The following is a 55,863-nucleotide window of genomic DNA, read 5'->3' on the forward strand; positions in this document are numbered from 1 at the left end:
CGGCCGGGCCGCTGGCGCGGCGGGCGCGCTTGGCCGCCTCCTGCTGGGCGATCAGGGTCTGCAGCTCGGCGGCCAGGCTGGTCGACTTGCCGGTGCGGGCCCAATCCGCGGCATTCTGGTCCTTGGTATCGCGGGTGGTGACGTCGGCGCCCGCCTTCAGCAGCAGCTCGACCATCGCCTTGTTGCCCGACAGCGCCGCCATCATCAGCGGCGTTTCGCCGTTGGGCGCCGGCGCGTTCACCATCGCCTTGCGTTCCAGCAGCAGGCTGGCCATGGCCAGCTGGCCCTTGGAGGCCGCATAGTGCAGCGGCGTCCAGCCCAGGCGGTTGACCTGGGCGCCGCGCGCCATCAGCGCCCGCGCCCGGTCGGTCTGGCCAGCGATGGCCAGGTACATCAGCGGCGTCTCGCCGGCCGGGTTCTCGGCATTGACGTCCGTGCGCGGGTTGGCCGCCAGCACGTCGAACACCTTCCAGGCGCCGTCGACCACCGCCCGCATCAGGGCCGGCTGGCCATTGCGGTAGCGCACGTTGGGGTCGGCGCCCTGCGCCAGCAGGTCCTTGATTTCGTCGGGGTAGTCGTTGGCGACATAGACCCACCAATCCGACGGATTGGCGGCCTGGGCCAGCGCCGGCGTCGAAACGGCGACGCACAACGCCAGCAGTGCGCTGCGGCAGTGCGAGACGAGGCGGTGACGGGAGAACGCAGCGCTGGCAGCCATGGTCAATCCTGATAAATTACTTTAAATAATTGACGTTAGATTATTTCTTTATCTTATTGAAAAGATTAAAGAAATTTTCCGTTGAAGCACGCGCCACCTCGGCCACGCTAATGCCCTTCAGATCCGCGATCTTCTCGGCCACGTGGATCACCTTGGACGGGTCGTTGAGCTTGCCCCGGTACGGCACCGGCGCCAGGTACGGCGAGTCGGTTTCGATCAGCAGGCGGTCCAGCGGCACCTTGGCGGCCACCTCGTGCACCACATGCGCGTTCTTGAACGTCACGATGCCGGACAGCGAGATGTGGAAATTCTGGTCAAGCGCGGCCTGGGCCACTTCCCAGGTCTCGGTGAAACAGTGCATCACCCCGCCGACCTCGGCGGCGCGCTCCTCGCGCAGCATCCGCACCGTGTCCTCGGCCGACGAGCGCGTGTGCACGATCAGCGGCAGGCCGGTGTCGCGGGCGGCGCGGATATGGCGGCGGAAACGCTCGCGCTGCCAGTCCAGCGGCTCGGACAGGCGGTAGTAGTCCAGCCCGGTCTCGCCGATGGCCACCACCTTCGGGTGGGCCGCCAGGCGCGCCAGCTCCTCGGGCTCGGGGTCCGGCGTGTCCTCGTAGTCGGGGTGCACGCCGACCGAGGCCCACAGGTTCGGCTGCGGCTCGACCAGCGACATCAGGCCCGGCCATTCGGGCATGTTGACGCTGACCACCAGCGCGTGGGTCACCTGGTTGGCGGCCATCCGTTCGAGGATGGCGGGCAGGTCGGCCGCCAGCTCGGGGAAATTCAAATGGCAGTGGGAATCGACGTACATGAGACTTGGATGAGGAAAGGCGCGGCGTCTGGACGGCGGCCCGGACAGGCCGGATCCGTCGCCGCGCCGCGGCAGGTTACGCCTGGCAGGATAGCACCACGCGCTGCAGCGTCGCGTGGGCGAAAAGCTTGGCATTCAAGGGATGCGTGGCCAGCGCCCGCTGGCGCGTCAGCCAGCGCGCGGCCTCGGCCGCGCGCGCCGTGTTCATGCGCGCGGCGACCTCGGCCACGACGGCGGCCAGCGCCGGGAAATAACGCACCGGCGCGCCGGCGGCGGCCAGCATCAGATCGGTATAGAGGCGTTGCAGCGCGTCGACCCACTCGGCCGGCGGGGCCTTTTCCAGGGCCTCGGCCAGGGTGCCGACGTCGGGCGTCTGGCCCTTGGCCAGCGGGCCGACCAACTGGGTCAGCCACGGCGGGCAGGCGGTTTCGGCGTTCTGCGCCAGGCGCAACGCGGCCAGCGGCGCGCCGCCGGCGGCGGCCAGCCATTCGCGCGCCGGCTCCACGTTCTGGTCGCGCAGCCATTGCAGCGCGGTGTCGGGATCGGGCCCCGGCAGCGGCAGGCGGCGGCAGCGCGACACCAGCGTCGGCAACAGCCGGTCGGGCGCGTCGGCCACCAAGAGGAACACGGTATGCGGCGGCGGCTCTTCCAGCACCTTGAGCAAGGCGTTGGACGACACCACGTTCAGCGCGTGCGCGGGGTACAGCAGCGCCACGCGCCAGCCGCCCCGGTGGGTGGCGGTGTTGAACCAGGATTCCAGCGAGCGGATCTGGTCGATGCGGATTTCCTTGGACGGCGCCTTCTTGGCCGCGCCCGTGGCCGGCTCGGCCTCTTCCGCGCCCTCGGCGGCGTCGGCGCCCTCCTCGACCGCCACGGCCTCGGGCCAGATGCGGCGCAGGTCGGGGTGGTTGCCGCTGGCGAACCAGGCACAGGCGGCGCAATGGCCGCAGGCCAGGCCGTCCTGCGGCGTCTCGCACAGCAGGCTGGCGGCGGCGGCATTGGCGAAGTCGAGCTTGCCGATGCCGGCCAGGCCGTGCACCAGCCAGGCGTGGGCGAAGCGCTCGCGGTTGCCCAGCCAGGCCCGCGCCGTCTCCATCTGCCAGGGCAGGAACTGGGGCGCGCTCATGGCCGGGCCGCCACCAGTTGGCGCAAGCCGGCTTCCAGCTCGGCGCGGATCTCGGGAATGGCGCGGGTCGAATCGATCACCTGGATGCGGTCGGGCTCGGCCGCGGCGCGCGCCTGGTAGGCGGCGCGCGTGCGTTCAAAGAAGGCGGCGCCTTCGCGCTCGAAGCGGTCGGGCTCGCGGGCGTCGGCCAGGCGCGCCCGCGCCACCGCCAGCGGCACGTCGAACAGCCAGGTGCGGTCGGGACGGCCGGCCTGCATCCAGGTTTCCAGCGCGGCCACGCGCGCGGCGCCCAGGCCGCGGCCGCCGCCCTGGTAGGCGTAGGTGGCGTCGGTGTAGCGGTCGCAGACCACCCAGGCGCCACGCGCCAGCGCCGGCTCGATCACCTGGTGCAGGTGCTCGCAGCGGGCGGCGAACATCAGCAGGGTCTCGGTATCCAGGCCCATCGGGTCGGTCAGCACCAGGGCGCGCAGCTTTTCGCCCAGCGGCGTGCCGCCGGGCTCGCGGGTGGAGACCACCTCCAGGCCCTGGCCGCGCAGGAACTCGGCGATCCACTCGGTGTGCGTGCTCTTGCCGGCCCCGTCGACCCCCTCCAGCGTGATGAAGCGTCCGCGTGAGGTCATTGTTCTTGTCCTTGTGCTGGCGCCGGATCGTCGTCCGGCGTGGAAGTGGGTGCCGTCTCGGGCGTCGGCGCGGCGGCGGGCGCGGACGCGGCGGGCCTGGCCGCCGGCGCCGGGCGGGCCGCCGGCGTCTGGCCCAGGATGTAGCGGGAGACGTTGCGGTTGTGCTCGGACAGGTTCACCGAGAACTCGCTGGTGCCGTTGCCGCGCGAGACGAAAAACAGGAATTTGTGCTGCTCGGGCTGCACCGCGGCCAGCAGCGCCGCGCGGCCGGCGGCGGCGATCGGCGTGGGCGGCAGGCCCGGGCGCGTATAGGTGTTCCAGGGCGTGTCGGTCTGCAGGTCGCGCTTGCGGATGCGGCCCTGGTAGGCGTCGCCCATGCCGTAGATGACGGTGGGGTCGGTCTGCAGCAGCATGCCGATCTTCAGGCGGTTGGTGAACACGCCCGAGACGCGGCGGCGCTCCGGGCCATGGCCGGTTTCTTTCTCGATGATGGACGCCAGCACCAGCGCCTCATACGGCGTGGACAGCGGCAGATCGGCCTGGCGCTTGGCCCAGGTGTCGTCCAGGATGCGCTGGCCTTCCTGGTAGGCGCGGCGCAGCAGGTCGTAGTCGGAGCTGCCCGGCGTGAAGATGTAGGTGTCGGGGAAGAACAGGCCTTCCGGATGCTTGATGTCCGAGCCCAGGCGCTCCATCAGGGCTTCGTCGCTGATGTCGCCCAGGGTCTGCTTGACGTCGGGATTCTCGCGCAGCGCCTGGCGGATCTGGCGGAAGGTCCAGCCTTCCAGGAAGGTGATCTGGCGCTGGGTCATGTCGCCGCGCGCCATGCGTTCCAGCAGCAGCCAGGGCGTGTCGCCGTTGATGGCCTGGTAGCCGCCGGCCTTGATCAGCTTGTCCTGCTCGGTCAGGCGCGCCATCCAGACGAAACCCGGCTCCCAGACCGGCACGCCGGCCGCGTTGAGCGCGCGCGCGACGGTGCGCGGGCTGCTGCCCGGGTCCACCACGAAATCGATCCTGTCGGCCGACAGAGGAATGGGTCGATGCATCCAGTGCCAGGCGGCGCCGACGGTCGCGGCGACGGCCAGCACGATGAGCAGGAATGACCACAGGACGTAAAAACGGAGTCGCTTCTTCATAAGTCTGGGAAGTTTAATGGATCGCGCGGACCTGTCGGCGCAAAACGAGGGCCGTAGCGCGTCGCGCGCCCCTTTGCCCTGCGCGGGCATCGGCCTGCCAGGATGAGAACACAGCTATCATCAACCCTTTGATGACGAGTCACGGGCCCACGCAGCCATGCATGCTTTCCATTCTTCGATCCCGGCGCGCGCCGAAGGTTGCGCGCAATTGGCGCCGTTGGACGATTTCGCCGTTTTCAGCGCCAGCGGCGCCGACGCGCTGACCTTTCTGCACGGCCAGCTGACCCAGGACGTCACCGGCCTGCCCGCCGATGCCGCCCGCCTGGCCGGCTACTGCACCGCCAAGGGCCGCCTGCTGGCGACCCTGGTGATGTGGCGCGGCGCCGCCCCGGCCGAGGACGCCCCGCAGTTGTACGCCCTGGTGCGCCAGGACCTGGCCGCGGCGCTGATCAAGCGCCTGTCCATGTTCGTGCTGCGCGCCAAGGTCAAGCTGGCCCCCGCCGCGCTGCACGTGGCCGGCGTGCAGGCCGACCCGGCGCAGCTGGCCGCCCTGGAAGCGGCCGCCGGCGCCCTGCCGCGCACGCCCTGGCAACGCGCCGAGCTGCCCTCCGGCACCTGGATCGCCGCGCCCGCGGCCGGCGCCGTGGCGCGCTGGTGGTGGATCGCGTCCGACGAGCAACTGGCCGTGGCCGCGCCGCTGGCCGCCGTGCTCGGGCAGATCCCGGCCGCGCAATGGCACGCGGCCGACCTGGCCGCCGGCATCCCCTGGATCACCACGGCGACCCAGGACGTCTTCATTCCGCAGACCGTCAACCTGGACCTGATCCAGGGCGTCAGCTTTACCAAGGGCTGTTATCCCGGCCAGGAAGTGGTGGCGCGCAGCCACTACCGCGGCACCGTCAAGCGCCGCATGGCGTTCGGCACCATCGCCGATGCCGGCGTGGCCGATGCCGCACTGGCCGGCCAGGACGTGTTCGACGCCACCCAGCCGGGCGAGCCGACCGGCCGCATCGTCGACGCGGCCCGCGGCGACGACGGCGTGTCGGTGCTGTTCGAGACCACGCTGGCCGCGCTGCCCGAGGGCGACCTGCGGCTGGGCGCGGCCGACGGCCCGCGCATCGCCGCCGCGCCGCTGCCCTATTCCATCACGCCGTAACCTCGCCGCCGGCGGACGCGGCCCCGGCCGCGTCCAGCCAGCGCCGCAGCGCCGGATCGCGCACTTCCAGCACCTCGAACAGCCCCAGCGCGCGCAGCGCCGGCAAGGCCTCCCGCATGTCGCGGGCGGCGACCTCGCGCGCGGCCGGCGCCGCGTCGGCGTCGCACCACACCCGCGCGTTCAGCAGAAAGGCGCCGACCGTGCCCTTGCGCACGGTCACGCCCTCGAATTGGGCGGCATTGCGGTCGTCCGGCAATAAGTCCTGTGCTTGCATGATGTTCTCCTGTCGATGGGCACAGGCTCACGATAGTCGCCCCCGCTCGGCAAATCTGCGGTAATTTCGACAATCAATACCGTGTTTGTGCCAACCTGGATCCGCCATGTCCATGCGCCGCCCCTGCCCGCCCCCGACGCCCGCCGAGGCCGCCTCGCCCCTGATCGCCCCCGACCTGGCCGCCGCGCCCGACGGGCCGCCCCTGCTGGCCGTGCGGCGCCAGGACGCGGCGCTGCGCCACACCGCCACGCACCGGCACGCGCGCGGCCAGCTGTTCGGCGCGTATCGCGGGCTGCTGACGGTGGTGGCCGGCGACCGCCAATGGGTCGCGCCGCCCGCGCACGCGATCTGGATTCCGCCCGACTGCCCGCACGGGCTGCGTTCGCATGGCCCGTACGCGGGCTACAGCGTCTACCTCAGCCCCGCGGCCTGCGCCGACCTGCCGGCGGCGCCCTGCGCCCTGCGGGCGTCGGCGCTGCTGCTGGCGGCGGTCGAGCGCGCCGCCGGTTGGTCGGATACGGTCTGGGACGCCGCCCAGCGCCGCATCGCCGAAGTGGTGCGCGACGAGATCCGCACCCTGCCGCGCGCCGGCGACGGCCTGACGCTGCCGCGCGACCCGCGGCTACAGCGCCTGGCGCTGGCGTTGTCCGACGCGCCGGCCGATACCCGGCCGCTGGCCGCCTGGGCCGACACGATCGGCATGGCGCCGCGCACGCTGGCGCGCCGCTTCCTGGCCGAGACCGGCCTGTCGCTGGGGGCGTGGCGTCAGCGCGCGCGGTTGATGCGGGCGCAGGAAATACTGGCGGCCGGCCAAGGCGTGACGGCCGCCGCGCTGGAATCGGGCTATGACAACGTCAGCGCCTTCATCGCGATGTTCAAGCGGGAATACGGCGTCACGCCCGGCCGCTACGACGGCCGGGGTCCGGTGGGGGATTGAACGACCGGCGGCGTGGCGCCGGCCCGTGCCAACGCGCCGGTTTACTCGGCGTCGGCGGCCTTGCGGGGACGGCGTGCGCGCGGGGCGGTCTTGCGCGCCGGCTTGGCCGGCGCGGCATCGGCCGCGGCGCCATCGGCGGCCGCATGGCCCGGGGTTCCAGCGTCGGGGGCCGGCGTGTCCCGCGGCGCGGCCTTGGCGCGGGCGGGCGCCTCGACGGCGCCGTCCGCGTGACTGGCTTGCGGCGCGGGCGCCTTGGCCGCCCGCGCGGTCTTGGCCGCGCCACGGCCGCTGCGCGCGCCGCGCCGGCTCTTCGGTTCGGCCGGCGCCTCGGTGGAGGACGGATGGTCGTCCGTGACGGGCGGCGCGGCCGGCTCCGGGGCCGGCGCGGGCGCCGGAGCCAGGACGGGCGCCGCTTGCGGCGCCACCGATGCGGTCTCGACCGCGGCCGGCTGGCCGGGTCGCGGCCAGGCCTCGCGATCCTCTCGCTCCGTCGGTTCGCCCCCGTCGCGGTCCACGGGCGCGGCCTGGCGGCCCGACGCCGGGCCCGCGCCCTGGCGGCCGCCGCGACCGCCCGACGCACTCTTGCGGCCGCCGCGCGCGCCGCGGGCGGGCTTGGCATCGGCCTCGTCGGCCTGGGAACCCGAGGCCGCATCGGCAGCGCTCTCGGACGCCTCGACCGCCGCCGCCATGGCGCGCAGCGCAGGCTTGCCGCCAACCCTGGCCGGCGTGCCGCCCGCGCTGTCGCGGTAGACATAGGTGCCCGACTTCTCCTCGCGCCCGACGTCCAGGAAGCCGCGCGACTGCGCTTCGTCCAGCAGGTTGCCGAAGGCGCGGAAGCCGTAGTACGACTCGTTGAAATCGGGCCGGCGGCGCTTGAGCGCGTCCTTCAGGGCCGAGGCCCAGACCTTGCCGCTGTCGCCGCGTTCGGCCATCAGCGCCTCGAAGGTCTCGACCACCATGTCCACCGCCTGGGTCTTGCGCGCCTCCAGCTCTTCCTTGCGGCGGCGCTCTTCATCGGGCGAGCGGCGCTGGCCGGCATTGCCGCCGCCGCGGTTGTCGCGGCGGGCGTCGGCGGCGCGCTGGCCTTCGCGGGCCAGGTCGTCATAGAAGATGAATTCGTCGCAGTTGGCGATCAGCAGGTCCGAGGTGGATTGCTTGACCCCCACCCCGATCACCTTCTTGTTGTTCTCGCGCAGCTTGGACACCAGCGGCGAGAAATCGGAATCGCCGCTGATGATGACGAAGGTGTTGACGTGCGACTTGGTGTAGCAGAAGTCCAGCGCGTCCACCACCAGCCGGATGTCGGCCGAGTTCTTGCCCGACTGGCGCACGTGCGGGATTTCGATCAGCTCGAAATTGGCCTCGTGCATCGGCGCCTTGAATTCCTTGTAGCGCTCCCAGTCGCAATAGGCCTTCTTGACCACGATGCTGCCCTTGAGCAGCAGGCGCTCCAGCACCGGCCGGATGTCGAACTTCTGGTACTTGGTGTCGCGCACGCCAAGCGCCACGTTCTCGAAGTCGCAAAAAAGCGCCATGCTGACGTTTTCGTTGGCTGCATTCATAAGTGTTTCTCCGTTGCGGCGGCCATCCCGGCCGCCTGGCCGGGGCGATTGGCCGCGTTTTGCCGCCCATGATATACATTTCCGTCCACTCACCTTCCCCGACCGCGATGCGTGACGATATCCCCCATCCCCCATTGAGCACCGAACGCCTGCTGCTGCAACCGCTGTGCCTGGACGACGCGCCCGCCATCCAGCGCATCTTTCCGCAGTGGGAAGTGGTGCGCTACCTGGCCGAACAGGTGCCCTGGCCCTACCCCGAGGACGGCGCGCGCACCTATGTGGAACAGGTGGCGCTGCCGGCCATGCGGCGCGGCGTGCAGTGGCATTGGTCCTTGCGTCCGCGCGCCGAACCGGACCGCCTGATCGGCCTCATCAGCCTGATGCGCGACGATCCGGGCAACCACCGCGGCTTCTGGCTCGACCCGCAATACCGGGGCCAGGGCTACATGACCGAGGCCAGCGAGGCGGTCACCGGCTATTGGTTCGAGGTGCTGGACCAGCCCGTGTTGCGCGCCCCCAAGGCGGTGGCCAACGAGGGCTCGCGCCGGCTGTCCGACCGCACCGGCATGCGGCGGGTGGCCACCGAAGAGCGCGGCTTCGTGTCGGGACGCCAGATGGCCGAAATCTGGGAAATCACGCGCGAGGAATGGCGGGCGCGCAAGCGCTGATCCCGGCCGGCGGCGTCGGCTCGTCCGGCGCGGCGCCGGCAAATCCGGCCCCGTTTCTTTGCCCGAGGGCCAGACCCGGCCAGCCAGCTGACCGGGGGTTTAAGCCGGCGCTTACCGCCCCTTTCGCCCCGTTTTCCGGCGGATTGCCCCGGCCGCGGCGTGGCTAGAATTTGCCACCATCCCGCATTCCGTGAACCGGATGCCCTCGCTATCGGCAAGATCCATGAATCCGTCTACCGTCATCGGCGCCATCGTCGGCCTGCTCACCCTGGTCATCGTCATCGCGCTGGCCGCCACCAACCCCGGCATGTACTTCAACCTGCCGGGCCTGGCCATCGTGCTGGGCGGCACCGCCGCCGCGCTGTTCATCGCCTATCCGCTGTCCGAAGTGATGCGGGTCTTCAAGCTGGTCGGCACGGTGTTCCGCCACGACCAGCACGACCAGCAGCGCGACATCGAGGAACTGGTCAACATGGCGCAGCTGTGGATGAACACCGACGTCCACAAGGTCGAACTGGAACTCAAGAAGGTCACCAACCCGTTCCTGCGCACCGGCGTGCAGCTGATCATCGACAACACCCCCGAAGACCAGATCATCGAACTGCTGCAATGGCGCGTGGCGCGGCTCAAGGCGCGTGAAATGGCCGAAGCGCAGATGTTCCGCGTCATGGCCACGTTCGCGCCGGCCTTCGGCATGCTCGGCACGCTGGTCGGCCTGATCAACCTGATGGCCGTGCTGGGCGACGGCAGCATGACCACCATCGGCCAACAGCTGGCCATCGGCCTGATGACCACCTTCTACGGCATCCTGCTGGCCAACCTGGTGTGCAAGCCGATCGCCGTCAAGCTCGAGCGCCGCACCGCGCGCCGCGTCGAGTCCATGAACATGGTGCTGCAGGGCATCTCGATGATGTGCGAGAAGCGCGGCCCGGCCGTGGTGCGCGAGACCCTGAACTCGTTCGTCATGCACGTCGAGGACGAAATCTATGACGGCGGCGCCTCCGCGCCGCGCGGCAAGACCGAGGGCCAGGTGCCCACGGCCGCCAAACCCGTGTCCATCACCCGCCCGGCCGCCGCGCGTCAATGAGCCTGATTTCCCCCTCCCTGGCGCAGCGGATCGAGCAGGCCCGCCAGGCCCAGTTGCGCGCGCAGAAGGCGGCCGCCAACAGCGGCTGGCGCCCGAGCAAGAGCGACCGCAAGGACCGCTACGCCCGCTGGCACGTCGATGAAACGGTCGAGAGCGATGCCGAGAACTGGTTGCTGAGCTACCTGGACCTGATCACGTTGCTGCTGGCCATGCTGGTGGTGATGCTGGCCGTCTCGCGCCTGCATGGCGGCTTCTACGAATCCGGCGAGCAGCCCGTCGACCTGGTCGGCAGCCTGGCGGCCAAGGGCCTGCCCGCCTATGACGGCGAGTACGCCGAATTCGACACCCCGGCCATTCCCGCCAGCTGGGCCGACGCCGGCAAGCCCGCCGCCGCGGCCGCCGGCGCGCCGGCCCCGGCCGCCCCGGCCGCCGAGGGCGAGGTGGTGACGCAGGCCGCCGCGCCGCTGAAGGCGCCGTCCAAGGAATCGCTTGGCCTGGGCGACCTGGGCAAGTCGGTCGACGTTATCATCAACGAGCAGTCGGTCAGCTTCCGCATCAGCAACGAGCTGCTGTTCCCCTCGGGCCAGGCCACCCTCAGCCCGTCGGGCCTGGACGTGATCAAGCGCCTGGCCGCGATCCTCAACAAGAACGAGTACCAGGTGTCGGTCGAGGGCCACAGCGACCCCGTGCCGATCCAGACCCGCCAGTTCGCCTCCAACTGGGAACTGTCCAGCAGCCGCGCCACCAGCGTGCTGCGCGAACTGGTGCGCGACGGCGTGGCCGGCAGCCGCCTGCGCGCCGTGGGCTACGCCGAGACGCGTCCGATCGAGTCCAACGACACGCCGGCCGGCCGCGCCGCCAACCGCCGCGTCGAACTGATCATGGACATCACCGCCCCGACCAAGCCGGCCCAGGCCGACGCCAAGGGCACGGACGGCAAGCCGGCGGCCGCCGCCGCGAACGGCAAGGCCAGGCCGGCCGAGGCCAAGGCCGCGGATGCCAAGGCTGCCGATGCCAAGACCGCCGATGCCAAGGCAGCCGATGCCAAGCCGGCCGAGACCGCGGCGGCGACCGTCCCGCGCGAAGCCGCCCCCGAGGCCGCCCCGCCGGAACCCACGCCGCCCTCGACCCTGACGCCGACCGAGGCCACCGCCGCAACCCAGTCCTGATCGCGCTCCCCCCAACCGGCTGCGGCCGGTTTTATTTTGGCCGTCGATGTAAAGGAACCTTGACACCACGAAATCGCGGCGCCACAATGTCAAGCACGCTTTACACAACCGGAGATCGACCTCATGCATCAAACCCAGGCGCGACGCCTGTATCTCAAGGAATTCGGCGGCACCATGGCGCTGTACGTGGCGATGGTGGCCATGTCGATCTACGCCGGCCTGCATCTCGAACCGGGCGCGCCGCGCACCGTCCTGCTGGCCAGCCCGGTGCTGGCGATCCTGCTGGTGATCCGCGCCGTCGTGCGCCAGATCCGCCGTTCCGACGAGTTCATCCGCAAGACCACGGCCGAACACCTGGCCATTGCCGCCACGGCGACGGCGGGCATCACCTTCACCTACGGCTTCCTGGAACTGGCCGGCTTTCCGCGCCTCAGCATGTTCTTCGTCTGGCCGCTGATGGCCGCCGCCTGGCTCGCCACCAGCGCCATCGACCACCTGCGCCACCGATGAAGAACCTGATCCGCGATCTGCGCGCCGAGCGCGGCTGGAGCCAGGCCGCGCTGGCCGAACAGTTGAACGTGTCGCGCCAGACGGTCAATGCCATCGAGACCGGCCGCTACGACCCGAGCCTGCCGCTGGCTTTCGCCATCGCCCGCGTGTTCGGCCTGCCGATCGAGACGATCTTCCAGGAAGACTGAAGCGGCGCGATCCCGCGCCGCGCAAACAGCGGTAATCTGGCGGCTGCCTCGCCGCGCATCCCTCGGCGCGCGGCCGTTTGCCATGTCCACCGGGCCCCGCCCGCCAGGAACCCGCCATGCCGTACATGCTTCTGATCGTCGAACCCACCGGCCAGCGCGCCGAGCGCACCCCTGAACAGGGCCGCGATGCCTACGCGCAGATGCTGCGCTATGCCGAAGGCCTGCAGGCGCGCGGGCTGCTGGCGCGCGCCGAATCCCTCAAGTCCGACCGGGAAGGCGTGCGCCTGCGTGTGCGCGACGGCCAGCGCACGCTGGTCGACGGCCCCTTCGCCGAGGCCAAGGAGATGATCGGCGGCTTCTTCCTGCTCACCTGCGACGACCGCGAACAGGCCCTGGCGCTGGCGGCCGAGTGCCCGGCCGCGCAATGGGCCACGGTCGAGGTGCGCGAGCTGGGGCCCTGTTTCCTGTAGCGCCCGCGCGCCGACCGCGCCGCGCGGGCCGGCCAGCCCCCCTGCATCGCTAGGTATTTACCCTGATTCGAGCGTCCGCCTGTCGATTCGCGGGCGCGTCATGCGTCGTGCCAGTACCGACCCCGCCGCCGCCAGCGCGGGGCCTTGCCACCAGGAGACTTCCCATGCGATTCATGATCATCGTCCGCGCCAACGCCGACAGCGAGGCCGGCAAGCTGCCCGAGGCCAGCCTGCTCGACGCCATGGCCACCTACCACGAGAGCCTGGCCAAGGCCGGCGTGCTGCTGGACGCCAACGGCCTGCAGCCGTCGTCCAAGGGCTGGCGGGTGCAGTACGACAACGGCCAGCGCAAAGTGGTCGACGGCCCCTTCGCCGACACAAAGGAACTGATCGCCGGCTACACCATGATCCAGGTCCGTTCGCGCGAGGAAGCCATGCAATGGACGCTGCGCTTTCCCGACCCGTTCCCCGGCCAGCCCTGCGCCATCGAAGTGCGCCAGGTCTATGAGCTGGACGACTTCGCGCCCGGCAAGGAAATCGAGCGCTTCCGCGAACTGCCCGGCAACGGCCACTGATCCCCCTCCTTTCTCGCGAGACACGCCATGCACAAGCAGATCTTCGTCAACCTCCCCATCGCCGACATGGCGAAATCGCAGGCCTTCTTCAAGAGCCTGGGCTTCAGCTTCAATCCGCAGTTCACCAATGACCAGGGCGCCTGCATGGTCGTGGGCGACAACATCTACGTCATGCTGCTGGTGAAGGATTTCTTCCAGGGTTTCACCAACAAACCCGTCGTCGATGCCAAGGGCGCCACCGAATCCCTGATCGCGCTGTCCTGCGAAAGCCGCGCCGAGGTCGACGACCTGGTCGCGCGCGCCAAGGCGGCGGGCGGCGCCGCGCCGCGCCCGCCGCAGGACCATGGCTTCATGTACGGACACGGGTTCGATGACCTGGACGGCCACATCTGGGAAGTGTTCTACATGGAACCCGGCGCGACGCCGCAAGCATGACCGCGGCGACCGGATCGGCGGCGACCCATCGCGCCATCGAAGCCGTCTGGCGCATCGAGGCCGCCAGCGTCATCGCCGGCGTCGCGCGGCTGGTGCGCGATGTCGGCCTGGCCGAGGAACTGGCCCAGGACGCGCTGGTGGCCGCGCTGGAGCGCTGGCCGGCCAGCGGCGTGCCGGACAACCCGGGAGCGTGGCTCATGACCACCGCGAAAAACCGCGCGCGCGACCGCCTGCGGCTGGACGCCATCCACCGCCGCAAGCACGAGCAGATCGGGCACGAGCTCGAAGCGCTGCAGGCCGACGTCGAGCCCGACTTCGTCGAGGCATTGGACGCCGCGCGCCAGGACGACATCGGCGACGACCTGCTGCGCCTGATCTTCACCGCCTGCCACCCGCTGCTGTCGACCGAGGCGCGCGTGGCGCTGACGCTGCGCCTGCTGGGCGGACTGTCGACCGCCGAGATCGCGCGCGCCTTCCTGGCCTCGGAATCGACCATCGCCCAGCGCATCGTGCGGGCCAAGCGCAGCCTGACCGCGGCGCGCGTGCCGTTCGAGGTGCCCGGGCCGCAGGAACGCGCGGCGCGGCTGGCCTCGGTGCTGGAAGTGATCTACCTGATCTTCAACGAAGGCTATGCCGCCACCGCCGGCCAGGACTGGATGCGGCCGGCGCTGTGCGACGAGGCCCTGCGGCTGGGCCGCATCCTGGCGCAATTGGCGCCCGACGACAGCGAAGTGCACGGGCTGGTGGCGCTGATGGAATTGCAGGCCTCGCGCCTGCATGCCCGCAGCGACGCCGAGGGCCGCCCGGTGCTGCTGCTGGAACAGGATCGCGGCCGCTGGGACTCGCTGCTGATCCGGCGCGGCCTGGCCGCGCTGGAACGCGCCGAAAGCCTGGGCGGGGCCAGCGGTCCGTATGCCCTGCAGGCCGGCCTGGCCGCCTGCCATGCGCGGGCGCGGCAGGCCGGGGACACCGACTGGCGGCGCATCGTGGCGCTGTACGAAGCGCTGGCGCAGGCCATGCCGTCGCCCGTGGTGGAACTGAACCGCGCGGTGGCCGTGGGCATGGCGTTCGGGCCCCAGGCCGGACTGGATCTGGCCGACGCGCTGGCGCGCGACCCGGCGCTGGCCAACTATCACTGGCTGCCCAGCGTGCGCGGCGACCTGCTGGCCAAGCTAGGCCGTCACGCCGAGGCGCTGGCGGAATTCGAGCGCGCCGCCGGCATGACGCGCAACGATCGCGAGCGCGAGATGCTGCTGGCGCGCGCCGCCGCCATGCGGGCGGCGGGATAGGCCGGCGCGGCGCCGCCGAACGTGCTTAAATTCCGTCATGGCCTCTTTCCTGCCCTCCGCCGGCGGCGTCCCTGTCGCCCCCGACGCGCGCCCCGAACCGCTGATCGCGGGCGTGCCGCAGGCCTTCGACCACCCCAATGACCGCGCCGAATTCCGGCGCCCGGCGCACCGGCCGGGCATCGAGCTATACCGCGCCCACATCATCCGCCACGCCTTCGAGCCGCACACCCACGAGGCCTTCGGCCTGGGCGCCATCGAGACCGGGGTGGAACGCTTCCGCTACCGTGGCGCCGAGCACCTGGCGCCGCCCGGCTCGGTGGTGCGGATGAACCCCGACGAACTGCACACCGGCCGCGCCGAGACCGAGGGCGGCTGGCGCTACCGCATGGCCTACATCGACCCCGCCGTGGTCGAACAGGTGGCCGGCGAGGCCGATTGGTGGTTCGACTGCGCGGTCAGCCACGACAGCGCCAGCGCGCAACGCGTCACCGCCCTGCTAGACGCGCTGTGGCAGGCGCGTGAACCGCTGGCGTTCGACAGCGCCCTGCACGCGCTGCTGGCCGAGTTCCGCCGCCATGCCCGCGTGCCGCGGCCGCCGCGCCCCGAAGCCGCGGCGCGCTTCGGCCGCGTCATCGACTACCTGCGCGCCCACCTGGCGCGCCGTCTCACCCTCGAAGAACTGGCCGAAGTCGCCGGACTCAGCCCGTTCCACTTCCTGCGCAGCTTCCAGGCGCAGTACCACGCCACGCCGCAGCAGACATTGATGGCGCTGCGCCTGTTCGAGGCCAAGCGGCTGCTGGCCGCGGGCGAGACGCCAGCGCAGACCGCGCTGGCCGCCGGCCTGACCGACCAGGCCCACCTGACCCGCGCCTTCACCCGCCGCTACGGCGTCACGCCGGCGCGCTACCAGAAGCAAGTGCGCGCCTGAACCGCCGCTCCGGCGCCGCAGCAATCTGGTACAAGACCGGCCGCCGCGGCCGTCGCTAGACTGGCCCATCTGTTGAATTTCGCGATGGGAACACAGCTATGTGGGCAGGAACCTCTTACGCCCTGGCGGCCGGACTGATGTGGGGGCTGGTATTCGTCGGCCCCTTGCTGCTGCCCGAATACCCCGCCGCCCTGCAATCGGTGGCGCGCTACCTGGCGTTCGGCCTGATCGCCATTCCGCTCGCCTGGCTGGACCGCAAGGCGCTGCGCCAGCTCGGCCGCGCCGACTGGATCGAGGCGCTCAAGCTGGCGGCCATCGGCAACCTGCTGTACTACCTGTGCCTGGCCAGCGCCATCCAGCGCGCCGGCGGCCCGGTGCCGACCATGATCATCGGCACCCTGCCGGTGGTGATCGCCATCTGCGCCAACCTGCGCAACGCGCGCCGCGACGGCCGCCTGCCGTGGAAGCGGCTGGCGCCCTCGCTGGTGCTGATCGCGCTGGGCATCGGCTGCGTCAACCAGGTGGAACTGCAGGCGCTGCGCCAGGAGGCCGACGCCGACCTGTCGCGCTACGCCATCGGCGCGGTGCTGGCGCTGGCCGCGGTCGCCTGCTGGACCTGGTATCCGCTGCGCAACGCCGACTGGTTGCGCAACCATCCCGGCCGCAGCCCGCGCACCTGGGCCACCGCCCAGGGCGTGGCCACCCTGCCGCTGGCGCTGGCCGGCTACGGCCTGCTGTGGGCCGGCATGGCCGCCACCGGCAGCGACTTCGCCATGCCGCTGGGACCGCGCCCCGACGTGTTCCTGGGCCTGATGATCATCATCGGCCTGTTCTCGTCATGGCTCGGCACGCTGTGCTGGAACGAAGCCAGCCAGCGCCTGCCGACGGCGCTGGTCGGGCAGCTGATCGTGTTCGAAACGCTGGCGGCGCTGGCCTACGCCTTCATCCTGCGCGGCAGCATGCCGCAGCCGCTGACGCTGGCCGGCATCGCGCTGCTGATGATCGGCGTGCTGAGCGCGGTGCGGGTCAAGCCCGAGCCGCTGCCCGCTTAGAGGCATGTCGACCGCCAACCGGCCGACGCCGGGCGGCCGATGGTTGGCGGTCGATGGTCGGCGACCCGGGCTCGGCGGCCTGCGTTCAGCGGCCCGACGCCGCCAGGCTCTAGAATGCGAGGCGCATTTTTTCGCGCCGCCCAGGATCCGGATTGGCTGGACTGCCGACGCAGGAAGCGGGCATGCCCTGGCGCCGCCGGAGCGCCCGCCCTGGACGCCGATCGAGACGACACGAGTACATGAAAACAAGAACAGCATGCTTCGCCGCGCTGGGCCTCTCCGCGCTGCTTCAAGCGCCGCTTGCCCACGCCGAAAACCTCAACGGCAAGAATCTCTTCCAGCAACGCTGCGCCATGTGCCACGGCGCGGACATCAAGGGCACCGGCCCCCTGTCCAGGAAGAGCAATCCGCCCACCCCGGATCTCACCACCGCCGCGTTCAGGAAGCGGCTGATCGACTATCCGGGCGTCATCGTGTCCTCGGTCATCCTGCGCCCCAACGGCGACCTGATTCCCAAGACCCTGCGCGAGAATGGCGTGAAGGTGCCGCCGCACGCCTGGACGGTCAAGGACTTCCGCGACCTGAACGAGTACATGACCGGCGTGATCGCCAAGAGCCGCTGACGCGGGCTAGATGATCTCCGACAGGCGCTGCAGGTCGCTGATGACCTCGAAGGCGCCTTCGTCCAGCAGGCGCTGGCGCTGGTCCGGCCCGTTGTGCGAGGCGCCGATATAGCCCACCGCCCGCATGCGCGCGGCCCGCGCGGCGCGCACGCCCGGCACGCTGTCCTCGACCACCACGCATTCCAGGATGGCCGTGCGCATCTGCCGCGCGGCGAACAGGAACACATCCGGCGCCGGCTTGCCATGCGCCACCTGCGCCGTGCTGAACACATGCGGCGCGAACGCGTCCCACAGCCCCACCAGCTTGAGCGCCGCCTCCAGCTTGGGCGGCGTGCTGCTGGAGGCCACGCAATACTCGATGCCGCGCAGGCGCAAGGCCGCCAGGGTCTCAAGCACCCCAGGCAACGCCCGCAGCTCCCGCCGGAAGGTGTCCTGCAAGCGGTCGGCGTACTCGCGCGGGAAGTCCGGCGGCAGCGGCCGCGCGTTCTCTTCCTGCAGGGTCTGCCACATGTCGGCGTCGGGGATGCCGGCGAAACGCCGCGCGGCTTCCTGCGGCGTGATGGCGATGCCGTGTTCGGCCAGCGCGCGCGACTGGGCGCGGGCGGCGATGATTTCGCTGTCGATCAGGACGCCGTCACAATCGAAGATGACAAGGCGCGGGGCAGGCGTAGGCATAGGGACTCCACGGGATGCGAGCCCCCATGATAGGCCGTCCGCATGACAATCGACGCACCGGTCCCGGCGGCGGCTACAGGCGCGCGCCGTTCAGTCGACGCAACCGCCAGGCGACGGCCAGGCCGCCCAGCGCCGCGGCCGCCACGATCAGCGACGCCTGCGCCCAGCCATAGCGGTCGATCACCCCGCCCACCGTGACGGGCCCGATCACCTGCCCCAGGTTGCTGCCCATCATCACCAGCCCGACCGTGGCCGCCGTCAACGCCGGCCGCGGCGCCACCAGCGGCGCGGTGCCCAGCAGCGTCGCCGGGATGAGCCCGCCCACCGCCGAGAACAGCACGCACAGCAGAAAGGTCGGCATCGCCGGAAACACCGAGCGGAAGATCAGCAGCGCCACCACGCCCATCGCCACGCTGGCGCAGGCGATCAGCGTCGAGCGCCGCCAGCCGCGCGACAGCAGCACGCCCGCGCCCAGATTGCCGATGATGTTGGCGGCGCTGGCCGCGGCGCTGTACAGCCCCGCGGTGGCCAGCGGCAGCCCGAGCTTGTCCATCAGCAGCACCGGCAGGAAGGTGAACAGCGCGAAGAACATCAGGCTGTAGAGCGTGAACGAAGCCGCCAGCAGCATGGGACCGGCCGCGCCCAGCGTGTCCGTCGTGTCCTGCCGCAGCCCGCGCCATGACAGGCCGGCGCCGGCCGGCGTGGGCGGCGCCAGCGCGGCGATGCAGCCCAGCGCGATCACGGCGGCCGCGCCGGCGCACCACCAGTAGGCGTGCCAGTCGCCAAAGGCCTGCGAGGCCAGCATGGCGATGGCCATGCCCGCCGGCATGTAGCAGCTCCACAGCGCGAAGGCCAGGTCGCGGCTGGACGGCAGCACCAGGCGCTGCAGCGCCGCCGGGCCGGCCACCGTGATCAGCAGGAAGCCCAGGCCCTCGACCACGCGCGAGGCCAGCAGCACGCCATAGCCCGGCGCCAGCGCGCCCGCCGCCGTGCCCGCGGCCACCGTCGCCAGGCCCCACAGCAGCATGCGGCGCGCGCCGAAGCGCGCGATCACGCCGCCCGCCGCGATGCCGCCCAGCACGCCCAGGATCGAGAACACCGCCGTCAGCGTGCCGATCGACGCCAGGTCCAGCCCCAGGTCGCGGCGCAACAGCGGCGCCGCGATGATCACCTTGCCCACCTGCAGCGACGCCACCACCCCGGCGCCCACGATCGCCAGCACCGCTCCCCAACGCGTCGCCGCCGGCTGGCCGGCCTGCGCCGCGCTTTCCACCTTGTCCATCCTCGCCTCTCCTCGCTTGCAATGCCGCCAGCATGCCGGCCGGAACCGATTCTGATAAGTGATAATCTTTTGATGGAACCGATCTGAAAAATAGATCAGGACGCACGATGATAGACGCCCTCACCCTGGACCAGCTACGCGTGTTCGCCGCCGTGGCCGACACCGGCAGTTTCCGCGCCGCCGCCAAGCAGCTGTCGCGGGTGCAGTCGGCTGTCAGCCATGCCATCGCCAACATGGAAACCCAGCTGGGCGTGCGCCTGTTCGACCGTGGCGGCCATCGCCCGGTCATGACGCCGGCAGGCCAGGCACTGCTGGCCAACGCCCGCGACATCCTGCTGCGGGTCGACGCCCTGCGCGCCCGCGCCCAGGGCCTGGGCGAAGGCGTGGAACTGGAACTGTCGCTGGTGGTGGACACCCTCTATCCCATCGCGCAGGTCGGCGCCGCGCTGAACCGCCTGCGCGCCATCTATCCCTCGGTGGCCAGCCGCGTCGCGGTGCTGCCGCTGGGCGGACCGATTGCCGCGCTGCTGGACGGCAGCCACCAGCTGGGCATCATCGCCGGCGAGCATTTCCGCCATCCGCGCATCGCGATCCAGGCGCTGTCCTCGGTGCAGATGGTGGCGGTGGTGGGCGCCGGCCATGCCCTGGCCGCGCGCGTCGCCGACGGCCCGCCACTGACCGCCCCGGACCTGGCCGACCATATCCAGGTGGTGCAGAGCGATCCGTCCAGCCTCAGCGCCGGCCGCGACTTCGCGGTGCTGTCGCCGCAGACCTGCCGCGTCAGCGGCCAGGACACCAAGCACGCGCTGATCCTGGCCGGCGTCGGCTGGGGCCGGCTGCCGCTGTGGCTGGTCGAGCGCGACCTGGCCGAGGGCCGGCTGCTGCGCCTGCCCACCGCCAGCCTGGGGCGCGGCAGCCAGGTGACCACCGAGGTCTACCTGGCGCACCGCATCGACCAGCCGCTGGGACCGGCCGCGCGCGCGCTGGCGGCGGCGCTGGCTCGGCCGCCTCAAGCCCGTGGCGGCTGCGCGTAGCTCACGCCCATGCCGGCGCGCACGTCGTTCTGGATGCCATACGGGGGAATCGGATAGCGCAGGCCATTGGCCGACAACGCCTTCATCCCTTCGATGGCCATGGGCAGATAGCGCGGCGGCAACGCCATCAGCATTTCCTCGTCGGGCACGCCGCCGTAGCGGCGCTCGGCGTAACAGGGCAAGGACAGGCTGGGCTCGCCGGTGGCCAGCGCCCGCCCCCAGGAGTCGGCACAGGCGGTCTCGCCGACCACGCTCCAGTCGAAGCGCCGGTAGTTTTTCCATTGCAGGCCGTTGATCAGAATGATCATCTGCCCTGGCGTCGCATAGATCAGGCAGATGTCGGGCGGGTCGAGCCGGCCCGAGACCAGCGGCGACACCGCCAGGGCGCGGTACTTGCCCGCCGGCACACAGGACAGGGCTTCCTGGCGGGCGCGCGCGTCGGCCTCGGTGGCATGCCACACGCCGACGTATTCCTTGCCGCTGCGCCAGGCCTCGTCCTGCGGTCCCAGGCCGATCACGGCACGGCATTGCGATCCGACCAGGTCGTCGCCGGTGATGCCCACCGTCCAGCCCAGCCGCGCCGCCATACCGACGATCTGGTCGGTGGTATGCGTGGCCTTGGGGCGCCGCAGCCCCTTCACGCCGGCCAGCGCCGCCTCGTCCTCGAACAGCTTCATGCCGATGACCGTGGTCTTCAGCCGCAGCAGCCGGTTCAGTTCATCGACCAACGCCGCCCAGTCGAGCGGCTTGTCTTGCGTTGTCTCTTCCATGCCCGTCCTTTGGACTTGTCGTTGGAACGGGCAAGACTACACGACAGCGGCGCGCCGGCGCCATGGCCGGCCGCCAACGCTCAGGGCCGGCAGGACTTCATCAGGTACTTGGGCGACTCTTCGTAGCCCTGGCGGTAATAGAAGCGGTGCGCGTCGACGCGGCGCTCGTGGCAATGCACCTCGATGCGGTCACAGCCACGGGCCAGCGCCAGGGCCGCGGCGGCCTCTTCCAGCGCCCGCCCCACCCCGCTGCCGCGGGCCGCGTCGCTGACGCAGAAATAAGTGATGCGGCAGAAATCGCCCGGCAGCGCCAGCTGCACCATGAAATGCAGGCCGATGAAACCGAGCAGCCGGTCGCCGTCCTCGGCCACCAGCAGTTCGGCGTCGCGATGCCCCAGCAGGCGCTCGATCTTGTCCGGCACGAAGCCCGCGGTGCCGGGATAGCCCAGTTGGGCCAGCAGTTCAACGATATCGGCGCTGTCGCCGGCTTCTGCGTTGCGGATGATCATGTCGCCTCTGCCAAAAGACGCCGATCGTAGGCCGGCCCGATGTCGCCGCGATGACGGCGCTCGCAGGCCGGCGCCCGGGCTTCAGGCCCGGCTGTCATCCTGCCGCAACATCTCGAACAGGGCCAGCGCCGCCGGCAAGCCGGCGGCCTGCGGCGACGCCGCCAGCGCGAAACGCCGCCGCACCGGCGTCGCCAGGGGCAGCACCCGCAGGCCACGGCGGTTCTCAGGCAACGTCAGTTCGGGCACCAGGGCCACGCCGACGTTGTCGCGCACCAGCGCATAGGCGCTGGACCATTCCATGACCGTGGCGCGCACGTCGGCCAGCGCCAGGCCGGCGTCGGCCGCGACACTGGCCGCGTGCACGTTGCAACCGCCCGTGGCCAGCACGAACGGCTGCGCCGCCAGTTGCGCCAGCGCCACCGACGCGCCGCGCGCCAGCGGATGCGAGGCCGGCAGCACCGCGACCCAGTCGTCCTCGCCCAGCGGACAGGCGCCGCGGCGCGCGGGCGGATTGAGCACCACCCCCACGTCCACCGTGCCCGCCGCCAGCAAGGTCTCGATCTCGCTGTCGCTGGCTTCCAGCGGCACCACCTCGATGGCCGGATGCAATTGGCGAAAGCGCCGCAACACCGGCGGCAGGATAGTCGAGAACACCATCGGGAAACTGGCCAGCCGCAACACCCCGCCCGGCGCGCCGGACGCCTCACGCCCCAAGGCCCGGATGCGGCCGTGCGCGGCCAGCATGGCGCGCGCCTCGTGCGCCACCCGCAGCCCCAGCGCGGTGGGTACGCTCTGGCGCCGTTCACGGGTGAACAGCGGCGCGCCCAGATGGTGTTCCAGCTGCGCGATGGCCTGGCTGGCGCCCGACTGCGTCATGCCCACCTGCTTGGCGGCATGGGTGATGTTGCCGGCGTCCACCACCGCCAGCAGCAAGCGCCAATGGATCAGGTTCATCATGGCAGGGAAAAGATAACGGATCGTCTCGAAACCGGAAATTCTACCGACACTCGCCCGCCCCCCCCTGAATCTACCGTGATGACCGCCGCGCCGACCGCAACGTCGCCACGGGTCTGTCTTTTGGCCTGCGTCCGCACGAAGTCATCAAAACGCTATGACGTTTCCCTAAACTTCCGCTCTTGCCCGATCATCAATGGAACACTGGAAATGCCGCTCGACCGGTCCGCCTTGCTCCAAGCGGTGCGCTTCGCCCTCATCGCCTCGGCCGTGATCGCAACGGGTTGTGATTCCTCCACCCCCGTCGCCCCGACGGCGCAATCCACGAATGCGCCGGACCCGCTGCGCGCCCCGCTCGAACGGCTGGGCATGCAAGGCATCGCGCGCGGCGACCTGGCCAAGGCCGAGATCCAGCGGGCCCTGCGGCAGCTGGCCACCACGCCGTGCAACAGTCAGGCCATGGGTGCCCTGGCGCCGCAGCTCAAGGCCATGGGTTACCGCAAGGAGGCGGCCCAGGCGTTGATCACGTTCGCCGACGAATGCGGCAATGCCGACGGCTTCCTGCTGTCCGCCGTGGGCGATCTGCTCGTGATCCGGGACTACCCCCAGGCCATCGCCATTTCCAACCGCCTGATCGCAGACCATCCCGCCGACACGCGCATGCGCTATACGCGGGCGCAGGCATACAGCCAGACTCAGCAATACGAACAGGCGCTGGCCGACTACCTGGAAGTGATTGCCCTGTCGCCCAATCCACGACGGCTGGCCTCCGGCGTGTTCACCGAGACCGCCCAAGCGCAGGCCAGGCTCGGGCGCCATTGCGAAGCGGCAAGCACGGTGCGCATGTGGATGTCGCTGGATCCCTCGCGCACGCAAAACCCGCAGGGCAAGCGGCTCGTCGCTGAGTACGAGCGCCAGCGGGACTGCCCCACCTCCTATGCCTCGGGCAAGGATACGTTCGCCCGCAAACCCGATCAGGTCATCCTGGCCTCGGTCGAAGTCAATGGCAAGAAAGGCACGTTCATCGTCGACACCGGCGCCAGCGTGGTTGCCATCACCCGCGCCTTTGCCGAGCGTGCGGGCATCGACTATCTCGGGGGCCGCAGGATCGCGGTACAGACGGCCAACGGCAACACCGACGTGCACACCGGCATGGCCAAACGCATCCGGATCCGTCAGGTCGCCGCCAACCAGGTTCCGGTCGTGGTCCAGGCCGGCGCCGAATCCGCGTTCGGTCCTGGCATCGACGGCTTGCTGGGCCAATCGTTCCTGTCCCGTTTCGACACCCACTTCGGACCCCGCCAATGGTCTATCGCCGTGCCGGCGACGGATGGCTGACATCGAGGGTGTGAATCAGCCATCACAACTACTTATTTCTCATTTATGAAGAAGTAATTTTATGAATATTCGGAATCGGTTGATCCTGGGCCTCCCCGTCCCAATCAGGACATCCCCCGGACATTCCGCATGAAACTCTATTACGCTCCCGGCACCTGCTCGCTGTCGCCCCATATCGTGTTGCGCGAACTCGACCTGCCGTTCGACCTGGTGCGGGTCGACAACCGCAGCAAGCGCACCGCCGACGGCCGCGACTTCCTGGCCATCAATCCCAAGGGCTACGTGGCCGCGCTGGAAATCGACGGCGGCCAGGTGCTGACCGAAGGCCCCGCCATCAGCCAGTACCTGGCCGACCTGCGGCCCGAAGCCGGGCTGGCCCCGCCCGCCGGCAGCTGGGCCCGTAGCCAATTGCACGAATGGCTGAACTTCATCTCGGCGGAAATCCACGGCGGCTTCGGCCCGCTGTTCAATCGCGACCTGCCCGAGGCGGCGCGCGCGTGGTGGCAGGCGCGGCTGGAAAAACGCCTGGAACATGTCGCCACCGCGTTGCGCGAGCGACAGGCCCTGGTGCAGGACCGCTATGGCTTGGCCGATATCTACCTGTACGCGGTGCTGCGCTGGGCGCCGCAGCTTGACGTGGACCTGGCGCGCTGGCCTGCCCTGGAGGCATTCCAGCGCCGGATCGAATCCCGCCCCGCCGTGCAGGCCGCGCTGGCGGCCGAAGCGCGGGGTTGAGCGGCACGCGGCCGGCTGGTGATCGCAAACGGCAGCGGCGCGTTACGCCCCGATGGTGCGCAGCGCCCGCTGGCAGATGCGCTGCGTCGCCGCGACCGGGCTGTGCGTCAGCCAACGCGCACACACCCGCCTGACCCAGTCCGGCTGGTCCTTGCTGGCGTCGTTCAACCAGTTCGCCACCGAATCCTGCACGTAGACCGCCGCATCGGCGCGCATCGGCTCCAGCAGCGGCAACGCCCGCCCCGGGTCCGCCTTGAGCGCGGCGATGTGCGCGCACCAGACGCCGCGCGGCCGCAACGACTCGCTGGCAAAGCGGCGCAAGCGCTCGGACGGCAGCGTCGTCCACGCTTGCAGCTGCGTGATTGCCGCGTCCAGGTCGGCCGCCAGCGCCGGCCGCACGGCCAGCCAGGCCCATTCGCGCACCCCGAAATGCGCATCGTCGGCCAGCGGCCGGATGCGCGCCAGGCGCTGCGCCAGCGACAGGTCCGGCGCCGCCCCGATCATGAAGCAGGCCCAGCCCCGCGCGGTGTCCGACGCCTGCGCCGCCATCCGCGTGAAGCCGGCCGGACCCAGCCCTTCATGCAGGATACGCGCCGCCACCGCCATGCGCTTGGAGATGCCCAGCGCCGCCGCGGCCCGCATCGCGGCGATGCCATCGGCGCCGACCTCGGGCGCCAGCGCCTGCATCAGCAAGGCAAAGTCCACCGCCAGGCACTCGGTCAGGTGCGCGGCCGGCGCGCCCGCGTTCAGTTGCGCCAGGCGGCCCGCGCCGATGTCCTTGACGCCGCGGCGGGCGGCCGTCACGGTGTCTCTCCCGCCAGTGCGGCACGTCCGCTGTCGGTGCCGCGCCACACCTTCGCCAGCAGGTCGCCGAGCTGGCGCCGCTCGGCCTGCGACAAGGTGTCGAACAGCGCGCCGATCCACTGTGCATGTTCCTTGAACAGCCGCGCCGCCACCGTCCTGCCCTTGGGCGTGAGCGTCACCGTGATCCGGCGCCGGTCGTCCTGGCCCGGCTGGCGCAGCGCGAACCCATCGCGCTCCAGTCCGTCGAGCAGACCGGTCACCGTGGCGCGGGTCACGCCCGCGCGCGCCGCCAGTTCGTGCGGCGACAGCCCACCCGCCTGTCCGTGCAGCAGGAACAGCAGCACGAACTTGCCTTCCGACAACTGCCGCGGCGCCAGGCGCGCGGCGCAGTCGCGGTCGATGGCGCCGGCCAGGGCCAGCACCTGAAAGCACAGCTGGATGCCGTCGGACGAGGCCAGCCCGCGGCGGGCGGCCTCGTCCAGCAGCGCATGGTGCTTGGGTTCCAGCATGGCGGGAATGGCAGTTGGCATGGCGGGTCCGGCAGTTGATATGGCGGCATATGATAAGGCAGCTAATCATAATGGGCAAACGCGCCGGCAACGACAACGCGCCACGCATTCGCGCGCCTCGCGCACCCGCCTGGCGAAGTGCTAGCATCCAAAGCATGACCTCGATCCTGCACGCCCATCCCATCGATCCGGCCATCCGCGAACGCGTCATGGCGACCCTGGAACACATCGAACAGCGCCACGACGTGCGCGTCCTGCTCGCCTGCGAGTCCGGCAGCCGCGGCTGGGGCTTCGCCTCGCCCGACAGCGACTACGACGTGCGCTTCCTGTATGTGCACAAGCTGGACTGGTACCTGCGGGTGGCGCCGCAGCGCGACGTGATCGAGCTGCCGATCGACGACGAACTGGACGTGTCCGGCTGGGAATTGCGCAAGGCGCTGCAACTGCTGCGCGGCTCCAACCCCACCCTGTTCGAATGGCTGGACTCCCCCGTGCTGTACCGCCAGGACGACGCCGCCAGCGCCTGGCTGCGGCACTTCCGCAGCGAGTATTTCTCGCACATCAAGGGCCGTTGGCATTATGTCGCCATGGCCGGCCGCAACTTTCGCGAGTCGCTGCAGGGCGACACCGTGCGGCTCAAGAAATACCTGTACGTGCTGCGTCCCGTGCTGGCCGCGCAATGGATCGACAGCGGCCGCGGCATCCCCCCGATGCGCTTTGCCGACCTGGCCGATGCCATGGTCACCGACCCCGCGCTGCGCGACGAGATCAACGCCTTGCTGGCCATCAAGATGCAGGCCGGCGAGGCCGAGCACGGCCCGCGCTTCCCCTTGATCCACGCCTACCTGGAAACGACGCTGCCGGCCCTGGAGAAAGCGCCCTTCTTCGACCGGCCCGACGGCCAGACCGAACGGCTGGACCGGTTCCTGTATGAGGTCGTGACCGGCGCCCCGCTGACGTACTGAGCGCCGCCCCGATGCACACCGCCCCGGCCACCCCGAGCGTCACCCTGCGCCGCCTGCGCGCGGACGACGTGCCCATGATCCTGGCGCTCGAAGCCGACCCCGAGGTCATGCGCCACAGCACCGGCGTCAAGCCCGCCACGCAGGCGCGCCGCCAGGAACTGCTGGACTGGTTGAAGACGCCGCCGGATGACATCGGCCACTGGGCGGTGGTCGATCCCGACGGCGTGGCGGTGGGCTGGATCAGCCTGACACGGCTGGAGGACACCGGCGCGTTGCAACTGGCCTACCGCCTGCAACGATCGGCCTGGGGCCGCGGCTACGCCACCCAGGCCGCGCGCCAGCTCTGCGACTACGCCTGGCGCGCGCTCGACAGCGCGGAGCTGCTGGCCGTCACGTGGCCTGACAACCTGGGCTCGCAGCGCGTGCTGGACAAGCTGGGCTTCGCCTTCCGCGCCATCGAAACGCACTACGGCCGCGACACCCGCGTCTACGTGCTGGGCCGACCGCCCGGCGGGTGAGGCCCCGGGCCGCCTCGCTTTGGAGGTACGCTATCGACTTTCCATCACCCGCGAAGCCCCGCATGTCCGACACCACCCAGCCCTTCGACGTTTCCGCCTACATCGCCCAGAGCCTGGAAGGCATGCGGGCCGCCACCTCGGCGCACTGCGCCACCTGGCACCTGGACGAGGCCGAGCAATGGTCCGTGGACATGGACAGCGGCCTGATCGTGTTCCAGCTGCCCGGCGGCATCACCGCCCACGCGCCGGTGCAGATCGTCGGCACGTCCAACAGCGAGGACGGCAGCTTCCTGTGGGGCTGGGACCACCCGTCGGTGCCGGCCGAGCTGGCCGAACACGCCCAGCTGGCGCTGGCCTTCGGCCAGGCCCATGGCCTGGAGGCGTACACCCACCGCAAGGTGCCCTGCGACGACGCCCAGGCCTGGGAATTCACCGCCGTCGCCATGCGGCTGGGCGAGGCCAGCGGCTCCTACCGCGCCCAGGCCTCGGAAACCGCCTACGTCTGGATGACGTTCGGCCAGGTCACCCTGTCCCAGGCCTGACGCCCGCGGCGCGCGCCGGGCCGGGTTGCGTCCGGCGACGCTGACACGACAGCACGCCGCGTCAGCGCCGGCGGCCTCGGTCAAGCCGCGTCGGGATGCACGCCGGTATAGGCCGCGCGCGGCCGGATCACATCCTGGCTGCCGCGCTGCTCCAGCCCGTGCGCCAGCCAGCCGATGGAGCGCCCCAGCGCGAACAGCCCGAACGCCGCTCCCGGTGGCAGGCCGAGATGGCGGCGCACCGCCACCAGCGCGAAATCCACCGACGGCCGCTGCCCGACCAGATCGAAGGCCTGTTCGACCAGCGCCTGCCAGTCGGGACGCCGCGGCAATATCCTCGCCAGCAAGGCGCTGGCGCGCGGGTCGCCGGCGGGATAGAGGTGATGTCCGAAACCCGGCAGGTCTTCCCCCCGCGCCAGCCGCTCGCGCAGGCCGCGCGCCAGCCGCCGGCCGCCATCCGCGTCGGCATCGCCGCGCTCGAGCTCGTCCCACATCGCCTCGCCACGCGCCGTGGTGCCGCCGTGGCGCCCGCCCGTCAGCGCCGCCAGGCCGCCGACGATTCCCGCGCGCAGGCTGGCGCCGGTGGACGCGATACAGCGCGCGGTGAAACTGGAGGCGTTCAATTCATGGTCGGCGCACAGCACCAACGCCATCCGGATCAGGTCCGCGCCGGCCGCGTCCACGCCCCAGGCGCGGGCGCATTGCGCGTGGATCGGCGCATCGTCCGGCGCGGCCTGCAACAGGCAGGCCGCCAGCGTGCGCACCAGGGCGCCGCACCCCTGCGCCTGGCGCTGCGTCGAGCGCTGCCACAACGCGGTCGCGTCATCGTCGCTGGCCGCCGTGAACAAGGGCAACAGCGCGGCCTCGGCGCGCTGGCCGCGATACCGCGCGAACAAGGCCGCCATGTCCGGCGGCAGCGCCGGCGCGGCAGCGCCGAACGCCATCGCCTCGTCGCATTGCCACAGGTGCGCCGCCACCGCCTCCACCGAGCGCGCCCCGGCCAGCGCCACCGCGTTCTGCCCGCGATAGAACAGCTGCCCGTCCTCGATCAGCGTGATGGCGGACTCCAGCACCGGCAGCCCCCAGTTCAGCGTCGCCTTGGCCACCTCCTTCGGCTTGCGGCCGCGCGTGCGCTGCGCCGCCAGGCGCTCGACATCCTCGGCCAGATAACGGCTTTCACGCGGCGTGGCGCCGGCTTCGGCATGCAGCAGCCCGCGGCTCACGTAGGCGTACAGGGTCTGGCGCGACACCCCCAGGCGGGCGGCCGCGGCGGCGGAAGTCAGGTAGTTCGGCATGAGTAGAAGCGCAAGCGCGGATATCGATAATATTGATTAACTTAATCAATATTGACAATTAATTCCATAAGAATAATCCTGACGACATTGCCCGCCTTCAAGGAAGTCCGCCATGTCCGTCCCCGACCACCCCTCCGCCCCCTGCCCCGCCACCGCCGACTATCTGCGGCAATTCTGGCTGGCGGCCGGCGGCGATCCCGCCCATCTGTCCCGGGTCGGCGTCACCGGCCATGGGGCGCTGCCCTCGGCCTTCGCCGTCACCGAGTTCGCCACCGCCGCCATCGGCGCGGCCGGCCTGGCCCTGGCCGAATTCGCCGCCGCCGGGTCGGGCACCCCAGGCGCCCCCGGCGCCATCAGCGTCGACCGGCGCCTGGCCTCGATCTGGTTCGGCACCACGCTGCGTCCCATCGGCCGGGACGCCCCGCCACTGTGGGATGCCGTGGCCGGCGACTACCGCGCCAGCGACGGCTGGATCCGCCTGCACACCAACGCGCCGCACCATCGCGACGCCGCCCTCGCGGTCCTGGGCGTGGCGGCCGACCGCGACGCGGTCGCCCAGGCCGTCTCGCGCTGGCGCGCCGACGAACTGGAAGCGGCCGTGGTCGAACGCAACGGCTGCGCCGCCGCCATGCGCGACCTGGACGCCTGGGCCCGGCACCCGCAAGGCCGCAGCGTCGGCGCCGAACCGCTGCTGCATCGCGCCGCCGCGCCCGCCAGCGCCCGTCCGGACTGGCGCCCGACGCGCCAACGCCCGCTGCAAGGCCTGCGCGTGCTGGACCTGACCCGCATCCTGGCCGGACCCGTCGCCACCCGCTTCCTCGCCGGCTATGGCGCCGACGTGCTGCGCATCGACCCGCCCGGCTGGGAGGAGCCCGGCACCGTGCCCGAAGTCGTGCTGGGCAAGCGCTGCGCGCGCCTGGACCTGAAATCCGCTGCGGATCTGGCCACGCTCGAACGCCTGCTGAGCCAGGCCGACGTGATGATCCACGGCTATCGCGCCGACGCCCTGGCCCGCCTGGGCCTGGACGCCGAACGCCGCCGCCAGCTCAACCCGGCGCTGATCGACGTGTCGCTCGACGCGTATGGCTGGAGCGGTCCGTGGCAGGGACGCCGCGGATTCGACAGCCTGGTGCAGATGAGCACCGGCATCGCCGATGCCGGCATGCGCGCCAAGGGCGCCGACCGGCCGGTGCCGCTGCCCTGCCAGGCCATCGACCACGCCACCGGCTACCTGATGGCCACGGCCGCCCTGCGCGGCCTGACCGAGCGGCTGGCCACGGGCGCGGGCGGCAGCGCCCGCGCCTCATTGGCCCGCACCGCCAAGCTGCTGGTGGCGCATCGCGGAATGCTGGAAGGCGGGCCGGCATTGGCCGCGGAAACGGCAGCCGACTGGTCCGCGGCGATCGAGGAAACCTCGTGGGGCCCGGCCCGGCGCGTCAGGCCGCCGATGCGGATCGAGGGCACGCCGGAGTCGTGGGATTATCCGGCGAGCGCGTTGGGTTCGTCCGAAGCGACTTGGCGGGACAGCGTGCGCTAGGGAACCACGACGCGCGACGGACTCAAAGCACGAACGCGCGCAGGTTCGCGACCCGCTCGGCCAAGCCGTCCGCACCCAGGTAGTGGCCCAGCTTGCCCGCGCGCACGCGGCGCAGGTCTTCCTCGTAGCGCGTCAGCATGGCGTCGCGCGCCTCGGCATACGCGGCCGCGATGCCTTCGCCTGCGACGGCGACGACCTGGCGCGCGACATCCGGCGCGCCACAAGCCACGCAACGCGCCACGCCGAGGCCGTCGGCCCGCGCGCCGCGCGCCAGCAACTGCGCCACCAATTCGGCGGGCGGCTGACGATCGAATCGGTGCAACGCGTCCGCGCTGACCGGCGCACCGGCCCGCAGCAACGCCTGCGCCGCCGCGTAGGCGTGCTGCATCAACGCCACATCCAGCGCCGTGGCGCTGCCACGCAACGGCTGGCCGAAGTCCATGCCCTGCGTGGCCAATTGCGCGACCAGGGCGCCGTCATCGTTGGCCAGCGCATGCCGCAAGGCCAGATTGGCCAACCGCGGCGACTGCCCCAGCGTCCCGGCCGCCAACGGCCCGCGCCAATCCACCAACGCGCGCCGGTAGAACGCCGTCAGCTTGTCCGCCAACGCCTGCGGCATGCCATGATCCGCCACTCGCTCGTCCAGATACTCCAGCACGCGCACGCCCGTGCTGTCGGGGTCCTCGGGGTCTTCCTCCAGGCGCAGCTCGGCAAACGCGCCGCGCAGATCGGCCGCGATCGTCGCGATGCCGTCCTGCTGCAATGTATGGGTCCAGCCCGGCAGGCCCTGCTTCCAGGCCACGATGCCGCCAGCGTGGCCGCCCGGCCCCACCTGCACATAGATGCGATCGCAGTATTCAAAGCCGCCGATCGGCAGATAGCGCAGCTTGCCGTCCCAGGCCTCGCCGCTTTCCTCGGCGGCCTCTTCGGCGCATTCCTGCTCGTGTTCGATCCAGCCCGCCAGGTCGCGGTATTGGTCGCTGCCGTCATAGAACAACTCGGACCAGCTGAGGGCCTCTTCGTTGCCGTCCATCTGTGCATGCAGGTCGTAAGCCAGTTCACCGCCGGCGGTCAGGCGCCACAAGTCGCGCAGCGCCTCGGGCAAGGGGCCGGCGCAGATCGCTTCGATCTCGGCGATGCGAGTCTCGCTCATCGGCGGCTGGACCGCGATGAGGACGCGGTCGGCGAACAGGGCGATGCCGTGCTGTCGGAGGTTCTGGATTTCGTCGGCGGAAAAGTGCTCGCTCATCTTGGATGCTTTCTGGAAAGGACTGCTCGGATTCTACTTGGGCGTGGCATCCGCCGGATGCACATGCGGATCCGCGGCCGACGCATGCTGCTTGCCCTTGCCTTGCGATGAAGGGGCGGCGCCGTAGATAGGGATCAATTGATGGAACCGGAGTTTCCCGGGCGTGGTTTTCCAGTGAAAGACTTTCAGGACATACATGAGCGGGAACAGACCGAAGACAGGACGAACGCGTCGGCCGGAGGTGCCTGGGGCCTGGCGCGGGGTGGCGGGTGTTTCGCAATGCGTGATTGCCCGCCCAACTTAGCCAACGCCCTGCCGGCAGACGATAGGAACGGGTCCGAGAAACCGGCGCCGTCGCGCCCACGGCGAGCCGCCAGCCCCAATCGCGGACGAAGTCCCCTGCCGCCGCGCCGGTGGTAGATTGGCGATATCCACGAACCGGAGCGGCGGTGATGACGGCATCCTCATGGACGGACTGATCCAGGCCGCGGCCCGCGCGCTGGCTGCCGGCGACCCGCTGGCCGCGCTGGGCCGGGTGGCCTTGCGCGACGATGCGCCGGCCCTGGCGCTGCGCGGCATCGCGCTGGCGCAGTTGGGCGACTTTGAACGCGCCCGGCCGCTGGTGCGCCGCGCCGCCCGCGCGTTCGGCGCCAGGGATCCGGTGGCGCGCGCCCGCTGCGTGGTGGCCGAGGCCGAGATCGCGCTGGCCTCGCGCGACCTGGGCTGGCCGACGGCGGCGCTCGAGGCCGCCCGCGCCGCGCTCGAACAGCATGGCGACCGGCGCAATGCGGCCTATGCCGGCTACCTGGCCGGGCGCCGCCTGATCCTGATGGGACGCCTGGAACAGGCCGAGCAAGTGCTGTCGGGACTGGACCCCGCGCCCTTCCCGCCGGCCTTGCGGGCGGTGCACGAGCTGGCCCTGGCCGGCATCGCGCTTCGCCGGGTACAGGCCGCCACCGCCCGCGCCGCCCTGGCGCGGGCCGCGCACGCCGCGCAGGCGGCGGCCATTCCCGCCCTGCAGGCCGAAGTGCGCCAGGCGGCGCTGGCGCTGGAGACGCCGGCGGCGCAACTGCACCACGCGGGCGAAATCCGCGCGCTGCGCCTGGACGAGGTGGAAACGCTGCTGGCGTCCGACACGCTGGTGATCGACGCCTGCCGCTATGCCGTGCACGGCGCGGGCCACAGCCTGGCGCTGGCCAGCCGCCCGGTCCTGTTCACCCTGGCGCAGGCGCTGGGCCAGGCGTGGCCGGGCGACGCGCCGCGCGACGCCTTGATCGCGCAGGCCTTCCGCGCCCGACATCCGGACGACACGCACCGCGCGCGGTTGCGGGTGGAAATCGGCCGGTTGCGGACGGCGCTGGGAACACTGGCCGGCATCCGCGCGACGCGGCTGGGCTTCGCGCTGGCGCCGGCGGCCGGCGCCGTCGCGGTGCTGGCGCCGCCCGTGCAAGACCGCCACGCCGCCGTGCTGGCGCTGCTGGCCGACGGCGAAGCCTGGTCCAGTTCGGCCCTGGCGCTGGCCACCGGCGCCAGCCAGCGCCAGGTGCAGCGCGCCCTGGACGCGCTGGCCGCCGCCGGCCGCGCCCAGGCGATCGGCCGCGGCCGGGCGCGGCGCTGGATCACGCCGCCGCTGCCCGGTTTCGCGACGACATTGTTACTCCCGGTTCCGCTGGCGAATGCCTAGCATGGAGACGTCATCCCCCTGAACAAGGACATCGTCATGAAATCCAAGCCCGCAGAAATCCTCCGTGAATACGGCCCCTTCCCCGGCGTCACCGACGTGCACGGCGTGTCTTACGACGGCAGCCGCGTCTGGATCGCCGTGGGCGACAAGCTGCACGCCCTGGACCCGGCCAGCGGCGACGTGGTGCGCACGATCGACGTCACCGCCCGCGCCGGCACCGCGTTCGACGGCAAGCACCTGTACCAGCTGGCCGACAACATCATCCAGAAGATCGACCCGGCCTCGGGCCGCGTGCTGGCCACCGTGCCGGCGCCCGAAGGCGGCGGCAATTCGGGCATGACCTGGGCCGAAGGCATGCTCTGGATCGCGCGCTACAAGGACCGCAAGATCCACCAGGTCGATCCCGCCACCGGCGCCATCCTGCGCACCATCGAGTCCGACCGCTACGTGACCGGCGTCACCTGGGTCGACGGCAACCTGTGGCACGGCACCTGGGAAGACGACGCCAGCGAGCTGCGCCGGGTCGATCCGGCCAACGGCGAGGTGCTGGAACGATTGGCGATGCCGCCGGGCGTCTACGTGTCCGGCCTGGAATCGGACGGCGGCGACGTGCTCTATTGCGGCGGCGCCACCAGCGGCCGCCTGCGCGCCGTGCGCCGGCCGCGCGCCAGCGCCTGACCTTCCCGCCCGCGACGCCCGCCGGCCGCCCCCGGCGGGCGGGCTTTTTTTCGGGCCGATATCAGCCGGATCCGACGCCGCGGCGCCGACGCCCCGCGCTCCCCGGCGAACCGCGCCGGCGGGTCGTCCTGACAAATTGTTGCAGCCACAATCGCGCCCCCCCCCGTTTCCGGGCCCAGCGGGGCCCCGCCAGCGTGTAAACTCCCCCCTTTTTGACTCTGGTGGTATGTTGCAAGCCCCACAGCGCACAGGTTTAAGCGGCCCGACGCTCATTCGCTTGCTGACTCGCCTGACGGATGTCGACGCGCCGGAATCCCGGCAGCCGTTGTCGGATCATCTGAGCCAATGGCTCGGCTGGACCGACGCGATTGCCCTGTCCGCCGCCCTGAACAACCGCCCGCCGGCGATCGCGCCGGGCGCGCGCCAGTTCAGCAGCGCCGAGGAGCGCGAGTGCGAGCGCGTCCGGACCACGCTGGCCGATGCCATCGCCAGCGACACCGCGGCCACGGCCGCCAAGCGGCAGATGCCGGGGCAAGTGTCCGCCAAGGTGGCGGCGCTGCAGGCCGGCGACGCCGATTACTCGAATTTCCGTCAGCGCTATCTGTCGTTGCAGCACACGATGGAGACCAGCATCGGCAATCTGCGCAGCCGCCTGCGCGGCATGGTCGCGGCCAGGACGCCGGAAATGACGCGATTGGCGGTGGTGGACGCCATCATGGACCGCGCCCTGCTGCCGCGCGAGCGGACGCTGCTGGGCGCGATCCCGAAGTTGCTGCAGGGCCATTTCGACCGGCTGCGGCTGGCCGAGCAGGCCGCGCTGGAAGCAGCGGCCCAGGCCGCCGCGCAGGCGCAGGCCGAGGTCGACGCCGCGGCGGCGGCCGACCCCGAGGCGCAGGCCGAAGCCGGCGCGCGGGACGATGCCCAGGCCGCGCCCGACAGCGCCGCGCAGGTCGATGCCAACGCGCCAGCGTCGACCGACGTCGGCGTGCCGCCACCCGCTTTACCCGCGCCCACGCCGGGCGCCTGGCTGGAAACGTTCCGCAAAGACATGCGCAGCGTGCTGCTGGCCGAACTGGATGTTCGTTTACAACCGGTGGAAGGGCTGCTTGCCACCCTTCGCACCAGCTAACCGGGACACTATGTCCAAGTATCTGATCAATATCGTTGTTTTCCTCAGCGGCCTGGCCGTGGCCGGCTGGATCGGCGCGGGCTACGCGGGCACCAATCCCCTGGCCCTGGCCGTCACGCTGCTGATCGGCGCCTGCTACGTGGCCGGCGCGCTCGAATTGCTGCGCTATCAACAAGCCACCGCGTCCCTGAGACGCGCGGTCGGCAACCTGTCGGAAGCGCCCGCCAGCCTCGCCGGCTGGCTCGAACAACTGCCCGCCGCGCTGCGCAACCCGGTGCGGCTGCGCATCGAGGGCGAACGCGTGGGCCTGCCCGGCCCGGCGTTGGCGCCCTACCTGGTCGGCCTGCTGGTGCTGCTGGGCATGCTCGGCACCTTCCTGGGCATGGTGGTGACGCTGCGCGGCACCGGCGCCGCGCTCGAAAGCGCCACCGACCTGGCCGCGATCCGCGCCTCGCTAGCCGCGCCCGTCAAGGGCCTGGGCTTTGCCTTCGGCACCTCGATCGCCGGCGTCGCCACCTCGGCCATGCTGGGCCTGCTGGCGGCGCTGTGCCGCCGCGACCGGATCCAGGCCGCGCAAGGGCTCGACGCCAAGGCCGCGACCACGCTGCGCCTCTACACCCAGGGCCATCAGCGCGAAGAAAGCTTCAAGCTGCTGCAACGCCAGGCCGAAGTGCTGCAACGGCAGGCGGAGGCCATGCCCGCGCTGGTCGACCGCCTGGACGCCATGATGCGCAACCTGGAACAGCAGAACCACACGCTGAACGAGCGCCAGCTCGCCAGCCAGGACGCCTTCCAGGGCAAGGCCGAGGCGGCCTACGCGCGCCTGGCCGCGGCGATGGAACAGTCGATGAAGGAAAGCGTGGCCGAAAGCGCCCGCTCGGCCGGCGCGGCGCTGCAACCCGCGGTCGAAGCCACCATGGCCGGCCTGTCGCGCGAGACCGCCACGCTGCACGACACCGTCACACAGGCGGTGCAACGCCAGCTGGACGGCATGACCGCCGGCCTGCAGGCCGCCACCGCCAACGTCGCCGGCATCTGGAACCAGGCCCTGGCCGGCCAGCAGCGCGCCAGCGAAACCCTGGCAGAGGACCTGCGCGGCTCGCTCGACCGCTTCGCGCAGACCTTCGAGCAACGCTCGGCCAGTCTGCTGGACAGCGTGTCCGAACGCCTGGAGGCGTCCTCGGGCAGCATGTCCGAAGCCTGGAACGTGGCGCTGAGCCGCCAGGAACGCGCCAGCGAGAAACTGGCCGGCGACAACCTGCAGGCCCTGACGGCCGCCGCCGCCAGCTTCGAACAGCATTCGGCGTCGCTGCTGCGCACGCTGAACGCCTCGCACGCGGCGCTGCAATCCGACCTGGCCTCGCGCGACCAGCAACGCCTGGCCGCCTGGACCGACACGCTGGGCGCGCTGTCCGCCACCCTGCGCGAGGAATGGCAGCAGGCCGGCGCGCAGGCCGCCGAACGCCAGCTGGAAATCAACCAGGCCCTGGCCCTCAGCGCACAGGACCTGACCGCGCACGCGCAGGCCCAGGCCGGCCTGCTCGAGAACGTCTCGACCCGCCTGGAAACCGCTGCCGGCAACGTCTCGGCGCAATGGCACGAGGCCCTGGCGCGCCAGTCGCAGGTCAGCGACAAGCTGGCGGACGACAACCGCGCGGCCCTGGCCGCCGCCGCCGCGACCTTCGAACAGCATTCGGCCGCGCTGCTGCGCACCCTGGACCAGTCCCACGCCGACCTGCAGGCCGCCCTGGCCGCGCGCGACGAACAGCGCCTGGCCGCCTGGGCCGGCACGCTCGGCGCGGTCGCCGACAAGCTCGGCCAGGAATGGGAACAGGCCGGCGCGCAAGCCGCCGCCCGCCAGCAGGACATCAGCCAGATGCTGACGCGCACCGCGCAGGATCTGGCCACGCGCAGCGACGCGCAGAGCGCCCTGCTCGACAGCGTGGCCGTGCGCATCGAATCCGCCGCCGGCGGCGTGACGCAGGCCTGGACCGAGGCGCAAGTGCGCCAGGAACTGACCAGCGAGAAGCTGGCCGCCGACAACCAGCAGGCCCTGACCGCCGCCGCGGCCGCCTTCGAACAGCACTCGGCCGCGCTGCTGCGCACGCTGGACCAGTCCCATGCCGACCTGCAGGCCGCCCTGGCCGCGCGCGACGAGCATCGCCTGGCCGCCTGGCATGCCTCGCTGGGCGCGCTGGCCACCGAACTGGGCCAGGAATGGCGCGCGGCCGGCGAACAGACCGCCGCCCGCCACCAGGAACTGGGCCAGCTGCTGGCCCGCACCGCGCACGACATCACCACCCAGACCCAGGCCCAGGCCGCCCTGCTGGAAAACGTCTCGGCCCGCCTGGAAACGGCGGCCGGCGGCGTGACGCAGGCCTGGACCGAGGCCCAGGTGCGCCAGGAACTGGCCAACGAGAAACTGGCCGGCGACAACCAGCAGGCCCTGACCACCGCCGCGGCTGCCTTCGAGCAGCATTCGGCAACGCTGCTGCAGACCCTGGGCCAATCTCAGGCCGAGCTGCAGGCCGCGCTGGCCTCGCGCGACCAGGAACGCCTGGCCGCCTGGACCGCCGAGCTGGGCTCGATGGCCGAGGCGCTGCGCCAGGAATGGGAGCAGGCCGGCGCCCGCAGCGCCAGCCTGCAGCAGGAAATCTGCGCCACCCTGGCCCAGACCGCGCAGGACATCGCCACCCAGACCGAGGCCCACGCCAGCGGCACCATCGCCGAGATCAGCCAGCTGGTGCAGGCCGCCTCCGAAGCGCCGCGCGCGGCCGCCGAGGTCATCGGCGAGCTGCGCCAGAAGCTGTCGGACAGCCTGGCCTACGACAACGCGATGCTGGAAGAACGCAACCGCCTGCTGGACACGCTGGCGACGCTGCTGGACGCCGTCAACCACGCCTCCAGCGAGCAGCGCAGCGCGGTCGACGCCCTGGTCTCGTCGTCGGCGGACCTGCTGGACCGCGTCGGCACGCAGTTCACCGAGCAGGTCGAATCCGAAACCGCCCGCCTGGACGACGTGGCCGCGCAAGTGACCAGCGGCGCCGTCGAGGTGGCGAGCCTGGGCGAGGCCTTCGGCGCCGCGGTGCGCCTGTTCGGCGAATCCAACGACAAGCTGGTCGCGCACCTGCAACGCATCGAGAGCGCGCTCGACAAATCGATCGCGCGCGGCGACGAGCAACTGGCCTACTACGTGGCGCAGGCGCGTGAAGTGGTCGACCTGAGCACCATGTCGCAGAAGCAGATCGTCGAGAACCTGCGCGACCTGGCCAGCCAGCGCGCCGCCAGCGCCGGAGCGCAGGCGGCATGAGCGCGGGCGAGGACATCGACGGCGGCGTGGAACCCGCGGTGCCGACCTGGGCCGTTTTTGGCGACCTGATGTCGGTGCTGCTGGGCGCCTTCGTGCTGATCCTGGTGAGCGTGGTGGCCGTGCAGCTGGAGCTGTCGACCCAGCTCGAACGCGAGGTCAAGCAGCGCCAGGAGGAAACCCAGCGCCGCCAGACGCTGGAGCAGGCCCTGGCCGCGCCGCTGGCGGCGGGCCGCGTGACGCTCATCAACGGCCGCATCGGCATCAGCGGCAGCGTGCTGTTCGCGCTCAATTCCGACCAGTTGCAGCCGGAGGGCCGCGAGGTGCTCAAGAGCCTGATCGAGCCCCTGTCGGCCTACCTGAAGGCCAACAACGAGATCCTGATGGTCAGCGGCTACACCGACGACCAGCAGGTGCGCGAGGGCAACCGGCGCTTTGCCGACAACTGGGACCTGTCGGCGCAGCGCGCGCTGACCGTGACCCGCGCGCTGATCGACGAAGGCGTGCCGTCGGCCTCGGTGTTCGCCGCCGCGTTCGGCGCCGAACAACCCGTGGCCTCGAACGCCGACGAGGAAGGCCGCGCCAGGAACCGCCGGGTCGAGATCACGCCGATTCCCAAGCCGTCCAACGGCACGGAGGCGCCGCGTGGCCAGTGATGGCGGTCTTGGCCACGCGCTGACGACCGAGGCGGACGCCACGACCGGCGCCGGCCTGCCGGCGGACGACACGCTCGCCACGCTGCGGGCCTGGCGCGAGCGCGGCGACGACCGGCTCGATCCGGTCGGTTTCCATTTCATCGAGGCGCTGGCCCGGCGCGCGGCAGGCCATGGCGGCGCGGTGCGCGCCACGCTGGACGCGCGCCTGGCGCAGTTGCTGGACGCCTATGCGGCGCGTATCGCCGCCGCCGGCCTGCCCGACGCCAGCGCGTCCCCTGAAGAACGGAATGCCCCCGCCGCTGGCGTCGCCGTAACAGCCGCAGCCGCGCGCGTCGCGACGCCCCCGGCCGGCACGCGCGGGCCACTGGCCGAACTGGCGGTGTATCTCGCCTACCCCGGCGCGCCCGGCGAGGATCCCGACGCCATCGCCGCGCAGGCGCGCCGCGACGCCTATCCCGACCTGCCGGCGCTGGACGGACTGCGCGAGATCTGGTCCGGCCTGAGCGCCGACCGGCAGGTGCGCCAGTCGCAGGAACAGGTGCACAAGAACGCCGGCCCGCTCAATTCCAACCAGTTGGTGCACCGCGCGTTGTCGCTGATGCGCGAGCTGTCGCCGGGTTATCTGCAGCAATTCGTGACCTATACCGAAACGCTGGCCTGGATGGAGCAGTTGACGGCGGCCGCCGCGCCGCCGGCCAAGGAAACGGCGCGCGCCCCCGCCAGGAAAGGTACGCGCGCCAAGAGCCGCTGAACCCGGGCCGCCGGTGACAGGCGCGACGTCCTGCCCGCGGCTCTGACAATGTCGCGGTCTACTTCCCGCCCGCCTCGCGCGGCAGCCAGGCGCCGTGAAAACCCGCCGGAATGCGGCGGCGCAGACGCACCGTCGCCAGCGGCCCGGCCGCCAGGTCGCGCGCGTCCAGCACCACCACGTCGCTGGTATCGCTGGCCTGGCGGTACACGCACACCAGCACCCAGCCGTCGTCCTCGTCGCGCGCCCCCGGCCGGGGCACGAACACCGGTTCGCTGTTCTGGTCGCCAGGCGGCACCGCATACTGCTGGCGCGCGCCCGTCTCCAGGTCGTAGCGCACCACGCCGCGCATCTCGCGGTTGTTGGGCTGCTCCACCGCATAGCAGTAGCGGTAGGCGCGGCCGGTCCGGGCCTCGTTGATGCGCGGCAGCTCGATGCCGGCATCGTCCAGCGCGCGCTCCGTGACGCCGCCCTCGTCCAGGTCGATCTCGTAACGCCACAACGTGCCCAGCGGGCTGTCCTCGAAACCCGCGCCCTCGCGCGACAGCCGCAGGTATTCCGGATAGCGCACCACGTCCAGCACCAGCGTCGACGCATCCCGGTCATACGCATTCACCACGTGCTGGATGAAACAGGGCGCGACCGCGAACCAGCGCACCGGGCCGCCGTGGCGCGGGATCACGCCCAGCCGCGACTGGCGCTCGTCATGCCACCGCAGCGGCATGCGGTAGCCGCGCGACAGCATCGAGAAGTCGTACGCCACGTTCAGGTCCAGCAGGATGCTGTAGCGCGCCGTGATCGCCATGTCGTGCATCATCGACGGCCCGGGCAGCTCGATCGCCAGATCCACCCGCGGCTGGCCGTCCGCGCCCGTCACGCCGTAGCGCAGCCAGGGCCGCTCCCAATGGGCGCGGAAACTCATCAGTTCCCCGGTCTCGGGGTCCGCCTTGGGGTGCGCCGTCATGCCGCCCGCCAGCCCCGGATGGTGCCGGCTGGCGCCCAGGAAATCCAGCGCTGGCGTCATCGCCAACGGCGCCCCGCCCTCGGCCAGCGCCAGCACTTCGCCCGCGTGGCGCAGCACATTGACGTTGGGATTGGTCTCCGGCAGGCCGGCCTCGGCCTGCGGGTCGTATTCGCGCGCCCAGATCCGGGTGCGCGCCCAGCGGTTGCGGTAACCGGTCGCCCGGCCGCCGTGGAAGGCAATGGCGTGCAGCATCGCCGGCTGCGGCCACCACGACAGCACGTCGTTGCCCTCGAAGCGGCCGCGCAGGGGGTTGGGGCCGTTGCGGACCAGGACCCCGTCCAGCCCGGGCGGCAGCGCGCCGTCCACGGGCAGGTCGGCCAGGTCAACCTCATCGGCCAGCGGCGCGGTGGCGCCGGTGTTCAGATCGAATGTGCTCATGCTTGCGTCCTTGGTTGCGATCATTCGCAGGACGCATTTTTACCCGGATTAAATATGTTCGTCAATATTACCCGGATTTAATTTAATGACGCTATCCACTTCAATACCGTCACCAGCACGAACCCCAAAGGCAGGACGCCCCATAACAGGATCCCCAGGATGCTGGCGTGCAGCCAGCGCTTTTTCATATGGGGAAGCTTGCCTTGCATGGCCAGCGTTTCTTCCGGGGTCGGAGGTACGACGCGGTACGGATTCTCGCCTTCCCATTGCAGGGCGGCAGCCAATTCTGGAGGCAGCGGCGGCCGCTTGCCATAGCGCCGTACCCAGTATTCCATCCAGTTCGGCAGGTAGTAGGCCCCCGCCATGATCCAGAACGCGAATCCGTCGAACAGGCCGGCGGGATAATGCTGCCGGTCGATCTCCTCCGTAAACAGTTCCCGGTCCATCCACGCAAAGGCATTGATGCGATGATTCGGCATCAGGACCACAGGAGGAACAGCAGCGGGCTCTTCGTCCATGTAGCGCCGGATGAACTGCCAGGCGCCAGCGGTGGCTTCGCGCGACGAAAAGATCCGGGTGGGCGCGACGCAGCGCGCGATGCGACGCGAGCCCGGCTCAAGCTCGGCCACCCGCAACGAAACAACCGGCGCGCTCGCCCCTGTGGGCGCCACCAGCCGGCCCCTGAAGATGAATGCCACGGCCCGGTCGTAGTCCACTGAAATCCAGCCGCCCTTCCTGCTCCAGGCGTAGATGCGCCGCAGCCGCCGGCTGATGATGGAGGTGTACTGCATCGGCGCGGACGCAGCGCGGTAGGCGCGCCACAGCCCGAACACCCCCAGCAGCGAGCCGCCTGCGACGAACGCCAGATACTCGCCGCCGTAGCCGCGCGTCGCCGTGTCGTAGAACAGGATGAAATTGGTTGCGATCAGCAGCAACATCAGGCTGAACATAATCGTCATGACGATGCCAAGGCCACGCAGGTTCTCGGTGGGATCGACCAGCCGCAGGCAGGCGGGATTGATTTCGACCACGTTGTACAGCACGGAGGGATCCTCCGGGCTGCGCGCGCGTTCCGAGCTCGCGGGCAGCAACCATCCCCATGCACCGCTCTTCTCCGGGACCATGGTGATGCCCGCCCGGCCTCTGCCATGCCGCATTGCTCCTCCTTGTTGCGACTCGCACTGTCGACGGCGCGAGCCAATCACGGACGCGCGCGCTTGCTTCATTGGTAGCGGAAATAGAGCGTGCCGTAGTCACGCCCATCACCCTCGCGACGCAGCGCCCTGGAGGTCTTGCGCAAATTGATGCTGCTGGCGTCCCGCCAGCCAAAGCCGGCGAAAATGGTCTCCGCCATCCGCGCAAATCCTTCCGTCTTGCGACCGCCGCGCCACGCCAGGAATCCGAAAACCAGCACCAGCGCGGGCAGCCCATAGGCCAGGTAGACCGCATACGCGGACAACTGCCCTGCCAGGCTGAATGTGCCCTTGAACATCGCGAAAATCGCATCCAGGCACATCATGAACAGAAAAACTGCCCCCACTACGATGCCCCAGAAGCGGAACGTGGAAGCGTAGCGCGCCCGGCGCCCCTCGAAGCAATGCGGATACACCGCAACCAGCGCATCGGCCGGCCGTCGGGCGCCGTAGGCGATCCACGCCTGCCCGTCGTGCTCGGCCACCAGTTCGATGTCATCGCCCTCGTCAAAGGGAAACCGCCAGAACCAGCCTCGAACCGGTTGTCCATCGAGCGTGAATTCGACAAAATCCGCCTTCTCAGTGCTGTCGAGGGTAGCAATCGCAATGGCCGCGCCCCCCATCCCCGCCAGTCCCGCCGACACCGCCGACGCCCCCGCGCCGCCTCCGAGCTGTTCCATCACGAAATCGCGCGATCGCCTGACGCGGCGCAGTCCCGCGATCTTGCCGGTCAGCTTGCTGGCTTTGTCATTCCACTGAGGCGTCATCGCCACTGCTTCCGTGTGTCCCGCCGATCGCGCTCTGCTCATCGGATGCATACCGCCGGCGTGGAACCGACCTCCATTAATATCCACCTACCAGTTGGACACCACGACGCCCACAAAAAACAGCGGCAGGACGACCCAGAGCGCCAAGCCGAAGATGCTCGCCAGACGCCAACGCCTCTTCACGGAGGGCAGATTACCTGCTCGCGCCGCCAGCTCCTCCTGTGTCGGCGGGGCGATTCGATACGGGCTTTCGCCTTGCCAGCCCACCACCGCCGCCAATTCCGGAGGCAGCGCGGGGCGACGACCGAATCGACGAATCCAGTATTCCATCCAGTTCGGCAGGTAATAGGCACCACTGAAGAACCAGAACGCAAACGGCCGCACCAATCTGTGATGACGATCGATTGCGTATGGAAACAGCTCAAGGTCCATCCACGCATACGCATTGACGCGACAATCCGGCACCAACGTCACTGGCGGCAGCATCGCCGGCTCCCCGTCCATGTACAACCGGACGAACTCCCAAAGTTGCGCGGCGGGTTCTGGACGATCAAATGGAGCGGTCAGTGCCACGCCCTTGATGATACGGCGAGTGTCGGGCTCGATCTCTACGACGCGCAAGGGATAGGCAGCTCCCGCGCCGGTTGTCGTTACCACCTGAAAATTGCCAACGTAGGCGTGCGCGCGATCAAAATCGACCGACGTCCAACCAGTCCGCTTTTCCCACACATATATGCGTCGCAAGGACCGACTGATGAGAGTGGTTTCCTGGATCGGTGAAAAAACAAATCGATAGGCGCAGATCCAACCGATCAATGCACATACAGAATACCCCCCCATCATCACGGCAAGTCCGGTATCCAGAACGGTCCTCCCCGTACTCAGGTCGATCAGAGCCGTAAGGAACAGCAAAGTCAGACCAACCGCAGCAGCGAGCGAGACACATGCCACGTAGCCACGCGAGGCCTCGAAAGGCCCCGTCAAGCGCAGGCAAGCGGGCGTCAACTCGGTAACCATGCCTTCAGCCGCCGGCTGCACTCCGGAGCGCCCCGACAACAGCCAGCCCCATGCTCCGGTGCGATCAGGGAGTACCTCCAAATCTCTCTTCTCTTTCCTGTTCCTAGTAACTGTCAACGTAAACCCCTGACTCAAACCCCGTCTCCATTCCCGGCCGCTGTATTTCGCTCGGCCAATAATGAACCTTCATGCAATAGAACCCACGCAACCCCAGGAACACCTGAAAAGAGCCCGTCAATTTGGCGCTTTTACTGACTGGATCAATAGTCATTTTCTCGTTTTGGAACCCGGGAGCAGGAACAAGAACCGATCCACTCTGTACCGCAGGCAATGTCGCGTTCTTACCGGCGCTCATGGTGCGGAAAACCTTCTTTCCGTCCCTGTCATTCCGATAGAACTCGATCGTGACCCGACTGTCATCAGAATATAGCGGAACAGTAACGTTGTAATGCGCATGAAAGTAGCCATTGCCCACCGCGCCTTTCATCAGGTAACCGCTGGCCACCAGAATGATGCGTTCCAACGCTTGAAGTTCGTCATTCAAGTTGAGGAAGGGAACAGCCGGCGCACCTCGTTTTCCCGCGCTCGCCTTGGTGGCAAAGGGGTTGTTATCCGTATTGCCAAGCTGGGTGCGTTTGCCAAACACGCCGTTATCAAGCCAGTATTCGACCGGCAAACGGCTGGCGTCGTCGGTTCCCGCAGCGTTCACCGCAGTCCATATGGCGACGCCCAGCGCGGCGATCGTCAACAAGGTCCAGCCGACGGGTCCCAGCGATAGCCCTAAGACCGTAAAGGCGGTACCTCCACCAGCAACCGCCATCGTAGTGCCATAGCCTGCCACTCCCGATATCACGGTCGCGAGCGCCGATGCGGTACTCCAATACGCCGACGTATTGTTGCCGGCTTGCCGCTTGCGGTATGCACCATAGGCGGTCACCAAGCCATCGAGAATGCCGGCGGCGAGTCCGAGTTTGGCCCCTTGCCGCATGAGTCTCTTGGAAACCTCATTGGAAACAAGCGTGCCTATGGAGGAAGCCAGGTCGAAGCCGACGGCGACCATGGCAACGATATTCGCCGTCGCGCCAGCGCCACTCGAGAACCTGTCTTCCAGCGAAGCACCTTCCTTGAGCGTTGCCGCCAAGGCATTGATCGCACCTTGTGCCTGGAAGAACATGATCCCGGAACCTAATACCGTAGATGCCAGGTTCCCTACCAGTGCAGCTCGGCCATTCAGATAAGGATTCATCCGAGCCTGTTCACGCAATGGCAATTCAATTTCCTGCAGGGGTGTGCCTCCAGCAAAGGAGCCACTCAGCTTTTCCCCCTGGGCCAGCTTCTTGAAGGTGAACGCCACCACGGCGGAAATGGTCGTTCTGTCCTCCGGCAAATCCAGATACACACCGCGACCCACCGTTTCCGACAAGCTGAGACCGCGCTGGCCCAAATTGCCTTCCTGAGCCAGATAGCCCCTGCCGGCGGGCAAGTCACCGCCAACACGCACCGGGGCGTGACCTTCTATCGGTTTGGTGGCAGCTTCTTCCAGAAGATTCTTGATCTCCGACAATGGTCCCTTCAGCACAGTGGGAGCAACCAGCAGATCCTCACGCGTGACAAGCGTCATCGCAATGCCACGCATCAGCCGGTTGTACGTCTTTGGATCGTTGATCATCAACTTGGTCAGCAGCCCGGTCACGGTGTCCACCAGCGTGGCGGTAGCCTCGTTGTAGCGACGCTTGGCACGCAGGGCTTCGCGCAGGTTGTCGATTTTCAACGCGCCCCCTTCCAGATATGGCGTCACCATTGCATACGCGGCCCTGACAATGGAACCGGCCTCGTCGACTGAGCCCGTATCCGCCAATAGCTTGAACAGATCCGCGTTTCCAGCAGACAGGCTTCGATAGAACCAGTTGTTCGGATCGTCAACCGACAGTTTCCAAAGCTCGCCCCATACCTCCACACGCTCCTTTTCAGTCTGCCCCGATCCGGCAACACACGACGCGGCCATGTTTTCGCGCCGTACCCCGGCTGCGTCATCCCTGTCGCAGAAGTCGGTGCGTTGCTGCTGTTTCCAGCCCGGGCATTTGATCCAAGTCGTGAATAGCGCACTCAAGTTCGCGATCTGTGTCATCAAGGACTTCTTGCCCTCACTGTCCGCAAGGGCGGCTTGCCAAGCGCCGGTGTCTATGTTTCTTTCATAACGTTCGGGTCCATAATTCGCCGCCCAGAACGGCCCCGGATTGGCTTTAGCGCTCAAGCACATGCCTTGAATGATGTCGGCAATGACGCGCTTGCGCGCGCGTTCCGGGTCCAGCGCTCCTTCAAGCACCGAAGCGCGCGCCGCAGCAATATTGCGCCGCAGATTCAACTCCTGCACGATCCCCACCGGATCCGGCAGCACCACCCCGACCCCCCATTGCAGCGCCGGCAGCAGCGAATTCACGGCCCACATCTGCGCCGTCACCAGTTGCGGTTCCGGCTCGGCGCGCATCTGCAGCGGGTTGTGCAGGCCCGCATTCAGGCAGCGCTGCACGTCCGCCACGGCATAGTCGGCGACGATGCCCGTGATGTCGGGCAGGGTCAGCTTGCAGGTGTTGGGCGCGGCGCTGCCCAACCCGACCTTGCCGTCGGCGATGTCCTTCAGGTTCAGTTCGGTCATCCGCGCGCCGCGGCAGCCGTCTTTGTCGTCGGCGTAGTCCTGGCGGGTCTGCTTGTCCCAGACGTAGCGGCTGTAGGCGATCCAGGCCGTGGGGCTGCGCAGGTGGTCGATGGTGATGAACTGCGTGCCGATGTTGTTGTGCCCTTCCGACGAGCAGGCCTCGGACAGCGGCTCGGTGGTCTCGGCGTCCTCGGGCATCTTGGCGACCGGGATCTTGCGGTAGTAGCCCTTGCTGTCGATCAGGTAGCCGTCCCAGGTTTTGTCCTGCTTGAGCACGTACAGGTAGCCCGCGGCCGGCACGCGCGCGAAGTAGGTCTCCGCCGGCAGTCCGGCGGGGTCGAACCTGGGATCGAACAGCCGCACCTTGGTGTGGGCCTCCAGCTTCTTCTCCATCCAGGTGCTGTACATGCGGTGGGCGGGAATCGCCCACTGCGTGTTGCTGGCGCCGCCGTGCTCGGTGTTGGCCCAGGCATCGCTCACCATGGGCCGCGGCAGCGGCGCGGGCACCAGCGGCATGATCGCCACGCCGCCCTTCTTGTCGCAGTTGATGCACTTGCCCTTGGTCTCGCCGCAGGTATTCGCCGCCGCGGCGCAACGCGCGTTAGAAAGCTCCGCCATCCCTCACCTCTGTCTGCTCCGGTTCGACCGTCGTGCCGGGCCATTGCCGCACGCGGTTCCATTGTTCTTCCGTGATGTCGTTCAAAGCCGCCACCGCCGCGACGCCGCTCGCCTGGACCGTGGCCATGGCGTGGCGGACGTCGGGATGCTGGTCGAAATGCGGATGCACCAGCAGGCCATGCAGCGCGAAATCGACGATGTCGGTGTCGGTCTCCAGGCCCCAGCGCGCCTGCGCGCGCGCCACCTGGCGGTCGGCGCGCTCGCGCAGCCGCGCCTCGGCCATGTCGTGTCCGGCTTCGGCCAGGGCGTCGAGCGCCTGGTTGACCCAGCCGGCGCGTTCCAGCACGGCGCACTGCGCGCGATCGAGCACCAGCGGCGCGGCCGGCCCGGCTTGCGGCGCGCCCGCGGCGGCCGGCCGTTCGTACTGGACCGCCAGTTCCCCGGCCGCGCGGCACGGCCGCCAATAGGCCTGGACCGGCGCGAGCCATTGGCGCAGCTGGTCTTCGGACAGCACCTCGGCCAGCACCTCGGCGACGCGCGGATCCCAATGCCGCAAGGTCACCGGATCGGCCCGATCCGGCACCAGGCAGCGCGCCATCCTGGCCAGATGGCGAGCCAGCGCCGTCGGGGCCACCGGACTGGCGATCCAGCCGCAGACCGCGCGATGGGTGTGGCCAGGCGCCGCGGCCGCGCAGGCCGCGGCAATGCTCAATTCGATGGCGTCGTCGCGGCCAAAGTCTCCCAGCGCCAGCAGATAGGGGCAATGCCCGGCCAGGAAGCGGCCACGGTCCAACGGCAGCGCCACGGCGCTCTCGCGCCGGGCCGCATGCGCCAGCGGATCCTCGATGGTGGGATCCACCAGTACGTAGAGCGCGCTTGACGGGGTGCGCGCGGCGGCGGCCAGCAGGCGTTCGTAGAGCCGGACGGCCGCGTCGCGGTCCTCGCCGTGGGGAAGGATGCCGTCAAACAAAGGCCGCCCCTCCCGCCGCCGCGCTGTTCACCTTGCTGGGACAATCCTTGAATTCGCCCGAGGGCGGCGCCAGGTTGCCGCTCGCCGTCTGCGGCCCGACCCAGTTGTGCGCTCCCGCCTTCAGCTCGACCTTGCCCGGCGCATGCAGCTGGATGCCGCCGCCTTCCAGCCGCACATAGGCGCCCGCGGCGGTGGCCAGCACGCGCTGCTTGGCCTCGATCAGCACGCTGGCGCCGGCGGAAGCGAAGGTCACGGCCTTCTCGGCCGTCAGCGTCATCTTGGCGTCCTGGCTGTGCAGGCGCAGCTTGCCGCCCGCGGCGTGCAGCCGCAGGCCACGGTCCTGCACCGCGCGGCCGCCGCCGGCCTCGTGGCCCGCCGTGAACAGCACCACGCCGGCCGCCACGCCCACCGCCAGGTGGGCGCTGCTGGCCCAGTTCACATCGGGCGCGATCTGCGCGAAGGTGGCGCCGGCCACCAGGAAGGCGTTGGCCGGCGTGTACTGGCCGATGCCGCTGGGCGCGCTGACCTGGAGGTGCGGTTCGCTGTAGGCCGCCACCTTGACGGCGGCGCCCTCGGCGTTGGCATCGTCCTGGGTGGCCTCGACCACGTCGCGGACGTGCCCGAGGGCATCGTGCGCCGGCAGCGCCTGCGGATCGCCATCCAGGATGGCCTTCTGCTTGACCGCGATGTCGCCCAGTTCCTTGGCCGATTCGAGGGCGGCGTCGATCTGCTTGGCCGCCTCGGCGCTGTCGAGCAGCGCGCCCTCGGCGTTCTCGCGCAGGTCGGCGCTGATCAGCAGGCCGGAACCGCCGCGCAGCGCCACCGCTTCCTTGGTCGACAGTTCGGCGCCATGGCCCAGGTCCTGCAGGCGCTCGTTGTCGCGCTGCTGCTTGACGTGGCCCAGGTTCAGGCGGGCATCGGCCTGGGTGGTCGAGGCGGTCAGGCGCGACTGGCCCGGCGTGTCGTCCTGCACCAGCTGGTTGTAGCCGCCGGTGCCCGCGCCGCTGGTGGCCAGGGCCTGGGTCTTGAAGCCGGACATGACCGCGTTGTGCGCGTGCCCGTCATTGCCGCCGGCAAACCAGGCCGGCGCGTTGCCGGTGGCATTGGCGCCGCCCGCCTGCACCTGGTTGTGGGAGGCATCCTCGGCGCCCTCGCCGTTGTACAGCGCGCCGACCACCACCGGGCGGTCGATGTCGCCGTGCAGGAATTCCACCAGCACTTCCTGGCCGACGCGCGGCACGAAATGACCGCCCCAGTCGCCGCCGGCCACCGGCTCGGCCACGCGCACCCAGGCGCCCAGCTCATCCTTGGCCGGCGCGTTCTCGTCGCCCGACGGGTGCGCCAGCCGGCTGCTGGACGCCTTGCCGCGCTGCCAGTGGAACTGCACCTTGATGCGGTGGTCGCGGTCGGTGTGCACCGGTTCCTCGGCGCCCACCACCAGCGCGGTCTGCGCGCCGAACACCGTGGGACGGGGATGCAGGCGCGTGCCGTGGCCGTCCTGCGTCGCGGGGCGGAATTCGGTGTCGCTGCCGATGCAGGTGAAGGCGTTGCGGTAGAAATCGGCGTCCTCGCCCTCGTCGCCGCCCAGCGCCTCGCGCACGGCGCGGCCGAGGTCGGCGTCGAAGTTGTTGCGGGCCTGGTGCGTGATCGCGATCACCACGAACGCGGACGGGCCGCCCTGCTGGTAGTGGCCGGTCAGCTCGAAGCGCTGGCCCGGCGCCAGCGTGCGCACGGTGCCGGCGCCCTCGACGCTCTGCTGGCGCACGCGCAGCGCGGCCAGCGCGTTGTGCGCCAGCCGCTCGCCCTGCGCGCTGTCCTCGTAGGCATACTGCCCGGGGTAGTCATCGCTGACCAGTTCCAGCGGATTCGCCAGCTTGCCGCTGTCCGCCTGCGCCGACACCGGCCGCGCCTGGGCGCTGCGGTAGTCCCAGCTGGCCATGCGCACGGCGTTGGTCTGCCAGCGCTTGCGCGCGCTCCATTGCTGGATGCTGTCCTCGGTCTCGGTCACGTCGGCGCGGGCGAAGCGCACGCTGGCCTGCGGGCCGGCCTTGAAGGCGTCGTTGTGGTCGGCAATGACCAGGGTGTGGCCGGCGTCGGCGTGCTCGACCCAATAGAACAGGCCCTCCTCGGCCAGCAGGCGCTCGATGAAGGCGTAATCGGTCTCGCGGTACTGGATGGTCAGGCTGCGCTTGGCGTAGGCGGCGCGGTCCTTGACCTCCCAGCGCCATTGCGGCGCCAGCGCGCCCTGGCCCTTGTAGTCGCCGAAGATGCTGTCGACGATGTCGATCACCGCCTTGTCCTGGTAGGCGAAGCTGTCGCGCCGCGCCCGCAGGAACGCCAGCCACGGCTCCACGGTCAGGCCATAGCGCGCCAGGCCGCCGTTGGCGCCCAGGAAGCGCACCGCCGTGGCGTGGCCGTGCCACAGGCGCGGCTGCTCGCGGTCGAGCGCGGTCTGCAGGCGCAGCGTGACGGGCTGGCCCATCAGGGCCTTCAGGGGGATATGCGCGTCGTCGGACAGCGCGGTGATCTCGAGCCGATAGGCGCCGCCGCTCAATTGCTCGGTGGCCGACAGGGTCTCGGCCACCAGGCGGTTTTCGCCCAGCGGCGTGCGCAGGTCCAGCAGGCGGTTGGCCTGCGCGATGCCGGCGGCCGACAGGCGGGACAATCCGGAAGCATCCTGGGGCATGGTCTCGGCTCCGGGCTCAGGTCAGGCGGTAGCGGAAGTCGCCGTTCTTGCCGGCCGTGACGCGGATGCGCGCGATCGCTTCACCCTGCGCCATGCGGCCCAGCACCTGCTCGGCGATCTGCGGCAACAGCGTGCCGTTCAAAATGTGGTCGACGTTGCGCGCGCCGGTGTCGACCTCGGTGCAGCGCGCCAGCACGGCCTCGACCAGCGCCTCGTCCCAGTCGAACACGGCGCGGTGGTTGGCCTGCACGCGCTCGGCGATGCGGGCCAGCTTCAGGCCGATGATGCGGGCCAGGGCGTCGTCGTCCACCGGGTAGTAGGCGATGGTCTTCATGCGCCCCAGGAAGGCGGGCTTGAAGGCCTTGTACAGCTGCGGCGCCAGCAGTTCCTGCATGGCGTCCGGATCGGGCCGTTCCTCGGCGCTCTTGTTCAGGCAGGCCTGCATGATGGCCGACGAGCCGACGTTGGAGGTCAGGATGATGAGCGTGTTGCGGAAATCGATCTCGCGCCCCTCGGCGTCGTCCATCACGCCCTTGTCGAACACCTGGAAGAACAGCTCCAGCACGTCGGGGTGGGCCTTCTCGATTTCATCGAGCAGCACCACGCTGTAGGGCTGGCGCCGCACGGCCTCGGTCAGCACCCCGCCTTCGCCGTAGCCGACGTAGCCGGGCGGCGAACCCTTCAGCCCCGAGACGCTGTGGGCCTCCTGGTACTCGCTCATGTTGATCGTGACCAGCTTGCGCTCGCCGCCATAGAGAATGTCGGCCACCGCCAGCGCGGTCTCGGTCTTGCCCACGCCCGACGGGCCGACGAACAGGAACACGCCCTTGGGCTTGTTGGGGTCCTCCAACCCGGCGCGCGCGGTGCGCACGCGCTGGGCGATGGCGTGCAATGCGTGATCCTGGCCGATGACGCGCTCGGCCAGCAGCGGCTGCAGCTCCAGCACGGTGCGGATCTCGTCGTTGACCATGCGGCCCAGCGGGATGCCGGTCCAGGCCGAGACGATCTCGGCGATGACCTGCGCGTCCACATAGGCCGGCACCAGCGGCGCCTCGCCCTGCAGGGCGCGCAATTGCTGCTGCAATTCGGCCAGTTGCGCCTGGGCGGGCGTCGGCTCGGCGGCCTTGCCGCCGCGGCGCTTGGCGCCGGCTTCGGCGTCGGGTTCCTGGCCCGCGGCTTCCAGCTCCTCGCGCAGCGCGTGGATCTGCCGCACCAGCTCGCTTTCCTGCGCCAGGCGCGCCTCGGCCTCGGCCAGCTGTTGGCGGGTGGCGGCCATTTCCTCATCCAGTTCGCGCAGGCGGGCCGACTGCGCGGCGCCGGTCGCGGCCTCGCGGCGCAGCGCCGCGCGCTCGGTCTCCTGGCGCGCCAGCCGGTGGCGGGCGTCGTCGATCAGGGCCGGCGTGGCGCTGCGGCCCAATGCCACCCGGGCGCAGGCGGTGTCCAGCACGCCGACCGCCTTGTCGGGCAGCTGGCGGCCGCTGATGTAGCGGTGCGACAGGCGGGCGGCGGCGACGATCGCCTCGTCCAGGATGCGCACGCCGAAATGCTGTTCCATCAGCGGCGCCATGCCGCGCAGCATGCTGGCGGCCAGGGCCTCGCTGGGCTCTTCCACCTTGACCGCCTGGAAGCGCCGCGCCAGCGCGGCGTCTTTCTCGAAATACTTCTTGTATTCGCTCCAGGTGGTGGCGGCGATGGTGCGCAGTTCGCCGCGCGCCAGCGCCGGCTTGAGCAGGTTGGCCGCATCGTTCTGGCCGGCCTGCCCGCCCGCGCCGATCATGGTGTGGGCCTCGTCGATGAACAGAATGATGGGCGTGGGGCTTTGCTTGACCTCGTCGATCACGCTTTTCAAGCGGTTCTCGAATTCGCCCTTGACGCTGGCGCCGGCCTGCAGCAGGCCCATGTCCAGCGTGCGCAGCGCCACGCCGGCCAGCGCCGGCGGCACGTCGCCAGCCACGATGCGCAGCGCCAGCCCCTCGACCACGGCGGTCTTGCCGACGCCGGCCTCGCCGGTCAGGATGGGGTTGTTCTGGCGGCGCCGCGTCAGGATGTCGATCATCTGGCGGATCTCGGCATCGCGGCCGATCACCGGATCGATCTTGCCTTCGCGGGCGCGCTCGGTCAGGTTGGTGGTGTATTGGTCCAGCGCCGGCGTCTTGGACAGCGCGGCCGCGGGCGCTGCGGCCTCGCCCTGCGCGGCGTCATCGCCCAATGCGACGGACTGGCCGGCCTCTTCCGAGCCGGCCGTCAGGGCCGCGAAATCGTGCTTCAGCTCTTCCAGCCGGAACGACTCGAACAGGCGCGAGCCGCGCCGCGCCAGCGCCGCCAGATCGGGCTCGGCGAGCAGCGCCAGCAACAGGTGACCGGAACGGATGCGGGTGGTCTGCGTGTCGAGCGAGGCGATCAGCCAGGCATGCTCGAACAGGCGTGGCAGATGCGGCGAAAACACCGGCGTGCGGGTATTGCCGTTCTTGAAGCCGCGGATTTCGGCGTTCAGGTCGGCCTCGAGCACCGAGGCCTCGATGCCGCTGCGGCGCGCCACGATGCTGAAATCGCTGGCGGGCTTTTCCAGCAGCGCCAGGAACAGGTGTTCCAGGTCCACCTCGTAGTGGCCTTGCGCCATGCACAGGCTGGCGGCGCGCTCGGCGGCCTGGCGGCAGGTCTGGTTCAGTTTCCCGATCAGGGTTTTCAGGGGAGTGGCCATGTTCTCGGTTGTCTTGTTCTTAGTGGATGGTGTGCAGTTCGTAGCTGGCGTCGTCGCGGTCCGACGCCGACGGTTCGGTGCAGAGAAAGGAATTCCAGCCCAGGCGCGCGCCGCCGCCCTCGGCATCGCCGCCCAGCGCGCTGCCGGCGACGTCCTCTTTGGCCATCACCAGGCGCACCTCGTATTCGAAGCTCAGCCCGCCGAACATCGTCAGCAGCTTTTCCAGCGCCTGCGCGCGGGCGCCGCCAGGCAGGAAATCGGCGAACGCCGTCTTGGACAGCGGGCCGATCCACAGCCGGATGCGCAGGTCGCGCTGCCAGATGCGGTCTCCGGCCATGGCGGACACACCCAGCACCGCGCCGGGCCGGCCCAGCTGGGTGCGGTTCTCGGGCGGCACGTGGTACCAGCGGCCGACGAACTGTTCGACCCGCAAGGCCACCTGGAAGTAATCGGCCAGCACCCGCTGCAGGTACGCGGCCGACACCGGCCGCTGCCGCGCCGCCGCCGCGTAGTGCGCCAGCGATTCGTCGAACACGCGGCCTTCGCCGGCATGCAGGCGGTCGCGCAGCGCCGGATGGCCGACACCACCCAATGCCAGCAACAGCGGCAGGTAGTGATGGTCCTGCTCGGTCTCGTGCCGCAGCGGCATGCGGTACTTCTTCCAGGCCGCGTAGAACAGCGCGGCGGCCCGGTTCGAGAAGATGTCGAAGAAGGCGCGCGCGCCGCGGTCGCGCGTGGCGCTTTCGCGGTGGCTCAGGATCTCGGAGTAATGCAGCGGCAAAGCGCCCTGCCCGCCCAGCAAACCGAAGAAGGCCGGCTCGATCTCCACCCGCCCCAGCGTGCCAGCCGCCAGCGCCGCCAGGCGCGCCTCGGCGTCGTGCAGGGCCTGGCCGTTCTTGTCGAAGGCCGTCAACCCGGCGATCTCGCTGGCCGGAAAGCCCAGCGACGACGAGTTGACGAAGCGCAGGTGCGCCGGCACGGCGTTCTTGGCGCGCGTGCCTTCCTGGCGCGCGAACCACAGTTCCAGCACCCGCACGGCCTGGAAGAACTTGAAGCGCTGCGGCTCGGCCAGCAGCGATTCGATTACGCTAGGATCGCGTCGCCGTTGCATGGAGCACACCGTAGGATTTCTTCCGCGCCGCGGCGCGACAGCACCACCAACTGCACAAAGCTGTTGGCGTGCACGTAAAGGCCGAAGAAGCGGTTGAGCACCGCCACGAAGGCATGCAGGCTGGTGCCCACGAAGTTGTCTTCATTGATCGTCAGCCGGATCTCGATGCCGCGCACGAAGGTCGCGAACGGCTCGCCCGGCATCCAGTGGGTGGCGGGCTTGTAGTCCAGCCCCACCAGCCCTTCGATCTGGCGGGCCGCCACCGCGGCGTGCGACAGGTCGTACAGGCGCAGCGTTTCCTTCAGCGCCGGCAGGCCGCTGTGCACCAGCGACAGGTGATTCAGCGCCAGGTGCGAGATCAGGCGCCAGTGCGCCGCGCGGCCCTGCTGGAAGCGGTGTGTGTGGGTCGGCCGGCGCAGCATGCGGATCTCGCGCGCCACCGAGCCGCCCTCCAGGAACAGGTCGCCGCCCGGCTGGCCCACCGCCAGGTGCGACG

The 55,863-nt window shown here is 70.0% G+C and carries 52 protein-coding genes and 1 pseudogene (1 of these 53 only partly in view); 27 read left to right on the forward strand and 26 right to left on the reverse strand.

All coding sequences use genetic code 11. From position 1 onward, the window contains the following. From AOZ49_RS16910 to mltG, 5 genes are all read right to left on the reverse strand, one after another. A partial coding sequence (locus tag AOZ49_RS16910; RefSeq protein WP_054476669.1) for an ankyrin repeat domain-containing protein occupies positions 1-718 on the reverse strand: 718 nt, incomplete at its 3' end. 40 nt (positions 719-758) lie between these two features. Next, positions 759-1,529 (reverse strand): TatD family hydrolase, encoded by a 771-nt coding sequence (locus AOZ49_RS16915; protein ID WP_054435743.1) that lies wholly within the window; start codon positions 1,527-1,529, stop codon positions 759-761. 76 nt (positions 1,530-1,605) lie between these two features. Further along, on the reverse strand, positions 1,606-2,655 hold the full coding sequence (gene holB, locus AOZ49_RS16920) for a DNA polymerase III subunit delta' (protein ID WP_054476671.1): 1,050 nt from the start codon (positions 2,653-2,655) through the stop codon (positions 1,606-1,608). Further along, positions 2,652-3,275 carry a dTMP kinase gene (tmk, locus tag AOZ49_RS16925; RefSeq protein ID WP_054476673.1) on the reverse strand — a complete coding sequence of 208 codons (624 nt, stop codon included), beginning with the start codon at positions 3,273-3,275 and terminating at the stop codon, positions 2,652-2,654. The genes holB and tmk overlap by 4 nt, the downstream gene beginning before the upstream one ends. Beyond that, positions 3,272-4,408: an endolytic transglycosylase MltG gene (gene mltG / locus AOZ49_RS16930; protein WP_054476675.1), complete on the reverse strand. Its 1,137-nt coding sequence runs from the start codon at positions 4,406-4,408 to the stop codon at positions 3,272-3,274. Before mltG ends, tmk begins: the two co-directional genes overlap by 4 nt. A gap of 157 nt (positions 4,409-4,565) precedes the next feature. On the opposite strand from mltG, the gene AOZ49_RS16935 reads away from it, so the two are divergent. After that, positions 4,566-5,564, forward strand: a complete 999-nt coding sequence (locus tag AOZ49_RS16935; protein ID WP_054476677.1) for a CAF17-like 4Fe-4S cluster assembly/insertion protein YgfZ — start codon at positions 4,566-4,568, stop codon at positions 5,562-5,564. Here AOZ49_RS16935 and AOZ49_RS16940 read toward each other — a convergent pair. Beyond that, a complete protein-coding gene (locus tag AOZ49_RS16940; protein ID WP_054435734.1) occupies positions 5,554-5,838 on the reverse strand; it encodes a hypothetical protein in 285 nt (94 codons plus the stop codon). The two genes, AOZ49_RS16935 and AOZ49_RS16940, sit on opposite strands and share 11 nt — an antisense overlap. A gap of 106 nt (positions 5,839-5,944) precedes the next feature. Here AOZ49_RS16940 and AOZ49_RS16945 point away from each other — a divergent pair, with 106 nt between their 5' ends. Next, entirely contained in the window at positions 5,945-6,775 is an 831-nt protein-coding gene (locus tag AOZ49_RS16945; protein ID WP_231690369.1) for an AraC family transcriptional regulator, read from the forward strand. 41 nt (positions 6,776-6,816) lie between these two features. Here AOZ49_RS16945 and AOZ49_RS16950 read toward each other — a convergent pair whose 3' ends face one another. Then, positions 6,817-8,337, reverse strand: a complete 1,521-nt coding sequence (locus AOZ49_RS16950; RefSeq protein ID WP_054476679.1) for an NYN domain-containing protein — start codon at positions 8,335-8,337, stop codon at positions 6,817-6,819. A gap of 134 nt (positions 8,338-8,471) precedes the next feature. On the opposite strand from AOZ49_RS16950, the gene AOZ49_RS16955 reads away from it, so the two are divergent. The 12 genes from AOZ49_RS16955 to AOZ49_RS17010 all read left to right on the forward strand — a co-directional run bounded on the left by AOZ49_RS16955 (position 8,472) and on the right by AOZ49_RS17010 (position 17,331). Then, entirely contained in the window at positions 8,472-9,005 is a 534-nt protein-coding gene (locus AOZ49_RS16955; protein WP_231689977.1) for a GNAT family N-acetyltransferase, read from the forward strand. A 223-nt stretch (positions 9,006-9,228) separates the two neighbouring features. Further along, positions 9,229-10,092 (forward strand): motility protein A, encoded by an 864-nt coding sequence (locus tag AOZ49_RS16960; RefSeq protein WP_054434158.1) that lies wholly within the window; start codon positions 9,229-9,231, stop codon positions 10,090-10,092. Further along, positions 10,089-11,261 carry an OmpA/MotB family protein gene (locus tag AOZ49_RS16965; RefSeq protein WP_054476681.1) on the forward strand — a complete coding sequence of 391 codons (1,173 nt, stop codon included), beginning with the start codon at positions 10,089-10,091 and terminating at the stop codon, positions 11,259-11,261. Before AOZ49_RS16960 ends, AOZ49_RS16965 begins: the two co-directional genes overlap by 4 nt. Before the next feature lie 123 nt (positions 11,262-11,384). Then, the gene (locus AOZ49_RS16970; protein WP_054476683.1) at positions 11,385-11,771 is read left to right on the forward strand and encodes a hypothetical protein; all 387 of its coding nucleotides are present in this window, start codon (positions 11,385-11,387) and stop codon (positions 11,769-11,771) included. Continuing rightward, the gene (locus AOZ49_RS16975) at positions 11,768-11,959 is read left to right on the forward strand and encodes a helix-turn-helix transcriptional regulator (RefSeq protein ID WP_054434154.1); all 192 of its coding nucleotides are present in this window, start codon (positions 11,768-11,770) and stop codon (positions 11,957-11,959) included. Before AOZ49_RS16970 ends, AOZ49_RS16975 begins: the two co-directional genes overlap by 4 nt. A 116-nt stretch (positions 11,960-12,075) precedes the next feature. Then, positions 12,076-12,429 carry a YciI family protein gene (locus AOZ49_RS16980; RefSeq protein ID WP_054434152.1) on the forward strand — a complete coding sequence of 118 codons (354 nt, stop codon included), beginning with the start codon at positions 12,076-12,078 and terminating at the stop codon, positions 12,427-12,429. A gap of 164 nt (positions 12,430-12,593) precedes the next feature. Continuing rightward, on the forward strand, positions 12,594-13,004 hold the full coding sequence (locus AOZ49_RS16985; RefSeq protein ID WP_054434150.1) for a YciI family protein: 411 nt from the start codon (positions 12,594-12,596) through the stop codon (positions 13,002-13,004). A gap of 27 nt (positions 13,005-13,031) precedes the next feature. Further along, positions 13,032-13,439 (forward strand): VOC family protein, encoded by a 408-nt coding sequence (locus AOZ49_RS16990; protein WP_054476685.1) that lies wholly within the window; start codon positions 13,032-13,034, stop codon positions 13,437-13,439. After that, positions 13,436-14,728: an RNA polymerase sigma factor gene (locus AOZ49_RS16995; protein WP_054476687.1), complete on the forward strand. Its 1,293-nt coding sequence runs from the start codon at positions 13,436-13,438 to the stop codon at positions 14,726-14,728. The genes AOZ49_RS16990 and AOZ49_RS16995 overlap by 4 nt, the downstream gene beginning before the upstream one ends. A 37-nt stretch (positions 14,729-14,765) precedes the next feature. Then, positions 14,766-15,656, forward strand: a complete 891-nt coding sequence (locus tag AOZ49_RS17000) for an AraC family transcriptional regulator (RefSeq protein ID WP_231690370.1) — start codon at positions 14,766-14,768, stop codon at positions 15,654-15,656. Between the two features lie 98 nt (positions 15,657-15,754). After that, positions 15,755-16,708 carry a DMT family transporter gene (locus AOZ49_RS17005; protein WP_054434144.1) on the forward strand — a complete coding sequence of 318 codons (954 nt, stop codon included), beginning with the start codon at positions 15,755-15,757 and terminating at the stop codon, positions 16,706-16,708. Positions 16,709-16,947: 239 nt separating this feature from the next. Further along, positions 16,948-17,331, forward strand: a complete 384-nt coding sequence (locus AOZ49_RS17010; RefSeq protein ID WP_054476690.1) for a c-type cytochrome — start codon at positions 16,948-16,950, stop codon at positions 17,329-17,331. A gap of 6 nt (positions 17,332-17,337) precedes the next feature. Here AOZ49_RS17010 and AOZ49_RS17015 read toward each other — a convergent pair whose 3' ends face one another. Together AOZ49_RS17015 and AOZ49_RS17020 are read right to left on the reverse strand one after the other, a co-directional pair. Next, a complete protein-coding gene (locus AOZ49_RS17015; RefSeq protein ID WP_054434140.1) occupies positions 17,338-18,006 on the reverse strand; it encodes an HAD family hydrolase in 669 nt (222 codons plus the stop codon). A 73-nt stretch (positions 18,007-18,079) separates the two neighbouring features. Continuing rightward, complete coding sequence (locus AOZ49_RS17020) at positions 18,080-19,288, reverse strand: MFS transporter (protein ID WP_054476691.1); 1,209 nt, start codon at positions 19,286-19,288, stop codon at positions 18,080-18,082. A 107-nt stretch (positions 19,289-19,395) separates the two neighbouring features. Here AOZ49_RS17020 and AOZ49_RS17025 point away from each other — a divergent pair, with 107 nt between their 5' ends. Continuing rightward, entirely contained in the window at positions 19,396-20,322 is a 927-nt protein-coding gene (locus AOZ49_RS17025) for a LysR family transcriptional regulator (RefSeq protein ID WP_054434136.1), read from the forward strand. Here AOZ49_RS17025 and AOZ49_RS17030 read toward each other — a convergent pair. The 3 genes from AOZ49_RS17030 to AOZ49_RS17040 form a co-directional block, all read right to left on the reverse strand. Continuing rightward, the gene (locus AOZ49_RS17030) at positions 20,298-21,092 is read right to left on the reverse strand and encodes a DUF169 domain-containing protein (protein ID WP_054476693.1); all 795 of its coding nucleotides are present in this window, start codon (positions 21,090-21,092) and stop codon (positions 20,298-20,300) included. The two genes, AOZ49_RS17025 and AOZ49_RS17030, sit on opposite strands and share 25 nt — an antisense overlap. Before the next feature lie 80 nt (positions 21,093-21,172). After that, positions 21,173-21,601: a GNAT family N-acetyltransferase gene (locus tag AOZ49_RS17035; protein ID WP_054434133.1), complete on the reverse strand. Its 429-nt coding sequence runs from the start codon at positions 21,599-21,601 to the stop codon at positions 21,173-21,175. Between the two features lie 81 nt (positions 21,602-21,682). Further along, the gene (locus tag AOZ49_RS17040; protein ID WP_054476695.1) at positions 21,683-22,558 is read right to left on the reverse strand and encodes a LysR family transcriptional regulator; all 876 of its coding nucleotides are present in this window, start codon (positions 22,556-22,558) and stop codon (positions 21,683-21,685) included. 78 nt (positions 22,559-22,636) lie between these two features. Here AOZ49_RS17040 and AOZ49_RS17045 point away from each other — a divergent pair, with 78 nt between their 5' ends. Further along, positions 22,637-23,893, forward strand: coding sequence for a retroviral-like aspartic protease family protein (locus AOZ49_RS17045; RefSeq protein ID WP_231690377.1), 1,257 nt, complete (start codon positions 22,637-22,639; stop codon positions 23,891-23,893). 129 nt (positions 23,894-24,022) lie between these two features. Continuing rightward, on the forward strand, positions 24,023-24,628 hold the full coding sequence (gstA, locus tag AOZ49_RS17050; protein ID WP_054476699.1) for a glutathione transferase GstA: 606 nt from the start codon (positions 24,023-24,025) through the stop codon (positions 24,626-24,628). Between the two features lie 42 nt (positions 24,629-24,670). Here gstA and AOZ49_RS17055 read toward each other — a convergent pair whose 3' ends face one another. Further along, positions 24,671-25,432: a DNA alkylation repair protein gene (locus AOZ49_RS17055; protein ID WP_054434125.1), complete on the reverse strand. Its 762-nt coding sequence runs from the start codon at positions 25,430-25,432 to the stop codon at positions 24,671-24,673. After that, positions 25,429-25,962 (reverse strand): MarR family winged helix-turn-helix transcriptional regulator, encoded by a 534-nt coding sequence (locus AOZ49_RS17060; protein WP_054476701.1) that lies wholly within the window; start codon positions 25,960-25,962, stop codon positions 25,429-25,431. The genes AOZ49_RS17055 and AOZ49_RS17060 overlap by 4 nt, the downstream gene beginning before the upstream one ends. Positions 25,963-26,096: 134 nt before the next feature. On the opposite strand from AOZ49_RS17060, the gene AOZ49_RS17065 reads away from it, so the two are divergent. The 3 genes from AOZ49_RS17065 (at position 26,097) to AOZ49_RS17075 (ending at position 27,966) form a co-directional block, all read left to right on the forward strand. After that, positions 26,097-26,906, forward strand: a complete 810-nt coding sequence (locus tag AOZ49_RS17065; RefSeq protein WP_054434121.1) for a nucleotidyltransferase domain-containing protein — start codon at positions 26,097-26,099, stop codon at positions 26,904-26,906. 11 nt (positions 26,907-26,917) lie between these two features. Continuing rightward, a complete protein-coding gene (locus AOZ49_RS17070) occupies positions 26,918-27,424 on the forward strand; it encodes a GNAT family N-acetyltransferase (protein WP_054476703.1) in 507 nt (168 codons plus the stop codon). Positions 27,425-27,486: 62 nt separating this feature from the next. After that, entirely contained in the window at positions 27,487-27,966 is a 480-nt protein-coding gene (locus tag AOZ49_RS17075; RefSeq protein ID WP_054476706.1) for a DUF6882 domain-containing protein, read from the forward strand. 80 nt (positions 27,967-28,046) lie between these two features. Here AOZ49_RS17075 and AOZ49_RS17080 read toward each other — a convergent pair whose 3' ends face one another. Continuing rightward, on the reverse strand, positions 28,047-29,258 hold the full coding sequence (locus AOZ49_RS17080; RefSeq protein WP_054476707.1) for a citrate synthase family protein: 1,212 nt from the start codon (positions 29,256-29,258) through the stop codon (positions 28,047-28,049). 112 nt (positions 29,259-29,370) lie between these two features. On the opposite strand from AOZ49_RS17080, the gene AOZ49_RS17085 reads away from it, so the two are divergent. After that, positions 29,371-30,795, forward strand: coding sequence for a CoA transferase (locus tag AOZ49_RS17085; RefSeq protein ID WP_054476709.1), 1,425 nt, complete (start codon positions 29,371-29,373; stop codon positions 30,793-30,795). Positions 30,796-30,817: 22 nt separating this feature from the next. On the opposite strand, the gene AOZ49_RS17090 is transcribed toward AOZ49_RS17085, so the two are convergent. After that, positions 30,818-32,044: an SMI1/KNR4 family protein gene (locus tag AOZ49_RS17090; RefSeq protein WP_054476711.1), complete on the reverse strand. Its 1,227-nt coding sequence runs from the start codon at positions 32,042-32,044 to the stop codon at positions 30,818-30,820. 466 nt (positions 32,045-32,510) lie between these two features. Between AOZ49_RS17090 and AOZ49_RS17095 the strand changes: the two genes are divergently transcribed. The 6 genes from AOZ49_RS17095 (at position 32,511) to AOZ49_RS17120 (ending at position 40,249) form a co-directional block, all read left to right on the forward strand. Then, a complete protein-coding gene (locus AOZ49_RS17095) occupies positions 32,511-33,728 on the forward strand; it encodes a hypothetical protein (protein ID WP_054476713.1) in 1,218 nt (405 codons plus the stop codon). Between the two features lie 36 nt (positions 33,729-33,764). Beyond that, positions 33,765-34,406 (forward strand): Vgb family protein, encoded by a 642-nt coding sequence (locus AOZ49_RS17100; RefSeq protein WP_054461189.1) that lies wholly within the window; start codon positions 33,765-33,767, stop codon positions 34,404-34,406. 226 nt (positions 34,407-34,632) lie between these two features. After that, positions 34,633-35,535, forward strand: a complete 903-nt coding sequence (locus AOZ49_RS17105; RefSeq protein WP_054434085.1) for a DUF3348 domain-containing protein — start codon at positions 34,633-34,635, stop codon at positions 35,533-35,535. Positions 35,536-35,545: 10 nt separating this feature from the next. After that, complete coding sequence (locus AOZ49_RS17110) at positions 35,546-38,845, forward strand: DUF802 domain-containing protein (protein WP_054476717.1); 3,300 nt, start codon at positions 35,546-35,548, stop codon at positions 38,843-38,845. Continuing rightward, positions 38,842-39,498, forward strand: coding sequence for an OmpA family protein (locus AOZ49_RS17115; protein ID WP_054434081.1), 657 nt, complete (start codon positions 38,842-38,844; stop codon positions 39,496-39,498). The genes AOZ49_RS17110 and AOZ49_RS17115 overlap by 4 nt, the downstream gene beginning before the upstream one ends. Then, positions 39,488-40,249 carry a DUF2894 domain-containing protein gene (locus tag AOZ49_RS17120; protein WP_369815812.1) on the forward strand — a complete coding sequence of 254 codons (762 nt, stop codon included), beginning with the start codon at positions 39,488-39,490 and terminating at the stop codon, positions 40,247-40,249. Before AOZ49_RS17115 ends, AOZ49_RS17120 begins: the two co-directional genes overlap by 11 nt. Before the next feature lie 58 nt (positions 40,250-40,307). On the opposite strand, the gene AOZ49_RS17125 is transcribed toward AOZ49_RS17120, so the two are convergent. The 10 genes and pseudogenes from AOZ49_RS17125 to tssF all read right to left on the reverse strand — a co-directional run. Further along, positions 40,308-41,648, reverse strand: a complete 1,341-nt coding sequence (locus AOZ49_RS17125) for a carotenoid oxygenase family protein (RefSeq protein WP_054476807.1) — start codon at positions 41,646-41,648, stop codon at positions 40,308-40,310. A gap of 77 nt (positions 41,649-41,725) precedes the next feature. Then, complete coding sequence (locus AOZ49_RS17130; protein WP_054476809.1) at positions 41,726-42,691, reverse strand: hypothetical protein; 966 nt, start codon at positions 42,689-42,691, stop codon at positions 41,726-41,728. 179 nt (positions 42,692-42,870) lie between these two features. Further along, positions 42,871-43,608, reverse strand: coding sequence for a putative type VI secretion system effector (locus tag AOZ49_RS17135; protein WP_054476719.1), 738 nt, complete (start codon positions 43,606-43,608; stop codon positions 42,871-42,873). Positions 43,609-43,695: 87 nt separating this feature from the next. Next, positions 43,696-44,625 carry a hypothetical protein gene (locus AOZ49_RS17140; protein ID WP_054434078.1) on the reverse strand — a complete coding sequence of 310 codons (930 nt, stop codon included), beginning with the start codon at positions 44,623-44,625 and terminating at the stop codon, positions 43,696-43,698. Between the two features lie 103 nt (positions 44,626-44,728). Further along, entirely contained in the window at positions 44,729-47,899 is a 3,171-nt protein-coding gene (locus tag AOZ49_RS17145) for a toxin VasX (protein ID WP_054476721.1), read from the reverse strand. Then, positions 47,883-48,869, reverse strand: coding sequence for a DUF4123 domain-containing protein (locus tag AOZ49_RS17150; RefSeq protein WP_054476723.1), 987 nt, complete (start codon positions 48,867-48,869; stop codon positions 47,883-47,885). Before AOZ49_RS17150 ends, AOZ49_RS17145 begins: the two co-directional genes overlap by 17 nt. Then, positions 48,862-51,555 (reverse strand): type VI secretion system Vgr family protein, encoded by a 2,694-nt coding sequence (locus tag AOZ49_RS17155; protein WP_054476725.1) that lies wholly within the window; start codon positions 51,553-51,555, stop codon positions 48,862-48,864. The genes AOZ49_RS17150 and AOZ49_RS17155 overlap by 8 nt, the downstream gene beginning before the upstream one ends. Positions 51,556-51,571: 16 nt before the next feature. Then, entirely contained in the window at positions 51,572-54,256 is a 2,685-nt protein-coding gene (gene tssH / locus AOZ49_RS17160) for a type VI secretion system ATPase TssH (RefSeq protein WP_054476727.1), read from the reverse strand. Between the two features lie 19 nt (positions 54,257-54,275). Next, a complete protein-coding gene (gene tssG, locus AOZ49_RS17165; RefSeq protein ID WP_054434174.1) occupies positions 54,276-55,376 on the reverse strand; it encodes a type VI secretion system baseplate subunit TssG in 1,101 nt (366 codons plus the stop codon). Continuing rightward, positions 55,340-55,863: pseudogene (gene tssF / locus AOZ49_RS17170) on the reverse strand (type VI secretion system baseplate subunit TssF); it runs 1,316 nt beyond the window's last position. The gene tssG and the pseudogene tssF overlap by 37 nt, the downstream one beginning before the upstream one ends.

Source organism: Achromobacter sp. 2789STDY5608615 (assembly GCF_001298995.1).
Classification (GTDB): Bacteria; Pseudomonadota; Gammaproteobacteria; order Burkholderiales; family Burkholderiaceae_B; genus Achromobacter; species Achromobacter insuavis.

What these genes read in the sequence shown, in the direction of transcription:
- AOZ49_RS16915 (WP_054435743.1), bottom strand. Translation starts at nt 1,529, where the DNA reads ATGTACGTCGATTCCCACTGCCATTTGAATTTCCCCGAGCTGGCGGCC.
- holB (WP_054476671.1), bottom strand. Translation starts at nt 2,655, where the DNA reads ATGAGCGCGCCCCAGTTCCTGCCCTGGCAGATGGAGACGGCGCGGGCC.
- tmk (WP_054476673.1), bottom strand. Translation starts at nt 3,275, where the DNA reads ATGACCTCACGCGGACGCTTCATCACGCTGGAGGGGGTCGACGGGGCC.
- mltG (WP_054476675.1), bottom strand. Translation starts at nt 4,408, where the DNA reads ATGAAGAAGCGACTCCGTTTTTACGTCCTGTGGTCATTCCTGCTCATC.
- AOZ49_RS16935 (WP_054476677.1), top strand. Translation starts at nt 4,566, where the DNA reads ATGCATGCTTTCCATTCTTCGATCCCGGCGCGCGCCGAAGGTTGCGCG.
- AOZ49_RS16940 (WP_054435734.1), bottom strand. Translation starts at nt 5,838, where the DNA reads ATGCAAGCACAGGACTTATTGCCGGACGACCGCAATGCCGCCCAATTC.
- AOZ49_RS16945 (WP_231690369.1), top strand. Translation starts at nt 5,945, where the DNA reads ATGTCCATGCGCCGCCCCTGCCCGCCCCCGACGCCCGCCGAGGCCGCC.
- AOZ49_RS16950 (WP_054476679.1), bottom strand. Translation starts at nt 8,337, where the DNA reads ATGAATGCAGCCAACGAAAACGTCAGCATGGCGCTTTTTTGCGACTTC.
- AOZ49_RS16960 (WP_054434158.1), top strand. Translation starts at nt 9,229, where the DNA reads ATGAATCCGTCTACCGTCATCGGCGCCATCGTCGGCCTGCTCACCCTG.
- AOZ49_RS16965 (WP_054476681.1), top strand. Translation starts at nt 10,089, where the DNA reads ATGAGCCTGATTTCCCCCTCCCTGGCGCAGCGGATCGAGCAGGCCCGC.
- AOZ49_RS16970 (WP_054476683.1), top strand. Translation starts at nt 11,385, where the DNA reads ATGCATCAAACCCAGGCGCGACGCCTGTATCTCAAGGAATTCGGCGGC.
- AOZ49_RS16975 (WP_054434154.1), top strand. Translation starts at nt 11,768, where the DNA reads ATGAAGAACCTGATCCGCGATCTGCGCGCCGAGCGCGGCTGGAGCCAG.
- AOZ49_RS16980 (WP_054434152.1), top strand. Translation starts at nt 12,076, where the DNA reads ATGCCGTACATGCTTCTGATCGTCGAACCCACCGGCCAGCGCGCCGAG.
- AOZ49_RS16985 (WP_054434150.1), top strand. Translation starts at nt 12,594, where the DNA reads ATGCGATTCATGATCATCGTCCGCGCCAACGCCGACAGCGAGGCCGGC.
- AOZ49_RS16990 (WP_054476685.1), top strand. Translation starts at nt 13,032, where the DNA reads ATGCACAAGCAGATCTTCGTCAACCTCCCCATCGCCGACATGGCGAAA.
- AOZ49_RS16995 (WP_054476687.1), top strand. Translation starts at nt 13,436, where the DNA reads ATGACCGCGGCGACCGGATCGGCGGCGACCCATCGCGCCATCGAAGCC.
- AOZ49_RS17000 (WP_231690370.1), top strand. Translation starts at nt 14,766, where the DNA reads ATGGCCTCTTTCCTGCCCTCCGCCGGCGGCGTCCCTGTCGCCCCCGAC.
- AOZ49_RS17005 (WP_054434144.1), top strand. Translation starts at nt 15,755, where the DNA reads ATGTGGGCAGGAACCTCTTACGCCCTGGCGGCCGGACTGATGTGGGGG.
- AOZ49_RS17010 (WP_054476690.1), top strand. Translation starts at nt 16,948, where the DNA reads ATGAAAACAAGAACAGCATGCTTCGCCGCGCTGGGCCTCTCCGCGCTG.
- AOZ49_RS17015 (WP_054434140.1), bottom strand. Translation starts at nt 18,006, where the DNA reads ATGCCTACGCCTGCCCCGCGCCTTGTCATCTTCGATTGTGACGGCGTC.
- AOZ49_RS17020 (WP_054476691.1), bottom strand. Translation starts at nt 19,288, where the DNA reads ATGGACAAGGTGGAAAGCGCGGCGCAGGCCGGCCAGCCGGCGGCGACG.
- AOZ49_RS17025 (WP_054434136.1), top strand. Translation starts at nt 19,396, where the DNA reads ATGATAGACGCCCTCACCCTGGACCAGCTACGCGTGTTCGCCGCCGTG.
- AOZ49_RS17030 (WP_054476693.1), bottom strand. Translation starts at nt 21,092, where the DNA reads ATGGAAGAGACAACGCAAGACAAGCCGCTCGACTGGGCGGCGTTGGTC.
- AOZ49_RS17035 (WP_054434133.1), bottom strand. Translation starts at nt 21,601, where the DNA reads ATGATCATCCGCAACGCAGAAGCCGGCGACAGCGCCGATATCGTTGAA.
- AOZ49_RS17040 (WP_054476695.1), bottom strand. Translation starts at nt 22,558, where the DNA reads ATGATGAACCTGATCCATTGGCGCTTGCTGCTGGCGGTGGTGGACGCC.
- AOZ49_RS17045 (WP_231690377.1), top strand. Translation starts at nt 22,637, where the DNA reads ATGACCGCCGCGCCGACCGCAACGTCGCCACGGGTCTGTCTTTTGGCC.
- gstA (WP_054476699.1), top strand. Translation starts at nt 24,023, where the DNA reads ATGAAACTCTATTACGCTCCCGGCACCTGCTCGCTGTCGCCCCATATC.
- AOZ49_RS17060 (WP_054476701.1), bottom strand. Translation starts at nt 25,962, where the DNA reads ATGCCAACTGCCATTCCCGCCATGCTGGAACCCAAGCACCATGCGCTG.
- AOZ49_RS17065 (WP_054434121.1), top strand. Translation starts at nt 26,097, where the DNA reads ATGACCTCGATCCTGCACGCCCATCCCATCGATCCGGCCATCCGCGAA.
- AOZ49_RS17070 (WP_054476703.1), top strand. Translation starts at nt 26,918, where the DNA reads ATGCACACCGCCCCGGCCACCCCGAGCGTCACCCTGCGCCGCCTGCGC.
- AOZ49_RS17075 (WP_054476706.1), top strand. Translation starts at nt 27,487, where the DNA reads ATGTCCGACACCACCCAGCCCTTCGACGTTTCCGCCTACATCGCCCAG.
- AOZ49_RS17080 (WP_054476707.1), bottom strand. Translation starts at nt 29,258, where the DNA reads ATGCCGAACTACCTGACTTCCGCCGCCGCGGCCGCCCGCCTGGGGGTG.
- AOZ49_RS17085 (WP_054476709.1), top strand. Translation starts at nt 29,371, where the DNA reads ATGTCCGTCCCCGACCACCCCTCCGCCCCCTGCCCCGCCACCGCCGAC.
- AOZ49_RS17090 (WP_054476711.1), bottom strand. Translation starts at nt 32,044, where the DNA reads ATGAGCGAGCACTTTTCCGCCGACGAAATCCAGAACCTCCGACAGCAC.
- AOZ49_RS17095 (WP_054476713.1), top strand. Translation starts at nt 32,511, where the DNA reads ATGGACGGACTGATCCAGGCCGCGGCCCGCGCGCTGGCTGCCGGCGAC.
- AOZ49_RS17100 (WP_054461189.1), top strand. Translation starts at nt 33,765, where the DNA reads ATGAAATCCAAGCCCGCAGAAATCCTCCGTGAATACGGCCCCTTCCCC.
- AOZ49_RS17105 (WP_054434085.1), top strand. Translation starts at nt 34,633, where the DNA reads ATGTTGCAAGCCCCACAGCGCACAGGTTTAAGCGGCCCGACGCTCATT.
- AOZ49_RS17110 (WP_054476717.1), top strand. Translation starts at nt 35,546, where the DNA reads ATGTCCAAGTATCTGATCAATATCGTTGTTTTCCTCAGCGGCCTGGCC.
- AOZ49_RS17115 (WP_054434081.1), top strand. Translation starts at nt 38,842, where the DNA reads ATGAGCGCGGGCGAGGACATCGACGGCGGCGTGGAACCCGCGGTGCCG.
- AOZ49_RS17125 (WP_054476807.1), bottom strand. Translation starts at nt 41,648, where the DNA reads ATGAGCACATTCGATCTGAACACCGGCGCCACCGCGCCGCTGGCCGAT.
- AOZ49_RS17135 (WP_054476719.1), bottom strand. Translation starts at nt 43,608, where the DNA reads ATGACGCCTCAGTGGAATGACAAAGCCAGCAAGCTGACCGGCAAGATC.
- AOZ49_RS17140 (WP_054434078.1), bottom strand. Translation starts at nt 44,625, where the DNA reads ATGGTTACCGAGTTGACGCCCGCTTGCCTGCGCTTGACGGGGCCTTTC.
- AOZ49_RS17145 (WP_054476721.1), bottom strand. Translation starts at nt 47,899, where the DNA reads ATGGCGGAGCTTTCTAACGCGCGTTGCGCCGCGGCGGCGAATACCTGC.
- AOZ49_RS17155 (WP_054476725.1), bottom strand. Translation starts at nt 51,555, where the DNA reads ATGCCCCAGGATGCTTCCGGATTGTCCCGCCTGTCGGCCGCCGGCATC.
- tssH (WP_054476727.1), bottom strand. Translation starts at nt 54,256, where the DNA reads ATGGCCACTCCCCTGAAAACCCTGATCGGGAAACTGAACCAGACCTGC.